At 57.2% G+C, this 57201-nt stretch carries 53 protein-coding genes and 1 pseudogene (2 of these 54 running past the window's edge); 42 read left to right on the top strand and 12 right to left on the bottom strand.

All coding sequences use genetic code 11. The features are described 5' to 3' along the window. Both flk and QCD69_RS10465 read right to left on the bottom strand, forming a co-directional pair. On the bottom strand, positions 1 to 692 hold the 5' portion of the coding sequence (gene flk, locus QCD69_RS10470) for a flagella biosynthesis regulator Flk (RefSeq protein WP_253459707.1). Its footprint begins 328 nt before the window's first position; the window shows 692 of its 1020 coding nt (coding positions 1-692); its start codon is at positions 690 to 692; the stop codon falls past the left edge of the window. A gap of 116 nt (positions 693 to 808) precedes the next feature. Next, positions 809 to 1711: a DMT family transporter gene (locus tag QCD69_RS10465; RefSeq protein WP_253459710.1), complete on the bottom strand. Its 903-nt coding sequence runs from the start codon at positions 1709 to 1711 to the stop codon at positions 809 to 811. 303 nt (positions 1712 to 2014) lie between these two features. Here QCD69_RS10465 and QCD69_RS10460 point away from each other — a divergent pair, with 303 nt between their 5' ends. From QCD69_RS10460 to hisP, 18 genes and pseudogenes are all read left to right on the top strand, one after another. Continuing rightward, the gene (locus QCD69_RS10460; RefSeq protein ID WP_253459713.1) at positions 2015 to 3439 is read left to right on the top strand and encodes an amino acid permease; all 1425 of its coding nucleotides are present in this window, start codon (positions 2015 to 2017) and stop codon (positions 3437 to 3439) included. Positions 3440 to 3811: 372 nt separating this feature from the next. Then, positions 3812 to 5140, top strand: coding sequence for a 2-oxoadipate dioxygenase/decarboxylase HglS (gene hglS / locus QCD69_RS10455; protein WP_301251946.1), 1329 nt, complete (start codon positions 3812 to 3814; stop codon positions 5138 to 5140). Positions 5141 to 5220: 80 nt separating this feature from the next. Then, on the top strand, positions 5221 to 5664 hold the full coding sequence (locus QCD69_RS10450; protein ID WP_301251945.1) for a hypothetical protein: 444 nt from the start codon (positions 5221 to 5223) through the stop codon (positions 5662 to 5664). Between the two features lie 6 nt (positions 5665 to 5670). Then, a pseudogene (locus QCD69_RS22965) lies at positions 5671 to 5757 on the top strand (glutathione transferase); the annotation flags it as partial. Positions 5758 to 5885: 128 nt separating this feature from the next. Beyond that, a complete protein-coding gene (pdxB, locus tag QCD69_RS10445; protein ID WP_301251944.1) occupies positions 5886 to 7022 on the top strand; it encodes a 4-phosphoerythronate dehydrogenase PdxB in 1137 nt (378 codons plus the stop codon). Between the two features lie 120 nt (positions 7023 to 7142). Next, entirely contained in the window at positions 7143 to 8153 is a 1011-nt protein-coding gene (locus QCD69_RS10440; RefSeq protein ID WP_301251943.1) for an aspartate-semialdehyde dehydrogenase, read from the top strand. Continuing rightward, positions 8153 to 8956: a tRNA pseudouridine(38-40) synthase TruA gene (gene truA, locus QCD69_RS10435; protein WP_301251942.1), complete on the top strand. Its 804-nt coding sequence runs from the start codon at positions 8153 to 8155 to the stop codon at positions 8954 to 8956. The genes QCD69_RS10440 and truA overlap by 1 nt, the downstream gene beginning before the upstream one ends. A gap of 17 nt (positions 8957 to 8973) precedes the next feature. After that, a complete protein-coding gene (locus QCD69_RS10430; RefSeq protein WP_125288277.1) occupies positions 8974 to 9636 on the top strand; it encodes a DedA family protein in 663 nt (220 codons plus the stop codon). A 280-nt stretch (positions 9637 to 9916) separates the two neighbouring features. After that, complete coding sequence (accD, locus tag QCD69_RS10425; RefSeq protein WP_301251941.1) at positions 9917 to 10825, top strand: acetyl-CoA carboxylase, carboxyltransferase subunit beta; 909 nt, start codon at positions 9917 to 9919, stop codon at positions 10823 to 10825. Positions 10826 to 10888: 63 nt separating this feature from the next. Then, positions 10889 to 12148, top strand: a complete 1260-nt coding sequence (folC, locus tag QCD69_RS10420) for a bifunctional tetrahydrofolate synthase/dihydrofolate synthase (protein ID WP_301251940.1) — start codon at positions 10889 to 10891, stop codon at positions 12146 to 12148. Continuing rightward, positions 12138 to 12857 carry a cell division protein DedD gene (gene dedD, locus QCD69_RS10415; protein ID WP_253459733.1) on the top strand — a complete coding sequence of 240 codons (720 nt, stop codon included), beginning with the start codon at positions 12138 to 12140 and terminating at the stop codon, positions 12855 to 12857. The genes folC and dedD overlap by 11 nt, the downstream gene beginning before the upstream one ends. Positions 12858 to 13194: 337 nt before the next feature. After that, entirely contained in the window at positions 13195 to 13680 is a 486-nt protein-coding gene (cvpA, locus tag QCD69_RS10410; protein WP_125288273.1) for a colicin V production protein, read from the top strand. A 36-nt stretch (positions 13681 to 13716) separates the two neighbouring features. Next, positions 13717 to 15234, top strand: a complete 1518-nt coding sequence (gene purF / locus QCD69_RS10405) for an amidophosphoribosyltransferase (RefSeq protein ID WP_125288272.1) — start codon at positions 13717 to 13719, stop codon at positions 15232 to 15234. Between the two features lie 87 nt (positions 15235 to 15321). Continuing rightward, positions 15322 to 15891 (top strand): UbiX family flavin prenyltransferase, encoded by a 570-nt coding sequence (locus QCD69_RS10400; protein ID WP_253459736.1) that lies wholly within the window; start codon positions 15322 to 15324, stop codon positions 15889 to 15891. 229 nt (positions 15892 to 16120) lie between these two features. Beyond that, positions 16121 to 16900, top strand: coding sequence for a lysine/arginine/ornithine ABC transporter substrate-binding protein ArgT (gene argT, locus QCD69_RS10395; RefSeq protein ID WP_253459738.1), 780 nt, complete (start codon positions 16121 to 16123; stop codon positions 16898 to 16900). An 86-nt stretch (positions 16901 to 16986) separates the two neighbouring features. Further along, the gene (locus QCD69_RS10390; protein ID WP_301251939.1) at positions 16987 to 17673 is read left to right on the top strand and encodes a histidine ABC transporter permease HisQ; all 687 of its coding nucleotides are present in this window, start codon (positions 16987 to 16989) and stop codon (positions 17671 to 17673) included. Beyond that, positions 17670 to 18386, top strand: coding sequence for an ABC transporter permease (locus QCD69_RS10385; protein ID WP_301251938.1), 717 nt, complete (start codon positions 17670 to 17672; stop codon positions 18384 to 18386). The genes QCD69_RS10390 and QCD69_RS10385 overlap by 4 nt, the downstream gene beginning before the upstream one ends. Positions 18387 to 18394: 8 nt before the next feature. Further along, a complete protein-coding gene (hisP, locus tag QCD69_RS10380) occupies positions 18395 to 19165 on the top strand; it encodes a histidine ABC transporter ATP-binding protein HisP (RefSeq protein WP_253459747.1) in 771 nt (256 codons plus the stop codon). Between the two features lie 5 nt (positions 19166 to 19170). Here the strand turns inward: hisP and QCD69_RS10375 are convergent, their stop codons facing one another. Further along, positions 19171 to 20064 (bottom strand): TIGR01777 family oxidoreductase, encoded by an 894-nt coding sequence (locus QCD69_RS10375; protein ID WP_301251937.1) that lies wholly within the window; start codon positions 20062 to 20064, stop codon positions 19171 to 19173. Between the two features lie 163 nt (positions 20065 to 20227). On the opposite strand from QCD69_RS10375, the gene yfcF reads away from it, so the two are divergent. Together yfcF and yfcD are read left to right on the top strand one after the other, a co-directional pair. Then, positions 20228 to 20875 (top strand): glutathione transferase, encoded by a 648-nt coding sequence (gene yfcF, locus QCD69_RS10370; protein ID WP_301251935.1) that lies wholly within the window; start codon positions 20228 to 20230, stop codon positions 20873 to 20875. Between the two features lie 92 nt (positions 20876 to 20967). After that, a complete protein-coding gene (yfcD, locus tag QCD69_RS10365; protein WP_125288264.1) occupies positions 20968 to 21486 on the top strand; it encodes an NUDIX hydrolase YfcD in 519 nt (172 codons plus the stop codon). A 38-nt stretch (positions 21487 to 21524) separates the two neighbouring features. On the opposite strand, the gene QCD69_RS10360 is transcribed toward yfcD, so the two are convergent. From QCD69_RS10360 to ackA, 3 genes are all read right to left on the bottom strand, one after another. Further along, positions 21525 to 22523, bottom strand: a complete 999-nt coding sequence (locus QCD69_RS10360) for an APC family permease (protein WP_253459757.1) — start codon at positions 22521 to 22523, stop codon at positions 21525 to 21527. Positions 22524 to 22813: 290 nt separating this feature from the next. Beyond that, positions 22814 to 24958 carry a phosphate acetyltransferase gene (pta, locus tag QCD69_RS10355; protein ID WP_253459759.1) on the bottom strand — a complete coding sequence of 715 codons (2145 nt, stop codon included), beginning with the start codon at positions 24956 to 24958 and terminating at the stop codon, positions 22814 to 22816. A 122-nt stretch (positions 24959 to 25080) separates the two neighbouring features. After that, positions 25081 to 26283, bottom strand: a complete 1203-nt coding sequence (gene ackA, locus QCD69_RS10350) for an acetate kinase (RefSeq protein ID WP_253459762.1) — start codon at positions 26281 to 26283, stop codon at positions 25081 to 25083. A gap of 332 nt (positions 26284 to 26615) precedes the next feature. Here ackA and yfbV point away from each other — a divergent pair, with 332 nt between their 5' ends. The 4 genes from yfbV (at position 26616) to QCD69_RS10330 (ending at position 30284) form a co-directional block, all read left to right on the top strand. After that, positions 26616 to 27068, top strand: a complete 453-nt coding sequence (gene yfbV / locus QCD69_RS10345) for a terminus macrodomain insulation protein YfbV (RefSeq protein WP_253459766.1) — start codon at positions 26616 to 26618, stop codon at positions 27066 to 27068. Positions 27069 to 27208: 140 nt separating this feature from the next. Beyond that, complete coding sequence (locus tag QCD69_RS10340) at positions 27209 to 27703, top strand: YfbU family protein (RefSeq protein WP_301251980.1); 495 nt, start codon at positions 27209 to 27211, stop codon at positions 27701 to 27703. Between the two features lie 13 nt (positions 27704 to 27716). Then, a complete protein-coding gene (locus tag QCD69_RS10335) occupies positions 27717 to 28376 on the top strand; it encodes a sugar phosphatase (protein WP_301251932.1) in 660 nt (219 codons plus the stop codon). Positions 28377 to 28454: 78 nt separating this feature from the next. Further along, entirely contained in the window at positions 28455 to 30284 is a 1830-nt protein-coding gene (locus QCD69_RS10330) for an SLC13 family permease (protein ID WP_253459772.1), read from the top strand. A gap of 6 nt (positions 30285 to 30290) precedes the next feature. Here QCD69_RS10330 and yfbR read toward each other — a convergent pair whose 3' ends face one another. After that, the gene (gene yfbR, locus QCD69_RS10325) at positions 30291 to 30887 is read right to left on the bottom strand and encodes a 5'-deoxynucleotidase (protein ID WP_253459774.1); all 597 of its coding nucleotides are present in this window, start codon (positions 30885 to 30887) and stop codon (positions 30291 to 30293) included. Positions 30888 to 30992: 105 nt separating this feature from the next. Next, complete coding sequence (locus tag QCD69_RS10320; RefSeq protein WP_301251930.1) at positions 30993 to 32207, bottom strand: pyridoxal phosphate-dependent aminotransferase; 1215 nt, start codon at positions 32205 to 32207, stop codon at positions 30993 to 30995. Positions 32208 to 33164: 957 nt separating this feature from the next. Between QCD69_RS10320 and lrhA the strand changes: the two genes are divergently transcribed. The 14 genes from lrhA (at position 33165) to nuoN (ending at position 50002) form a co-directional block, all read left to right on the top strand. Continuing rightward, entirely contained in the window at positions 33165 to 34091 is a 927-nt protein-coding gene (gene lrhA / locus QCD69_RS10315; RefSeq protein ID WP_125288256.1) for a transcriptional regulator LrhA, read from the top strand. 660 nt (positions 34092 to 34751) lie between these two features. Continuing rightward, positions 34752 to 35189, top strand: a complete 438-nt coding sequence (locus tag QCD69_RS10310) for an NADH-quinone oxidoreductase subunit A (protein WP_253459778.1) — start codon at positions 34752 to 34754, stop codon at positions 35187 to 35189. A gap of 15 nt (positions 35190 to 35204) precedes the next feature. After that, positions 35205 to 35879: a NuoB/complex I 20 kDa subunit family protein gene (locus tag QCD69_RS10305; protein WP_125288254.1), complete on the top strand. Its 675-nt coding sequence runs from the start codon at positions 35205 to 35207 to the stop codon at positions 35877 to 35879. 109 nt (positions 35880 to 35988) lie between these two features. Further along, a complete protein-coding gene (gene nuoC, locus QCD69_RS10300) occupies positions 35989 to 37788 on the top strand; it encodes an NADH-quinone oxidoreductase subunit C/D (RefSeq protein ID WP_253459780.1) in 1800 nt (599 codons plus the stop codon). Between the two features lie 2 nt (positions 37789 to 37790). Beyond that, positions 37791 to 38306: an NADH-quinone oxidoreductase subunit NuoE gene (gene nuoE / locus QCD69_RS10295; RefSeq protein WP_253459782.1), complete on the top strand. Its 516-nt coding sequence runs from the start codon at positions 37791 to 37793 to the stop codon at positions 38304 to 38306. Positions 38307 to 38308: 2 nt separating this feature from the next. After that, positions 38309 to 39649: an NADH-quinone oxidoreductase subunit NuoF gene (nuoF, locus tag QCD69_RS10290; RefSeq protein WP_301251979.1), complete on the top strand. Its 1341-nt coding sequence runs from the start codon at positions 38309 to 38311 to the stop codon at positions 39647 to 39649. Between the two features lie 208 nt (positions 39650 to 39857). After that, the gene (gene nuoG / locus QCD69_RS10285) at positions 39858 to 42584 is read left to right on the top strand and encodes an NADH-quinone oxidoreductase subunit NuoG (protein WP_301251928.1); all 2727 of its coding nucleotides are present in this window, start codon (positions 39858 to 39860) and stop codon (positions 42582 to 42584) included. Further along, positions 42581 to 43558: an NADH-quinone oxidoreductase subunit NuoH gene (gene nuoH, locus QCD69_RS10280; protein WP_253459787.1), complete on the top strand. Its 978-nt coding sequence runs from the start codon at positions 42581 to 42583 to the stop codon at positions 43556 to 43558. The genes nuoG and nuoH overlap by 4 nt, the downstream gene beginning before the upstream one ends. Before the next feature lie 12 nt (positions 43559 to 43570). Continuing rightward, positions 43571 to 44113 carry an NADH-quinone oxidoreductase subunit NuoI gene (nuoI, locus tag QCD69_RS10275; RefSeq protein ID WP_253459790.1) on the top strand — a complete coding sequence of 181 codons (543 nt, stop codon included), beginning with the start codon at positions 43571 to 43573 and terminating at the stop codon, positions 44111 to 44113. A 10-nt stretch (positions 44114 to 44123) separates the two neighbouring features. Next, complete coding sequence (gene nuoJ / locus QCD69_RS10270) at positions 44124 to 44669, top strand: NADH-quinone oxidoreductase subunit J (protein ID WP_125288247.1); 546 nt, start codon at positions 44124 to 44126, stop codon at positions 44667 to 44669. Next, entirely contained in the window at positions 44666 to 44968 is a 303-nt protein-coding gene (nuoK, locus tag QCD69_RS10265; RefSeq protein ID WP_034894855.1) for an NADH-quinone oxidoreductase subunit NuoK, read from the top strand. Before nuoJ ends, nuoK begins: the two co-directional genes overlap by 4 nt. Continuing rightward, entirely contained in the window at positions 44965 to 46803 is a 1839-nt protein-coding gene (gene nuoL / locus QCD69_RS10260; protein ID WP_301251923.1) for an NADH-quinone oxidoreductase subunit L, read from the top strand. Before nuoK ends, nuoL begins: the two co-directional genes overlap by 4 nt. A 214-nt stretch (positions 46804 to 47017) precedes the next feature. Continuing rightward, positions 47018 to 48538: an NADH-quinone oxidoreductase subunit M gene (gene nuoM / locus QCD69_RS10255; RefSeq protein WP_253459796.1), complete on the top strand. Its 1521-nt coding sequence runs from the start codon at positions 47018 to 47020 to the stop codon at positions 48536 to 48538. 6 nt (positions 48539 to 48544) lie between these two features. Next, the gene (gene nuoN, locus QCD69_RS10250) at positions 48545 to 50002 is read left to right on the top strand and encodes an NADH-quinone oxidoreductase subunit NuoN (protein ID WP_253459799.1); all 1458 of its coding nucleotides are present in this window, start codon (positions 48545 to 48547) and stop codon (positions 50000 to 50002) included. A gap of 74 nt (positions 50003 to 50076) precedes the next feature. On the opposite strand, the gene QCD69_RS10245 is transcribed toward nuoN, so the two are convergent. Then, positions 50077 to 50676, bottom strand: a complete 600-nt coding sequence (locus tag QCD69_RS10245) for a pentapeptide repeat-containing protein (RefSeq protein WP_301251922.1) — start codon at positions 50674 to 50676, stop codon at positions 50077 to 50079. Between the two features lie 83 nt (positions 50677 to 50759). Between QCD69_RS10245 and QCD69_RS10240 the strand changes: the two genes are divergently transcribed. After that, a complete protein-coding gene (locus QCD69_RS10240; protein ID WP_253459804.1) occupies positions 50760 to 51224 on the top strand; it encodes a GNAT family N-acetyltransferase in 465 nt (154 codons plus the stop codon). Between the two features lie 106 nt (positions 51225 to 51330). On the opposite strand, the gene QCD69_RS10235 is transcribed toward QCD69_RS10240, so the two are convergent. From QCD69_RS10235 to QCD69_RS10225, 3 genes are all read right to left on the bottom strand, one after another. Further along, the gene (locus tag QCD69_RS10235; protein ID WP_125288240.1) at positions 51331 to 51696 is read right to left on the bottom strand and encodes a hypothetical protein; all 366 of its coding nucleotides are present in this window, start codon (positions 51694 to 51696) and stop codon (positions 51331 to 51333) included. Further along, positions 51693 to 51992, bottom strand: coding sequence for a hypothetical protein (locus tag QCD69_RS10230; RefSeq protein WP_125288239.1), 300 nt, complete (start codon positions 51990 to 51992; stop codon positions 51693 to 51695). The genes QCD69_RS10235 and QCD69_RS10230 overlap by 4 nt, the downstream gene beginning before the upstream one ends. Before the next feature lie 442 nt (positions 51993 to 52434). Further along, positions 52435 to 54087 carry a glucan biosynthesis protein D gene (locus tag QCD69_RS10225; RefSeq protein WP_125288238.1) on the bottom strand — a complete coding sequence of 551 codons (1653 nt, stop codon included), beginning with the start codon at positions 54085 to 54087 and terminating at the stop codon, positions 52435 to 52437. A 269-nt stretch (positions 54088 to 54356) separates the two neighbouring features. Between QCD69_RS10225 and elaB the strand changes: the two genes are divergently transcribed. The 3 genes from elaB to menH all read left to right on the top strand — a co-directional run. Continuing rightward, entirely contained in the window at positions 54357 to 54674 is a 318-nt protein-coding gene (elaB, locus tag QCD69_RS10220) for a stress response protein ElaB (protein WP_253459807.1), read from the top strand. 172 nt (positions 54675 to 54846) lie between these two features. Further along, positions 54847 to 56487, top strand: coding sequence for a 2-succinyl-5-enolpyruvyl-6-hydroxy-3-cyclohexene-1-carboxylic-acid synthase (gene menD, locus QCD69_RS10215; protein ID WP_301251921.1), 1641 nt, complete (start codon positions 54847 to 54849; stop codon positions 56485 to 56487). Further along, a protein-coding gene (gene menH / locus QCD69_RS10210; protein WP_301251977.1) for a 2-succinyl-6-hydroxy-2,4-cyclohexadiene-1-carboxylate synthase crosses the window boundary here: on the top strand, positions 56484 to 57201 show its 5' portion. Its footprint extends 47 nt past the window's final position; only the first 718 of its 765 coding nucleotides appear in the window; its start codon is at positions 56484 to 56486; its stop codon lies beyond the right edge, outside the window. The genes menD and menH overlap by 4 nt, the downstream gene beginning before the upstream one ends.

The following is a 57201-nucleotide window of genomic DNA, read 5'->3' as shown; positions in this document are numbered from 1 at the left end:
GCAGGCTGCTGGCTCAGCGTCTGGCTAACCTGAAGATACTGGGTCAGCAGCGGGAACAGGCGTGAAGGAATGGGATCGCCGCTGTGCAGGTTGACCACCTTCAGCACGGAAGTCCACAGCTTCACCGGCTGTTCGCCGGTAACGGCAGCCAGGCGAGCGACCTGCTGATTGAGCGCGTGGTGCTCCGCCGGCAGCAGCGAGCGATCGGTGACGCGGTTCTGCTGCGGCTGCGGGATCGCCATCTGGCCGTTCTGCAACATGGTCAACACCTGGCGCAGCTGATCGGGATTCAGCGAGCTGAGCACCGTATGACCAAACTGCTGCCGGATAAAATCGCTCACCGCCTGGCGATTATTGCCCGCAGGCAGCAAATCGCTCAGCTGCTGAAACAGCTGTCGGGTGGCGTGCGTGTTCTGCACCTGCGCAAGCCGCGTATTAAGAAACTGCTCCGCCGCCGGAAAATGACGCGCCAGCAGCCCGGCATCGTTCTTCACGCCCACTTCATGACGCAGTCCGGCCCATAGCTCCGGGGCCTTTAGCGAACTGAGCGACATGATTTTGACAATCAGCCTTTCCAGCGTGGTGCGCTGAGCAGGGGTCAGCGGCTGATCGCCCGGTCCGGTTCGGCCGGTATCAGCGACCGTCGCTCGTTCGCCGGGTAATGGCGCGCCTGGGCCATTAAGAGGTTGCATGGCAAAATCCTTAACTCAACACTGTCCGGAAAGCGCCGGAAAAAAGGGGGATTGGCTATGATAACAATCCCGTTACGCGATAGGTAGTAGCGGCGCGCCGCGCGGCGGATTATTTTTCAGGGATCCGCTGTCGCTCGCGCTGTTTTGCCGATCCGCAGCGGCGTACGCAGCCGCTGTGCCAGGATCACGCCGCATAACGTGACGCCGCCGCCGATAAAGTGATAGCTGTGCAGCTTTTCATGCAGAAAAAGCACGGCGATAACTGCTGTAAAGACAGGCGTCAGATTCATAAAAATCGAGGCGGTGCTGGCACCCATGCGCATCACGCCCTGGATCCATAAAAACGGCGCAAGAATAGAAGCCGGAAGCGCGGCAAACAGCACCAGCGGCAGGTTATGCGCGTTCAGCGCCACGTCTTTTGCCAGTAAAAAGCCCGGCAGCAGCAGTATGACGCCAAACACAATCTGCACGTACAGGCTTTGCCAGTTTGGCAGCGGGATCGCCCAGCGACGGGTCAGCACGCCATACAGCGCGTAAGAGGTGGAAGCGGCAAACAGCATCAGCTCGCCCGTGCCCATGCCCTGCGTCAGCAGCCGTTCGGGACTGCCCTGGCTAATCAGCCACACCAGCCCGCCAAAAGAGAGCACGCTGCCGATAAGAATGCCCAGCGTGGGCGCCACTTTCAGCAGCACAATGCTGATCAGCACGGTCAGCAGAGGGATCAGCGAAACCAGAATACCCATCGAAAGCGCGCTGACGCTGTGCGCGGCATAGTAGGCAAGGCTTTGATAAAGCACCATGCCGAGCAGACCCAGCGTCAGCAGCCGCCACCACTGCTGCCTGACCTGCGTCCGGTTGCGCCATACCGCAGGCAGCACGAAGGGCGTCAGCGCCACCAGCGCTATCAGCCAGCGATAAAAGGAAATAGCGGCAGGATCGATAACGTTTGCCGAGACTTTGCTGACGATGGCGTTAAACGACCAGATCAACACCGCCATCAAAGGATAAAGAAAATTCATTGTCGAGCCTGAATCAGTAATAAGAGCCGAGAGTGTACCCGTCTGCGGCTACAAATAAATAACCTTTATTACCGCTGCCTGATTTTTCTCCTGCCTCTTCTCTGCATAGTAAAACGTCACCGCGTAAAACCCTCCAGGCGGAAATAAGAAAAGGCTATGGCAAAACGGCCTGAAGCCTTTTACTCCTTTTTCGGCAACGTCCAGAATTAATTCAGGAAATGACAGTTTTATGACGGCGAAACTGAAAAAAGGAATTTGCACGAGCTAAGCGCTAACGTCCACTACGCTAAGGCAGGAATTACGATGAGTTATTCAGCAAAACCGCCATCCACGCTGGGCGATGGGTTATCCAGTCGCCAGGTCACCATGATTTCCATCGCCGGGATTATCGGCGCCGGTCTGTTTATCGGCTCTGCCAGCGCCATTGCCACCGCAGGGCCGGCTATCTTAATTTCTTATATATTAACGGGTTTTTTGGTGCTGCTGGTGATGAGAATGCTGGGAGAAATGGCGGTTATGCAGCCTGATTCCGGCTCCTTTTCCACCTACGCTTCACGGGCGCTTGGCCCCTGGGCAGGCTTTACCATCGGCTGGCTCTACTGGTGGTTCTGGGTGCTGGTGATCCCGGTGGAGGCGATAGCCGGCGCGAACATCCTTCATACCGCTTTACCCGCCGTGCCCGCCTGGGTTTACACACTCTCTATTATGACTCTGCTGACCTGCACCAATCTTTTCAACGTGAAAAACTTCGGCGAGTTCGAATTCTGGTTTTCCCTGATTAAAGTGGTGGCTATCCTGGCTTTTATCGCGGTGGGCATCGCGGCGGTCGCGGGCTACTGGCCTCTGGCACACGTCAGCGGCGTGTCGCGCCTGTGGGATAGCGGCGGCTTTATGCCACACGGCGGCGGCGCGGTGCTTTCCGGCGTGCTGATCACCATCTTCTCCTTCTTTGGCGCGGAAATCGTGACCATTGCCGCCGCCGAGACAAAGGATCCGGGGCAGCAGATCCGGCGCTCGACTAACCTGGTGGTTTACCGTATTGCCTTGTTCTATCTGCTGTCGATTTTCCTGGTGGTGTCGCTGGTCGCCTGGAACGATCCACAACTGAAAGAACAGGGAACCTTTCAATACGCGCTGAACGTGCTGCATCTGCCGGGCGCGGGTATCCTGGTCAGCTCGGTAGTGTTTATCGCCGTATGCAGCTGCATGAACTCCGGGCTGTATACCGCCTCCCGCATGTTTTACTCGCTGGCGCAGCGTGGTGATGCGCCGCAGGCCGGCGCGCGAATTTCCGCCGGCGGCGTGCCCCGCGTTGCCGTACTCAGCTCAACGCTGGCCGGTTTTGCAGGCTGTTTCGCTAACTACGCTTTTCCCGGCAGGGTTTTCGACTTTCTGCTTTCCACCACCGGCGCCATCGCGCTGCTGGTCTATCTGGTTATCGCCGTTTCCCAGCTGATTATGCGCCGCAGGCTGGAACGCAGCGGCCGGACGCCGGAATTTAAGATGTGGCTGTTTCCGTGGCTGACGCTGTTTACCATCGGCATTATTCTGGTGGTATTGGGCTATATGTTTATTTCGCCCGATTATCGTTATGAAACGCTGATGACCGCCGCCGTGGCCGCTATCGTGCTGATGCTGAGTTTTATTGTCACGCGCAGGCGCACGGCGCAGACGCAAAAAATCGGCAGCGGCAAAATGCAGCCTCGCGAGGTGCAAACGATGCGTTAACGGAGGTTGCTGACAAAATCATCCTCTGTCATCAAGTCGCGTTCAGGCCGGTGAAAAGCAGCGGAGGCCGGAACAACTCGTCCACGGGGGCTCGTTTCGCGCATCCATGCGCGAACGGCTGGCCGTTCAGCCTCTGCTGCTGTGAAGCTGCCGTTTCGCGGCAAAAAATCCAGGCCGTACGAACCCTCTGGCTTTGTCAGCAGTCTGAGCCATTCCTGCGAATGGATTTTTTAATGGCTGCAAGCCGGCTGCGGACTAGCTGCCGGCCCGCTGCGCAAACAGGCGAAAAACAGGGCGAATAACCGGCCGCCGGGCGCTATGCTTGAAGAAAGGTTTTCGCTGTTTAGGCGCCCTCTATCATAAGGCCAGACTATGACCCGGTTTAGTTCACCCGATGCGATCCGCGACGCCTTTTCCAAAGCGATGTCGCTGATGTACCAGCAGGAAGTGCCGCAGTACCGCACGCTGTTGCAGTTAGTGAAAGAGGTGAACGCCCGCTATTTGCAGGCCCATCCCGAGACCTTTGCGGACGCCGACAGCGCGCCGGAGCTGAACCGGCTGGCCGTTGAACGGCACGGCGCTATCCGCCTTGGCAAAGCGCAGGAGCTGGCGACCATGCGCCGACTGTTTGCAGTAATGGGCATGTATCCGGTCAGCTATTACGATCTTTCTGCGGCAGGCGTGCCGGTGCACGCTACCGCTTTTCGCCCCGTCGACGCGCGCTCGCTGCAATATAATCCTTTCCGCGTGTTTACCTCGCTGCTGCGCCTGGAGCTGATCGATGATGACGGACTGAAGCAGAAGGTGAGCCAGATCCTCGACCAGCGGAATATCTTTACGCCGCGTCTGCTGGAACTGCTTGAGATCGGCCATGCTCAGCAAGGCTTAACCGCCGCACAGGCGGATGAGTTTGTCGCCGAAGCGCTGAAAACCTTTCAGTGGCACAGCGAAGCGCAGGTGGACGGGGCAACTTATCAGTCGCTGCTGGATCAGCACCGCCTGATTGCCGACGTGGTTTCTTTTAAAGGGCCGCACATTAACCACCTTACGCCGCGCACGCTGGATATTGACGCCGTGCAGCGGCAGATGCCCGCTTATCAGATCGTGCCGAAAGAGAGCATTGAAGGGCCGCCGCCGCGTCGCGTGCCCATTCTGCTGCGTCAGACCAGCTTTAAGGCGCTGAGCGAAAAAATCACCTTTACCGACAACAGCGAGGGCAGGCACATCGCGCGCTTTGGTGAAATCGAGCAGCGCGGGCTGGCGCTGACGCCCGCAGGCCGTGCGCTTTACGATCGGCTTTTGCAACAGCCGACGGCGGGGGATAAAGCCGCCGGGCTGGCCGCGAACTTTGCCGCTTTCCCGGATGATATGCACGAGCTGCGTCGGCAGAAGCTGGGCTATTTTAGCTATCGGCTGTCGGCGGGCGCGACGCTGCCGGAGCAGGCCAGCCGTGAGCAGCTGCAAAGCCTGATCGACGACGGCACCATAGAGGCCAGGCCAGTGGTTTATGAAGATTTTCTGCCGGTCAGCGCCGCGGGCATTTTCCAGTCGAACCTGGGCAGCGAAAGGGGAGCGGCGGGCAAGGGCCATCCCAATCAGTTGGCTTTTGAGCAGGCGCTGGGCTGCGCGGTTATCGACGAGTTTTCGCTGTATCAACAGCTGGAAGAGGCATCGCTGGCGGCCATTTTCGATCGCCCTTGACCGCGCTCTGTCTTTGACGTGGCTGCCGACTTAAGCCTAAAGTTAGCGCGGCGCACAGGCCGCTTTTCAAGGAGAATTTTATGTATACCCGGCTGGCTATTCTGCTGCTATCCCTGTTTCTCGGTATGGGGAACGTTTATGCAGCCACCACGCAGGAAGTGGATCAGCGTCTGGATTTTCTGTTTGGCTCCCATCAGAAATACCAGGATTTTCTTGGCGAACTGCAACAGGCGGTGGCGGCAAAAGACAAAGCCAAAGTGGCGACAATGATTGCTTATCCGCTTGAGGTCGGTTTAAAAGGGAAAGCGAAAACCTATCGCACTGCGGCAATGTTAAAGAAGCACTACGGCAGCGTATTCACGCCTGATTTAAGCCGCGTCATTATCGCGCAGAAATATGAAGATCTGTTCGCCAGGGATCAGGGCGTAATGGTGGGCGACAGCGGCCAGCTGTGGTTTAGCGAAGTGTGTCAGGACAAAGCCTGTCACAACACCCGCGTGCTGATTACACGCATCAATCAGTAGCCGATAATGCTTCAAGGACTCAATCATTTAACGCTGGCCGTTACGGACTTACGTGTTAGCCTGGCATTTTACCAGCGGCTGGCGGCCTGTCGCAAAAACCCTTATGCAAAAATGATCTTTAAATAGGGCGGCTTGTTGGCTCGCCGCACCACGGGCTTATCCCTTTCCCGGCTTTATGGCAGAATAACGTCCCTCACTGTTACCGAGCAGGAACCCCGATTGTGAAAATTCTCGTTGATGAAAACATGCCCTATGCGCGCGAACTGTTTAGCCGCACGGGCGATGTAGTGGCCGTTCCCGGCCGTCCCGTCCCGCAGACCGAGCTGGATGACGCCGACGGCCTGATGGTGCGCTCCGTGACCAAAGTCAATGCGGAGCTGTTAAACGGCAAGCCGGTAAAATTTGTCGGCACGGCCACGGCAGGCACCGATCATATTGATGAGGCTTTTCTGCAACAACAGGGGATCGCTTTTTCGGCGGCACCGGGCTGTAACGCCATCGCCGTGGTGGAATACGTTTTCTCTGCGCTGCTGTTGCTGGCGGAACGCGACGGCTTCGCGCTGAAAGATCGCACCGTCGGCATTGTCGGCGTCGGCAACGTCGGCGGGCGCCTGCAGGCTCGTCTTGCCGCGCTGGGGATCCGCACCTTGCTTTGCGATCCTCCGCGTGCCGATCGAGGCGACGAAGGGGACTTCCTGCCGCTTTCACAGCTGGTGGCGGAAGCCGATATCCTGACCTTCCACACGCCGCTGTTTAAGCAGGGCGCCTACAAAACGCTGCATCTGGCCGACGAGGCGCTGCTGCGGGCGCTGAAACCCAACGCTATTCTGATCAACGCCTGCCGTGGGCCGGTAGTGGACAATCAGGCGCTGCTGAAGGTGCTGGAAACGCGCCGCGATCTCAGCGTGGTGCTGGACGTGTGGGAGCCGGAGCCGGAGCTTTCCCTGCCGCTGCTGGAAAAAGTGGATATCGCCACCGCCCATATCGCGGGCTACACCCTGGAAGGGAAAGCGCGCGGCACCACCCAGGTATTTGAAGCCTGGACGCAGTTTTTAGGCAACCCGCAGCAGGTGGCGCTGGAAACCCTGCTGCCCGCGCCGGAGTTTGGTCAGATCACGCTGCGCGGCGAACTGGATCAGCCGACGCTGAAAAGACTGGTGCATCTGGTGTATGATGTGCGCCGCGACGACGCGCCGCTGCGAAAAGTGGCGGCCGTACCGGGTGAATTCGATCGCCTGCGTAAAAATTATCTGGAACGTCGCGAATGGTCTTCGCTGCGCGTGCAGTGCAATAGCGAAAGCACCGCGACGCTGCTGTCGGCGCTGGGTTTCAGCGCGTACTGGCAGGCCGATTGCTAAAAATTTCAGGCGGCGCGCCCCCACGTAAGGGCGCGACGCCCGCTACGAACAATTCTGAATCGTCGGGCGGTGTCGTCACCGCCCTCTGTTTTTTATGTACATTATCTGGAGTAAACCAACATGTCTGACGGCTGGAATATTGCGCTACTGGGCGCGACAGGCGCAGTAGGGGGAGCAGTACTGGAATTACTGGCCGAGCGTCAGTTCCCGGTTGGTGAGCTGTATCTGCTGGCGAGCGAACGCAGCGCGGGCGAAAACCTGCGTTTTGAAGGCAGAACGCTGCTGGTTAACAACGCCAGCGAGTTCGACTGGTCGCAGGTGCAGCTGGCCTTTTTCGCCGCCGGTCGCGAAGCCTCGGCGCGCTATGCCGAAGAAGCCGCGAGCGCGGGCTGCCTGGTGATCGACAGCAGCGATCTTTTCGCGCTGGAGCCGGACGTGCCGCTGGTGGTGCCGGACGTGAACCCGCAGGTGCTGGCCGACTACCGCAACCGCAACATCATCAGCGTGGCCGACAGCGTCACCAGCCAGCTGCTCTGCGCGATCAAACCGCTGGTGGATCAGGCGGGCCTGGGCCGTTTGCAGGTGACCAGCCTGATTGCCGCTTCGGCACACGGCAAGGCTGCCGTGGACTCGCTGGCGGGCGAAAGCGCGCGGCTGCTGAACGGGATGCCGGCGGAAGAGAACTTCTTCGGTCGCCAGCTGGCTTTCAACATGCTGCCGCTGCTGCCGGACGCCGAAGGCAGCGTGCTGCAGGAGCGCCGCCTGATCGATCAGGTGCGTAAAGTGCTGCAGGATGAAGGGCTGCCGATTTCGGTCACCACCGTTCAGGCGCCGGTTTTTTACGGCAACGCGCAAATTGTGCACGTGGAAAACCTGCGCCCGATGTCGGCGGAAGAGGCGCGCGAAGCGCTGATGCAGGCGGAAGATATCGCGCTTTCCGATGAAAACGACTATCCGACGCAGGTCGGCGACGCATCGGGCAGCGCACTGCTCAGCCTGGGCTGCGTGCGCAACGATTACGGCATCCCGGAGCTGCTGCAATTCTGGTCGGTAGCGGACAACGTACGCTTTGGCGGCGCGCTGATGGCGGTGAAAACCGCTGAGAAACTGGTACAGGAGTACTTCTGGTAATGTCGGCGCCGCAAACGTACAAACTGGCGCTGGGCATTGAGTATGACGGCAGCCGCTATTACGGCTGGCAGCGGCAGCAGGAAGTCAGAAGCGTGCAGGATAAGCTGGAAAAAGCGCTCTCTAAAGTGGCCGATCATCCGGTGGTGGTGTTCTGCGCAGGCCGAACCGATGCGGGCGTGCACGGTACTGGCCAGGTGGTGCATTTTGAAACCACCTCGCTGCGTAAAGATGCCGCCTGGACGCTGGGCGTCAACGCCAACCTGCCGGACGATATCGCCGTGCGCTGGGTGAAGCCGGTTGCGGACGATTTTCACGCCCGCTTCAGCGCCACGGCGCGGCGCTATCGTTACGTCATCTATAACCGTCGTCTGCGTCCGGCGATTTTGCACGGCGGCGTAACGCATTTTTACCATCCGCTGGATGTGGAAAAAATGCAGCGGGCAGGGCAGGCGCTGCTGGGCGAAAACGACTTTACCTCTTTTCGCGCGGTGCAGTGCCAGTCGCGCACGCCCTGGCGCAACGTCATACACCTTAATGTCAGCCGTCACGGGGCTTACGTGGTGGTGGATATCAAAGCCAACGCTTTTGTGCACCATATGGTGCGCAACATTGTCGGTAGCCTGATGGAAATAGGCTGTGGAAATCAGCAGGAAAGCTGGATGGCCGAGCTGCTGGCGGCGAAAGATCGCACGCTGGCGGCGGCAACGGCGCGGGCCGAAGGGCTTTATCTGGTCGCGGTCGATTACCCGGAACGTTATGATTTACCCCGTCCGCCGATGGGGCCGCTATTCCTCGAGGATTAACGCATTAAGGAACCTGTATGGAAGTGATTCACACCGTCATCGACTTTATTTTGCACATTGATGTGCATCTGCAGGCGATGGTTGCACAGTATGGCGTCTGGATTTATGCCATTTTGTTTTTGATTCTGTTTTGCGAGACGGGGCTGGTGGTGACGCCTTTCCTGCCCGGCGATTCGCTGCTGTTCGTGGCGGGCGCGCTGGCGGCTATCCCGGACAGCGCGCTGAACGTGCACGTGATGGCGCTGCTGCTTTGCGTGGCGGCGATTGTCGGCGATGCGGTGAATTACACCATCGGACGCCTGTTCGGCAATAAGCTGTTCAGCAATCCGAACTCAAAAGTTTTCCGCCGCAGCTACCTGGATAAAACGCATCAGTTCTATGAGCGTCACGGCGGCAAAACGATTATCCTGGCGCGCTTTGTGCCGATAGTCCGCACCTTTGCGCCGTTCGTCGCCGGTATGGGCAAAATGTCCTATCGCCATTTTGCGCTGTTCAACGTGGCGGGCGGTATTCTTTGGGTGGTGCTGTTCTCTTATGCCGGCTACTTCTTCGGCAACCTGCCTGCTATCCAGCAAAACCTGCACTATCTGATCGTCGCTATTATTCTGGTTTCGGTTCTGCCAGGCGTGGTGGAAGTGTTACGTCATCGCCGCGCGGCGCGTCAGCAGAAGCCGCAATAGCCTCTCTGTTATCGTCCGTCCGTCGGCAGCGGCGGCGGACGAGTTCCTTCCTGATGCTTTTGCTCATAAAATACGTTTTCATGGTCGTTGCTGACCGCTTCGCGGCATGATAAATAAACAGCCCGGCCCGCCCGTGCGCGGTGGTGCAAAAGGGAAACGCGGGCCGTTGACGAATTGGTAGCGCGCAAAACGGTTTTATGATGTAATACCGCCTAATTCTCAGGCGATAATCTGTGTTAAGTATCTGATTTAGCACAATAAACAACATAACAGGTCATCAATGAGCTGGATTGAAAGAATTCTCAACAAGAGCACAATCACCCCATCGCGCAAAGCCAGCATTCCGGAAGGCGTCTGGACCAAATGCGACAGCTGCGGCCAGGTTCTCTACCGTGCCGAGCTGGAACGCAATCTGGAAGTTTGCCCGAAATGCGATCACCATATGCGTATGCACGGACGTGACCGTCTGCACAGCCTGCTGGACGAAGGTTCGATGACCGAACTGGGCAGCGAGCTGGAGCCGAAAGATGTGCTCAAGTTCCGGGATTCCAAAAAATACAAGGATCGTCTGGCCGCGGCGCAGAAAGACACCGGCGAGAAAGACGCGCTGATTGTGATGAAAGGCACGCTGCACGGCATGCCGGTTGTGACGGCCGCGTTTGAGTTCTCCTTTATGGGCGGCTCAATGGGCTCCGTGGTTGGCGCTCGCTTTGTGCGTGCCGTTGAGCAGGCGCTGGAAGACAACTGCCCGCTGATCTGCTTCTCCGCCTCCGGCGGCGCCCGTATGCAGGAAGCGCTGATGTCGCTGATGCAGATGGCGAAAACCAGCGCCGCGCTGGCGAAAATGCAGGCGCGCGGTCTGCCTTATATCTCCGTGCTGACCGATCCGACCATGGGCGGCGTTTCCGCCAGCTTCGCCATGTTGGGCGATCTGAACATCGCCGAGCCTAAAGCGCTGATCGGCTTTGCCGGCCCACGCGTGATCGAACAGACCGTGCGTGAAAAACTGCCGCCGGGCTTCCAGCGCAGCGAATTTTTAATCGAGAAGGGCGCCATCGACATGATCGTGCGCCGTCCGGTGATGCGCTTTAAGCTCGCCTCCGTGCTGGCGAAGATGATGAATCTGCCGGCGCCGCAGGAAGAGCGCGTGCCAGAGGTGGAAGAGGCGCCACACAGCCCTGAAGCCTGACCGATGTCCGAAAGGGCGCGCGTCGCCCTTTCACCAATGAACCGTAACTTGTGAACGGGATACATGGATACTCTTCCTCAAGCCACGTCGCCTCTGGCCACGTGGCTTCATTATCTTGAGAATCTGCATTCTCAGGCTATCGAACTCGGGCTGGCGCGCGTCCAGCGCGTCGCCGCACGGCTTGACCTTCTTAAACCTGCTCCGTTTGTTTTTACCGTCGCCGGCACCAACGGCAAAGGCACCACCTGCCGGACGCTGGAAACGCTGCTGATGGCCGCCGGCTATCGCGTCGGCGTCTACAGCTCGCCGCACCTGGTGCGCTATACCGAACGCGTGCGTATTCAGGGGCTTGAGCTGGCCGAAGCGGAGCATACCGCCTCATTTGCCGATATTGAAAAAGGGCGCGGCGACACTTCGCTGACCTATTTCGAGTACGGTACGCTTTCCGCGCTCTGGCTGTTTAAGCGTGCGCAGCTTGATGTGGCGATCCTGGAAGTGGGGCTGGGTGGTCGCCTGGACGCGACCAATATCGTGGATGCCGACGTATCGGTAATCACCAGCATCGCGCTCGATCATACCGACTGGCTTGGCCCGGATCGTGAAAGCATCGGCCGCGAAAAAGCGGGCGTCTTTCGTGGCGGCAAGCCTGCTATCGTTGGCGAACCTGATATGCCGCATACCATTGGCGAAGTGGCCGATGAGCTGGGCGCGCAGTTATTGAAGCGTGGTCGCGACTGGTCTTACCGCGTGGGCGAGCACGACTGGAGCTTTACCGACGCGCAGGGCACGCTGAACGGCCTGCCGATGCCGCAGGTGCCGCTGCCGAATGCCGCCACCGCGCTGGCCGCGCTGCGCGCATCATCGTTAAAAGTTGATGACGCCACGCTTTACGAGCTGGACAAAGCGATTTTGCCCGGTCGTTTTCAGACCGTTGCACAATCGCCGCGCATTATTCTGGATGTCGCGCATAATCCTCATGCGGCTGGCTACCTGGCCGAACGCCTGGGCGAGCTGCCGAAAGCCGGAAAGGTCCATGCGGTGGTCGGCATGCTGCACGACAAAGATATCGCCGGGACGCTGGCCTGCCTGGCGCCGCAGGTCGACTACTGGTACTGCGCGCCGCTGGCAGGGCCGCGAGGCGCAAGCGCGGAGCAGCTGCTGGCGCATTTGCCGGGCGCGCAGGCCTGTGCCAACGTGGCGGCGGCGTTTGACCAGGCGCGGCGGCAGGCCGGGCCGCAGGATATCGTGCTGGTGTGCGGTTCTTTCCACACCGTAGCGCAGGTAATGGAAACGATGGAAACGGAGAGTGGCAGTGGCAAGTAAGTTTCAAAATCGTTTGGTCGGAACGGTGATCATCGTGGCGCTGGGCGTTATCGTGCTGCCGGGCCTGCTGGACGGTAAGAAAAAGCACTATAAAGAAGAGTTCGCCGCGATCCCGCTGGTGCCTAAGCCTGGCGATCAGCAGGAAACGGAGATGGTGCCGCCGGTCACGCAGTCGCTGCCAGCCCAGCCGCCGGAAGGCGCGGGCACGGCGATAGCGGGCCAGACCAATGAAAATACCTCGCAGGCTGAAAGCGGCTCTACCGCGCCGCAGGCGGGCAACCAGCCGACCGTGGTGTCGCCGCCGCCGGTAAGTCATGTTGTGACGGAAAAACCGGTCGAAAAACCCAAAGCGCAGCCAAAACCCGTAGAGAAGCCGAAGGCGGAACCTAAGCCGGTAGCGAAGCCGGAAACCAAACCGGAACCGAAACCGGAGCCGAAGCCCGTACAGCAGGAGAGCGCGCCGGCAGGTCAGGCGTGGGTCGTGCAGCTGGGGGCGCTGAAGAACGCCGCTAAGGTTAACGAAATCGTCGCCTCGCTGCGCCTTTCCGGCTATCGCGCCTTTACGGTGCCGTCAACGCCGGTGCAGGGCCAGATTACCCGCGTTTATGTCGGGCCGGACGCTTCAAAAGCGAAGATGCAGGCCGCCGTGGGCGAGCTGAAAGGCATCTCCGGACTGAGCGGCGTGGTAAAGCCTTATAGCGCACGTTAGGCTGTTGCTATCGCAGCAAGAGACGGCGCCTTTCAGGCGCTGAAATCGGGCTGTCGTTGTGCCGTTTCAGGCGAGGCGGCAGCCCGTAAAACAAAGTAAATCAAACAGTTGCCGGGACGAGTCGGCCAGCCTGTTTTCCCGTTATCTCTGCAGGTTTTGCGCTGGTTTTTTTCACGCCCGGTTTTCATCAGGACGGTTAAGGAAAAGCTACGCAAACGTTTTCTTTTTCTGTTAGAATTCGCCCCGAACTCAGGTTGTGTCCCTGTGCTGCCCGTGCCGACGCGGCAGACAGCAGAGGGATGCAGCCTGATCAGAGGCACAGTCGCTGGAAGAGTTCATGGTCTGGATAGATTACGTCATTATTGCGGTTATTGGTTTTTCGGCTCTTGTCAGCCTGATCCGCGGGTTCGTTCGGGAAGCACTTTCGCTCGTCACCTGGGGTTGCGCATTTTTTGTCGCCAGTCATTATTACTCCTTCCTTGCTGTCTGGTTCACAGGTTTTGAAGACGAACTGGTTCGAAATGGAATCGCCATCGCGGCATTGTTTATCGCCACGCTGATTGTCGGCGCGATAGTCAACTATGTGATTGGCTCGCTGGTTGAAAAAACCGGCCTGTCGGGAACCGACAGGGTGCTGGGAGTCTGTTTCGGGGCATTACGCGGCGTACTGATTGTGTCGGCCATGCTGTTTTTCCTTGATACCTTCACCGGCTTTTCCAAAAGCCCGGACTGGCAGCAGTCCCAGCTGATTCCCCAGTTTAGCTATATAATCAGGTGGTTTTTTGACTACCTGAAAAGCACGTCGAGTTTTTTACCCCGGTAATTGAGCCGGGGTTGCGGCTTATGAGGAAATGACCACATGTGCGGTATTGTCGGGATCGCCGGTTTTATGCCGGTCAACCAGTCGATTTATGATGCGTTAACGGTGCTGCAGCACCGTGGCCAGGATGCCGCAGGCATCGTTACCATTGATGCCCTGAACTGCTTCCGCCTGCGTAAAGCAAACGGCCTGGTGAGCGATGTTTTTGAAGCCCGCCATATGCAGCGTTTGCAGGGCAATATGGGGATCGGCCACGTCCGCTACCCGACCGCCGGAAGCTCCAGCGCTTCTGAAGCGCAGCCCTTCTACGTTAACTCGCCTTACGGCATTACGCTTGCGCACAACGGTAACCTGACCAACGCCCACGAGCTGCGCAAGCAGCTGTTTGAAAGCGGCCGCCGTCACGTGAACACCACTTCCGATTCGGAAATCCTGCTGAATATTTTCGCCACCGAGCTGGATCGTTTTCAGCACTATCCGCTGGAAGCGGAGAATATTTTCGCGGCGGTGGCGGCGGTGCACCAGCACGTGCGCGGCGCTTATGCCTGCGTAGCGATGATTATCGGCCACGGCCTGGTCGCCTTCCGCGATCCCAACGGCATCCGTCCGCTGGTTATCGGCAAGCGCGCAATGAAAGACGGCCGCAGCGAGTATATGGTGGCTTCCGAAAGCGTGGCGCTGGATACGCTGGGCTTTGAGTTCCTGCGCGACGTGGCGCCGGGCGAAGCGGTTTACGTCACTGAGAAAGGGCAGCTGTTCACCCGTCAGTGCGCGGAAAACCCCAAATGCAACCCGTGCCTGTTCGAGTACGTCTATTTTGCCCGCCCGGATTCCTTCCTGGACAAAATTTCCGTATACAGCGCCCGCGTGCGCATGGGCACCAAGCTGGGCGAAAAGATTGCCCGCGAATGGGAAGACCTGGATATTGACGTGGTGATCCCGATCCCGGAAACCTCCTGCGATATCGCGCTGGAAATGGCGCGCATTCTGGACAAGCCTTACCGTCAGGGTTTTGTGAAAAACCGCTACGTGGGCCGCACCTTTATTATGCCGGGCCAGCACCAGCGCCGTAGCGCGGTGCGCCGCAAGCTGAACGCCAACCGCGCGGAGTTTCGCGGTAAGAACGTGCTGCTGGTGGACGATTCCATCGTGCGCGGCACCACGTCGGAACAGATTATTGAAATGGCGCGCGAAGCCGGGGCGAAAAAAGTCTATCTGGCTTCCGCCGCGCCGGAAATCCGCTTCCCGAACGTCTACGGCATCGATATGCCAAGCGCGACCGAGCTGATTGCGCACGGGCGGGAAGTGGACGAGATCTGCAAGCTGATCAAAGCCGACGCGCTGATTTTCCAGGACCTGGACGATCTGATTGAGGCGGTGCGCGAAGAAAATCCGGATATTGCCCAGTTTGAATGTTCGGTGTTTAACGGCGTCTACGTGACGAAAGATGTCGATCAGCGCTATCTGGAGCATATCCAGTCGCTGCGCAACGACGACGCAAAAGCGCTGGCGCGCCAGAACGAGGTCGAAAACCTGGAAATGCACAACGAGGGCTGATGCGCTCGCCGCTTTCCTGGTATCATGGGTCGGAAGCTATTCCGGCCCATTTTTTTTGGGCCGGCCCCAGGAAGGTTAAGGATTATTATGAAACGACTTATCATCGGCATTTCGGGCGCCAGCGGCGTAATTTACGGCATTCGCACGCTCCAGATACTGCAACAGGTCGACGGGGTGGAAACGCATCTGGTGATGAGCCAGGCCGCGCGGCAGACGCTGGCGCTGGAAAGCGACTATTCCGTGCGCGACGTGCAGGCGATGGCGGATGTGGTGCATGACGCGCGGGATATCGCCGCCAGCATCTCTTCCGGCTCGTTCAAAACCGACGGAATGGCTATCCTGCCCTGTTCAATGAAAACGCTGTCCGGCATCGTCCACAGCTACAGCGACGGTCTGCTGACGCGTGCGGCGGACGTGATCCTGAAAGAGCGTCGTCGGCTGGTGCTCTGCGTGCGGGAAACGCCGCTGCATCTTGGGCATCTGCGGATGATGACCACGGCGGCGGAGCTGGGCGCGATTATCATGCCGCCCGTACCGGCCTTCTATCATCGTCCTGAGAACGTCATGGACATCGTTGACCAGACGGTCAACCGCGTGCTGGATCAGTTTGATATCGAGCTGGATAACGATCTTTTCACGCGCTGGCAGGGTGCATAGACGCCTGTCTCCTGCGCTTTTTTGGTGCGCTCGCTCCCATAAACACGCTTTGCGTGCAGAAAATGCACCAAAGCGAGGCATTCTTCTTCCATAATCCTGCTGTCGGGTCGCGTTTTTTTAACTTCTTTATGCGCCGGTGCGCTTTCGTGACCCTCTGGTAAAGGTGGCATGAAAGCTGCACGTCTTTACGCTGGCCCCTCCATAATAAAAGTGACTCTGAGGATAATCTATGAAGAAGCAGGTGATGGCTCTTTCTCTGCTGCTGGCGTTCTCTGCCGGTAGCGCGCTGGCCGCCGTGCCCAAAACGCTGCGTATCGGCACCGACCCAACCTATGCGCCGTTTGAATCCAAAAACGCGCAGGGCGAACTGGTGGGCTTTGATATCGACCTTGCCAACGAGATCTGTAAGCGTATGGCAACGAAATGTACCTTCGTCGAAAGCGATTTCGACGCGCTGATCCCGTCGCTGAAGGCGAAAAAAATCGATGCGATTATCTCTTCGCTTTCTATTACCGAAAAGCGTCAGCAGGAGATCGCCTTCTCTGAAAAACTTTATGCCGCCAACGCCCGCCTGATCGCCCCTAAAGGTGCCAAAATCGAACCGACCGTGGCGTCGCTGAAGGGCAAAACTATTGGTTTGCTGCAGGGCACAACGCAGGAAACCTATGCCAACCAGTACTGGCGCACGCAGGGCGTAACCGTAACGCCTTATGCCAATCAGGATTTGGTTTATCAGGATCTGACGGCGGGACGTATCGACGCCGCGTTTCAGGATGAAGTGGCCGCCAGCGAAGGCTTCCTCAAGCAGCCTGTCGGTAAAGACTACGCTTTTGCCGGCCCGGCAGTGAAGGACGAAAAAATCTTTGGCGTTGGCACAGGTATGGGGCTGCCGAAAGAAAGCACCGAGCTGAAAGCCGCTATCGATAAAGCCGTGGCGGCGATGCGCCAGGACGGCACCTATGACAAGCTGGCGAAAAAATATTTTAACTTTGACGTCTACGGCGGCTAAGAAAACCTGTCAGGGGGCGGCGCTGGCGGCTCCCGATTTGCCCCAGGCGTTGGGGCAAACGCCTTAAATCAGACAGGAAACTGCTTATGCTGTATGGCTACTCTGCAATCATTTTCAAAGGCGCGATGGTGACGCTGGAGCTGGCGCTCTGCTCCGTGCTGCTTTCGGTCGTGCTGGGCCTGATCGGCGCGGGCGCAAAGCTTTCCGGCCGTCGTCCGCTGGCTATGCTGTTTGAAGGTTACACCACGCTGATCCGCGGCGTGCCCGACCTGGTGCTGATGCTGCTGATCTTCTATGGGCTGCAAATCGCGCTTAACCAGGTTACCGAGCTGATGGGCCTCAGCCAGTTTGATATCGATCCGATGACGGCGGGCATTATTACGCTGGGTTTTATCTACGGCGCCTATTTCACGGAAACGTTTCGCGGCGCCTTTATGGCGGTATCGAAAGGGCAAATTGAAGCGGCCACCGCGTTCGGTTTTACCGCGTCGCAAACGTTCCGCCGCATCCTGTTCCCGGCGATGATGCGCTATGCGCTGCCCGGCATCGGCAACAACTGGCAGGTGATCCTCAAGGCGACCGCGCTGGTGTCGCTGCTGGGGTTGGAGGATGTGGTAAAAGCCACGCAGCTGGCGGGCAAAAGCACCTGGCAGCCGTTTTATTTCGCCATCGTCGCCGGTGTGGTTTACCTGATTTTCACCACGCTTTCTAACGGCGTGCTGTGGTGGCTTACGCGTCGCTACTCCGTGGGCGTGAAAAGGGCGGACTTATGATCGACATTTTGCAGGAATACTGGAAGGCCCTGCTGTGGACGGACGGCTACCGCTTTTCCGGCGTGGCGATTACGCTCTGGCTGCTGATTATCTCCGTGGCGCTGGGCGGCTGTCTGGCGATACTGCTGGCGATCGCCCGCGTGTCGTCCATTAAAGCCGTACGCTTTCCGGTCTGGCTGTTTACCTATCTGTTTCGCGGCACGCCGCTGTATGTCCAGCTGCTGGTGTTCTACTCAGGCATGTATACGCTGGACGTGGTTAAAGGCAACGATCTGCTGAATACCTTTTTCCGCAGCGGCCTGAACTGTACGCTGCTGGCGCTGACGCTGAATACCTGCGCCTACACCACGGAAATTTTCGCTGGCGCCATCCGCGCCGTGCCGCATGGTGAAATCGAGGCGGCGCGCGCCTATGGCTTCTCTACCTTTAAGCTCTATCGCTGCATTATTCTGCCTTCGGCGCTGCGCATCGCGCTGCCCGCCTACAGCAATGAGGTAATTTTGATGCTGCACTCTACGGCGCTGGCCTTTACCGCGACCGTGCCCGACCTGCTGAAGGTCGCGCGCGATATCAACTCCGCCACCTATCGGCCTTTCGTTGCTTTCGGCATCGCGGCGGCGCTGTATCTGATTATCTCTTATGTATTGATTAGCCTGTTCCGCAGGGCGGAAAAACGCTGGCTGGCGCATATGAAACCTTCATCGACCCATTGAGTAGACCTATGTCCAATAAACTAAACGTCACCGAGCTGCATAAACGCTATGGCGATCATGAAGTGCTGAAGGGCGTCTCGCTTCAGGCAAAGGCGGGCGATGTCATCACCATTATTGGCTCTTCCGGCTCGGGGAAAAGTACCTTTTTGCGCTGCATTAACTTTCTGGAGAAGCCGAGCGAAGGCTCTATTGCCGTTAATAATCAGCTGATTAATCTGGTGCGCGACACCGACGGCCAGCTAAAAGTCGCCAATAAAGAGCAGCTGCGGGCGCTGCGCACCAGCCTGACGATGGTGTTCCAGCACTTTAACCTCTGGAGCCATCTGACGGTGCTGCAAAACGTGATGGAGGCGCCCATCCAGGTGCTGGGCCTGAGCAAGGCCGAGGCGCAGTCGCGGGCCATTCGCTATCTGGATAAGGTCGGCATCGACGAGCGCGCGCGGGCAAAATATCCGGTGCATCTCTCCGGCGGCCAGCAGCAGCGCGTTTCCATTGCCCGCGCGCTGGCAATGGAGCCGGAAGTGCTGCTGTTTGATGAACCAACCTCGGCGCTCGATCCGGAGCTGGTGGGCGAAGTTCTGCGGATTATGCAAAAGCTGGCGGAAGAGGGCAAAACCATGGTGGTAGTGACGCACGAAATGGAATTTGCCCGCCACGTCTCCAGCCACGTGATTTTTTTACATCAGGGCCGGATAGAAGAGCAGGGGCCGCCGGAGGTGCTGTTTAACCATCCGCAAAGTCCGCGGCTGCAGCAGTTTTTAGCGGGCGCATTGAAATAGGGCCGTTACACCACGTCCGCCAGCGCTTCGTCCAGCTGATACCAGCGAAAGCTGAAGCCTGACGCTTCCAGCCGCTTCGGCAACACGTGCTGACCACCCAGCACCAGCACCGCGGATTCGCCCATCATCAGCTTAATCGCGCTGGCGGGCGTGCGCATAAAGGCTGGTCGGTGCAGCGCATGACCCAGTATGGCGGCGAACTGCTCGTTGCGTACCGCGTAGGGCGAAACCATATTGAACGGCCCGCGTAGATCCGGGTTATCCAGCAGCCACAGGATCGCGTTCAGCATATCGTCCAGGTGGATCCATGGCATATATTGCTGTCCGCTGCCAAGGGGGCCGCCGATGCCCAGTTTGAAGGGCAGCTTCATTTTGCTCAGCGCGCCGCCGGTTTTAGCCAGCACGACGCCGGTACGCAGCAGGCAAACCCGTGTTCTGTCGCTGTCGGCCGCCATCGCCAGCGCTTCCCAGTGCGCGCACAGCTTATGGGTAAATTCCGCATGGCCGGGATCGTCTTCAGTGATCACCACATCGCCGGTATCGCCGTAAAACCCCGTTGCCGAACCGGAGATAAAAACTTTCGGCGGGGTCGTACTGGCATTGATCAGCGTGGCCAGCTTTTCGGTCATCTGCCAGCGGCTTTCACAAAGATGCTGCTTTTGCTGTTCGGTCCAGCGCTTGTCGGCGATAGGCTCGCCGGCCAGGTTGATAACGGCATCCACGCCGTCAAGGTTACGCTGCTGATCCAGCCCGGACCACAGGCTAACCTTTTCCCCCAGTTTCTGCCGTGCGCTGACGACGTCGCGCGTGACCACGCTCACGCTGTCGCCCCGGGACAGAAGACGAGGGATCAGATGGCTGCCGATCAGACCGGTGCCGCCCGTGAGTAAAATGTGCATTTTTTTCTCCTCAAAGGGTGTCGTCAATGCCATAAGCTTAGGCGAAGTTGACGGGAAAGCGCGACGCGCGTCGGCAAAGTAACCGACGCCGGTCAGGAGAGATTGCCTTCTGTTAAAAAAATGGGTAAACAGGTTGCAGACGCCGCCTGATAAGGAACCGAGGATGAATTATCCCAACGTTGTTTTGTGGTCAGATGCCTGTTTTTTTAGTCCCTATGTGATGTCTGTTTTTGTGGCGCTCAGCGAAAAGGGGGTGCCTTTTTCAGTAAAGCGTATCGATCTGGCCAGCGACCAGCACCTTGAGGCGGGCTATGGCGCGCTGTCGCTGACGCGCCGCGTGCCCACTTTGCAGCTTGATGATTTTATGCTTTCTGAATCCTCCGCCATCGCCGAATATCTGGAGGAGCGCTTTCCTGCGCCGGAGTTTGAACGGCTTTATCCGCAGGGCCGGGAAAAGCGCGCCAGGGCCAGAGAGATCCAGGCCTGGCTGCGCAGTGATTTTCTGCCGCTTCGCCAGGAGCGCCCCACGGAAGTTCTGTTTGCTGGCGAAACCTTTGCGCCGCTGTCGACGGCGGCGCAGCGCTCCGCTAATAAACTGATAAGCGCCGTTGAAAAGCTGCTGCCGTCGGGCCAGCAGAATCTTTTTGGCGAGTGGTCGATAGCGGATACGGATTTAGCGATAATGATTAACAGGCTGGCGCTGCATGGCGACAGCGTACCGGCGCGCGTGGCGGATTACGCTCATTTTCAGTGGCAGCGGGCGTCGGTGCAGCTTTGGCTGTCTGAATCTTCTAAAGATACCGCAGAATGACACAGCGGGATCAGTATCTTAAGGCGACCCGTGGCAGACTGCGCGGGCAGGCATCAACGAGCGCGAAGGCGCCAGAAAAGTAAGGGTTGGGGATGGTGGAGCAAGACAGCGGCACGGAGTGGGTGGATATCGTTAACGAAGATAACGAGGTAATCGCGAAGTCCAGCCGGGCGCAGATGCGGGCGCAATGTTTACGTCATCGCGCCACCTATATCGTGGTGCATAACGGCGCAGGCAAGATCCTGGTGCAGCGCCGGACGCAGAACAAAGACTTTATGCCGGGAATGCTGGATGCAACCGCTGGCGGCGTAGTACAAAGCGGCGAAGAGATGCTGGAGTCGGCGCGTCGGGAAGCAGAAGAAGAGCTGGGCATTGCCGCTGTACCTTTTGCGGAGCATGGTCTGTTCTATTATGAAGACCAGCACTGTCGCGTGTGGGGAGGCCTGTTTAGCTGCGTGTCTCACGGCCCGTTCGCGATGCAGGAAGAAGAGGTCGAAGAGATATTCTGGATGACGCCGGAAGAGATCACTGGCCGCTGCGACGAGTTTACGGATGATTCGCTGAAAGCGCTGTCGCTGTGGCTGAGCCGCAACGGCGAGCAGAATCGCTAAAAAAAAGGCCGCATAAGCGGCCTTTTTAGCACTGGTGATTAGCGAGTTTCGCGTACGGCCAGGCGGGGCTGTGTTTTACGACCCAGCATACCCATCCAACCTGCGATCGCGGCTTCCACCAGCAGCGTGATCAGGGCGATCCAGCTGGCTTTTGCCGTAGCGGCGGCGGCTTGCTCACCGGCTTCACGGGCTTTCTGCTCCGCTTGTTTTTTCAGTTCCTGATATTTCTGGTAAGCCTGCTCGTAGCTCTGTTGCGTCTGAGCAACGATCTGATCGACTTCCTGATCGCTCTTACCAGTACGGGCTTTAACGATGTTTTTCAGCGCGTCAACGTCGGCAGCCTGAAGGGTAGCCTGGTTACGCTGCACGACGCCTGAGAACCAGCTGGCTAAATCGGTATCGGCATTCTGCTGATCTTTGGCAGTGTCCTCAGCCTGATTTTGCGCGGTATCGGCTTCTTTATTAGCGTCCTGCTGCAGTTTTTCCGGCTGCAATTCTGGCTTGCCGGTCTGACGCAGCGTGGTTTCCAGCTCGTTTTGCAGATTGTTCAGGTCAATATTGTTTTCCTGCAGTTTCTGCTTAATGTTCTGGCCTACAGAAGGCGCTACGCTGGAAATACCGTTGCCCAGCATGTTGAAGCCGGAGCCGATCACGCTGGCAGTACCGCTAACGGCGCTGCTAAGCACAATAGCGAACAGCCACACGCAAACCAGCGTGTTCACGGCCCACATCAGTAATCCGTGCAGCGCGCCTTCACGCTGTGCCAGGCGGCCGGTGATATAGGCGCCCGCACCGACAGAGATCAGCATGCTCAGCCCTGTCCAGATAGTGGCGCCCGTGCCCAGGCCTTCAAGCGGATTTTGTTCTTTTAACGGATCGATCGTGGTCGCGCCAATTGCCGTACCCAGAATGGTTAGCAGCAAATAAATAACCACGGAAAGGATCACGCCTGCGAAAATAGCGCTCCATGAAATACGCTTTAGCGGAATGCCGCTATTTACTTCATTGTAAACCGGATGAACTTGGTGATCGCTCATGAGAGAACTCCCTTGCCTGATATAGGTGTTGTTCCTGAAGACATTATTATCAAAAAGACTCTGTCTCTTGCCATGATAAGCCTGGCACCGGAACCTGGATTCTACCAGGAATAATTTTATTCAGAATTTTTATTTTTTATATCAGAGAGTTGTGTGTTTTTTCTTTGCGTAAAAATGAATGTTCCAGGACGGGCGCAAATACCGGGGGTAATGTTATTCCGCCAGGATGACTTTTTTATTTCCGCAAAAAAAAAGCGGACCTTTCGATCCGCTTCAATTTAAAGTGCGTATTAACCTTCGGCCTGTTTCGCCTGAATGGCGGTCAGGGCGATAGTATAAACAATATCGTCTACTAACGCGCCGCGCGACAGATCGTTAACCGGCTTGCGCATACCCTGCAGCATCGGCCCGATGGAAATAAGATCGGCAGAGCGCTGTACGGCTTTATAGGTGGTGTTACCGGTATTCAGATCCGGGAAGATAAACACGGTGGCGCGACCGGCGACCGGTGAATCCGGCGCTTTGGATTTGGCGACGTCGGCCATAATCGCAGCGTCGTACTGCAACGGGCCGTCGATCACCAGATCCGGGCGTTTCTCTTTGGCGATGCGCGTAGCCTCGCGCACTTTTTCCACGTCGCTGCCCGCGCCGGAGTTGCCGGTCGAGTAGGAGATCATCGCCACGCGCGGCTCAATGCCGAAAGCGGTAGCGGAATCGGCGGACTGGATGGCGATTTCAGCCAGCTGCTCCGGATTCGGATCCGGATTGATGGCGCAGTCGCCATACACCAGCACCTGCTCCGGCAGCAGCATAAAGAACACCGAAGAGACCAGCGAACTGCCCGGCGCGGTTTTAATCAGCTGTAACGGCGGACGAATGGTGTTGGCCGTGGTGTGCACCGCGCCGGAAACCAGACCGTCCACTTCGCTGCTTTCCAGCATCATGGTGCCCAGCATCACGTTGTCTTCCAGCTGCTCCTGCGCCACAACCTCGGTCATGCCTTTGTTTTTACGCAGCTCCACCAGGCGAGGCACATAGTTTTCCCGCACCTGCTGTGGATCGACGATTTCGATGCCTTTGCCCAGCTCGACGCCCTGGGCGGCGGCTACGCGCTGGATCTCATCCGGATTGCCCAGCAGCACGCAGGTAGCGATGCCGCGTTCGGCACAGATAGCGGCCGCTTTAACGGTACGCGGCTCGTCGCCTTCCGGCAGAACGATGCGCTTGCGGGCATGGCGGGCCAGCTCGGTCAGCTGATAGCGGAAGGCCGGCGGCGACAGGCGGCGGCTGCGCTCGGAGGCGGCGGTCAGCGAGTCAATCCAGTCGGCGCTGATATGGCTGGCCACGTATTCCTGCACCCGCTCAACGCGTTGGGTATCGTCGCTGGGCACTTCCAGGTTAAAGCTTTGCAGGCTCAGCGAGGTCTGCCAGGTATTGGTTTTCACCATAAACACCGGCAGGCCGGTCGCGAAGGCGCGTTCGCACAGGCGCTGGATAGGCGCATCGATCTGATAGCCGCCGGTCAGCAGGATAGCGCCGATCTCCACGCCGTTCATTGCCGCCAGGCAGGCAGCCACCAGCACGTCAGGACGGTCGGCGGAGGTCACCAGCAGCGAGCCGGGACGAAAATGCTCCAGCATATGCGGCAGGCTGCGGGCGCAGAACGTCACCGACTTCACGCGGCGCGTGGCAATATCGCCTTCGTTAATAATCTGCGCATTAAGATGGTGGCACATATCGATAGCGCGGGTAGCTATCAGATCGAAGCTCCACGGCACGCAGCCCAGCACCGGCAGCGGACTGTTGACGGCCAGCTGCTGCGGATCGATATTGGCAATGCTGGCCTTGGTGGAGTCATCAAAAATTTCGGAAAGGTCGGGACGGGTACGGCCCTGTTCATCAACAGGCGCGTTCAGCTTATTAACGATCACGCCCGTGATGTTTTTATTTTTGCTGCCGCCGAAACTGCTGCGCGTCAGCTTGATACGCTCCTGTAGCGCTTCCGGCGAATCGTTGCCGGGCGACATCACAAAAACGATCTCCGCGTTCAGCGTTTTGGCGATCTCATAGTTCAGCGCCGTAGCGAACTGATGCTTGCGCGTCGGCACCAGGCCTTCCACCAGCACCACTTCTGCATCTTTGGTGTTCTCGTGGTAGCGCGCGATGATCTCTTCCATCAGCACGTCCTGCTGATTAGCGCCGAGCAGCGATTCCACGCGGCTCATCTGCAGCGGTTCGGCTGCCGGAATCGCGGAGTTTTTACGGATAATCAGCGTGGTCTGGTCAAGCGAATCGCCGCCGGTACGCGGCTGGGCGATAGGTTTAAACACGCTGAGACGGACGCCTTTACGCTCCATCGCGCGGATAACGCCAAGGCTGACGCTGGTAAGACCGACGCTGGTGCCGGTAGGGATGAGCATTATGGTACGAGACAAGGTAAACCTCTCATAATTAGACCCGTTATGCCGATGCTTTAGCGATAACTGCCGGAAAAACAGCGGCGGTGGGTTTCCTGATGTCTGAAACAGCACCGTCAGCCTGAGCTGACGGTGTGCACTTAAGCGGTTAAGCGGCTGGCGTCCTGCGCAATCACCAGCTCTTCGTTAGTCGGGATGACAATAGCAGGTCGGGTGCCTTCTTTATTGATAAAACCCGCTTTGCCGAAGCGAGCGGCCAGATTACGCTCATGATCGGGTTCAAAACCGAGCAGCGCCAGTTTTTTCAGCGTCAGCTCGCGCACCATTGCGGCGTTTTCGCCAATGCCGCCAGTAAAGATAACCGCGTCCAGCCGGCCTTCCATCAGCGCCGTATAGGAACCGATGTATTTGGCAAGGCGATGGCAATAAACGTCCATCGCGCGCTTAGCATCTTCTTTGGTGGTGTAGTTCTCTTCCACGTAGCGGCAGTCGCTGGTCACGCCGGTCAGGCCAAGCAGCCCGGACTCTTTGGTCAGCATTTTGTTGATGGCGTCAACGCTCATCCCCAGCGTGTCGTGCAGGAAAAACACAATCGCCGGATCGATATCGCCGGAGCGGGTGCCCATGACCAGGCCTTCCAGCGGCGTCAGGCCCATAGAGGTGTCCACGCACTCGCCGTTACGAATTGCGCTGACGGAACCGCCGTTGCCCAGATGACAGGTAATGATGTTCAGTTCATGCAGCGGCTTGTTAAGCGCTTTGGCCGCTTCGTGCGTGACGTAGTAGTGGCTGGTACCGTGAGCGCCGTAGCGGCGCACGCCGTGTTCCTTATATAAATGATAAGGCAGGGCATACAGGTAAGACTCTTCCGGCATGCTCTGATGAAACGCGGTATCGAACACCGCCACGTTTTTATCGGAAAGATGCGGAAAGTTTTTCATCGCTTCATCGATACCGATCAGGTGCGCCGGATTATGCAACGGCGCAAAAGAAGAGGCGTCTTTAATACCCTGAACAACGTCCTGGTCAATCACCACGGACTGGGTCAGCTTTTCGCCGCCGTGCACGATACGGTGACCTATTGCAGTAATTTGTGCAGACAGCGCTGGTTTTTGTGCCAGAATAGTTTTAACGATAAAGTTAAGAGCTTCACTGTGAGCTGCGCCAGCGCCCAGGGCCGCTTCCTGTTTTTCGCCTTCCAGTTTCCACTTGATGCGCGCTTCGGGCAGGTGGAAACATTCGGCTAAACCGGAAAGATATTCGTCGCCGTTTGCGGGATCAAGAATGGCGAATTTTAACGAAGAGCTACCGCAGTTCAAAACCAGAACTAACTTACTCGACATGGTAGGTCCTATTGGTTGAGGGTGGCGAAAAAAAACTCAATCAGACTATCAGCGTAGCGCATGAAAGCTGGTACATTATGATGAACATCATGCTGTCGGCATAATTTGTCCGAAAGCAAAAAAATTTCATAAAAACCCAAAGATTTTTTGAATTTGTGCGGGCCGGTCCGTGTGAGCTCAGCAGAATCGCAGCAAGCATGTAACAGCCATTCAACAATCGCGCACAGGATAACCAGAGTGCCTTGTAAAGACAAAATTTTTTGAAGGCTGTAAGGTAAAGTTGTTACGTGGTATTTTTTGTTTAATTTTTATCCGTGAAGTTGAGGTCAACCATGGCAAATGAATCCGGCACTGTCGGTTGGGTCAAGCTGTTTCAGAACGGGCAGCATTATATGAAGACGTGGCCAGCCGACAAGCGTCTTGCGCCTCTGTTTCCGGAAAACAGAGTTACCACGGCGACGCGATTCGGCATCCGTTTTATGCCGCCGCTGGCCGTCTTCGCCATGACCTGGCAGATCGCGTTGGGGGGCCAGCTTGGGCCTGCCGTCGCCACCGCGCTGTTCGCCTGTAGCCTGCCGATGCAGGGCCTGTGGTGGCTGGGCAAACGTTCCGCCACGCCGCTGCCGCCCACGCTGCTTAGCTGGTTTCACGAAGTGCGCGAAAAACTTCAGGCCGCTGGCCAGGCGCTGGCGCCTGTTGAAGGCAAACCTACTTACCAGGCTCTCGCCGACGTGCTGAAGCGCGCTTTCGGTCAGCTGGACAAAACTTTCCTCGACGATCTCTGAGTTCTACGGTTTTCGCCGCTGCGGCGGCGAAAAACTGCCCTGCATCAAAGAAGTAGCGGTTTGCTGTGCCTCGCCACAGCGCGTTATGCGATCCTTGCGCCATCCTTTCATTTTGTCCACCGTGACACCAGGAGTTGATGATGGAAATGAGCCATGCGCAGCGTTTAATCCTTTCTAACCAGTACAAGCTGATGAGCCTGTTGGATCCCGATAATCTTGAGCGCTATCGTCGTCTGCAAACGATCGTCGAACGCGGCTATGGCCTGCAAATGCGCGAGCTGGATCGCGAATTCGGCGAGCTGCCGGAATCCGTCTGCCGTACGCTGATTGATATTATGGAGATGCACCACGCGCTGCATGTGTCCTGGACAAATCTGAAAGATCCCGGCGAAATCGAAGCGCGTCGCCTGCAGTTTTTAGGCTTCGACGCCGCTACCGAGGCGCGATTCCTTGGCTACGTGCGGTTTATGGTACAGATTGAAGGCCGCTATACTCAGTTTGATGCGGGCAGCCACGGCTTTAACGCCCAGACGCCGATGTGGGAAAAGTATCAACGGATGCTGGCCGTATGGCACACTTGCCCAAGGCAGTATCATCTGAGCGCGAACGAGATCGCGCAAATCATCAACGCCTGAGAAGGAACATGTAGTGAAGTGTAAAGGTTTTCTGTTTGATTTGGACGGCACGCTGGTGGACTCTCTCCCGGTAGTCGAACGCGCCTGGGTAAACTGGGCCTCGCGGCACAACATCGCAGCGGATGAGGTGCTGAATTTTATCCACGGCAAGCAGGCTATCACCTCACTGCGTCATTTTATGGCCGGCGCGTCTGAAGAGGCCATCCAGCAGGAGTTTCTGGCGCTGGAAAAAATCGAAGCGGAAGATACCGACGGCATCGTAGCTTTACCGGGCGCGCAGGAACTGCTCGCCACGCTTAACGAGCTGCATATTCCGTGGGCTATCGTTACGTCCGGCTCTGTTCCCGTTGCTTCTGCCCGGCGTAAGGCGGCTGGCCTGCCGGAACCGGAGGTATTCGTCACCGCTGAACGCGTGCAAAACGGTAAGCCGGCACCGGATGCCTATTTACTGGGCGCCCAGCTGCTGGAGCTGGAGCCAGAAGAGTGCGTGGTAGTGGAAGACGCCGCTGCGGGTATCCTTTCCGGCCTCGCGGCGGGCAGCCATGTGATTGCCGTCAACGCCCCTGCCGGTTCACCTCGTCTGGAAGAGGTCGCCATGCAGCTCAGCTCGCTGGAGGAGCTGATCATCAATAAAAACGGTGACGGCACCATCGACGTGCATCGAAAGCACTAACTTATGATTTAGCCCCGCATCCGCGGGGCTTTTTTATGGCATCCTCCCGACAGTTTTGCTCATAAGCGGGAAGCGGATGTGAATAACGAGCTTATCTGGGTGCTGAGCCTGCTGGCAATGGCGATCGCGCTGTTTGTCAGCGGCAAGGTGCGTATGGATGTTGTGGCGCTGCTGGTGATTATCGCCTTTGTGCTTAGCGGCACGCTGACCTTGCAGGAAGCCACGATGGGCTTTAGCGACGCTAACGTGCTGCTGATCGCGGCGCTGTTTGTGATCGGTGAAGGGCTGGTTCGTACCGGCGTGGCGCTGAGAATGGGCGACTGGCTGATGAAAATGGCGGGCAGCAGCGAAGCGAAAATGCTGGCTTTGCTGATGCTGACCGTAGCCGGTCTGGGCGCGTTTATGAGCTCTACCGGCGTGGTGGCGATTTTTATCCCGGTGGTGATGAGCGTCTCGGCGAAGATGAACCGTTCGCCGGGCAGGCTGATGATGCCACTGAGCTTCGCGGGGCTGATCAGCGGCATGCTGACGCTGGTCGCGACGGCGCCCAATCTGGTGATCAACAGCGAGCTGGTGCGGGAAGGGCTGGCGGGTTTCGGCTTCTTCGACGTCACGCCGATCGGGCTGGTCGCGCTGCTGCTGGGCATCGGCTATATGCTTGTCGCGCGTTTCTGGCTGGGCGCGGCGGAAAACAAACAGGCCAGAAAAGGACAGGAACGTACTTTCCGCGATCTGATCAGGGATTACAGGCTGAGCGGCAGAGCGCGCCGCCTGGCCGTGCACCCCGGTTCGCCGCTGATTGGCGAGCCGCTGGACGATTTACGGTTGCGCGAGCGCTACGGCATTAACGTGGTTGGGCTGGAGCGCTGGCGCAAATTCCGGCGGGTGATGGTGCCGGTGACCGGCATGACGCAGTTTCGCGCCCGCGACGTGCTGCTGATCGATATGTCCGCCGCCGATATCGATATCCGCGAATTTTGCAGCGAATACCGGCTGGAACCGATGATCCTGCGCGGCGAATACTTTTCCGATCGGGCGCAGGATGTCGGCATGGCGGAAGTGCTGATTTTTCCCGATTCCGAACTCCAGGGCAAAACGCTGCGGGAAAGCTCGTTCCGTACGCGTTACGGCGTGAGCGTGATCGGCATCCGCCGTCGCGGCGAGGTACTGGAAGGCTTACTGAGCGATCTGCCGCTGGAGCTGGGGGACTGTTTGCTGGTGATCGGCGACTGGAAAAAAATCACTCAGCTGCAGCTACAAAAGCGGGACGTGCTGCTGCTCAGCCTGCCTGCTGAGGTTAAAGACGTCGCGCCCGCCAGCAGCCAGGCGCCGCACGCCATTTTTTGCCTGGCGCTGATGGTTGCCATGATGCTCACCAATGAAATCCCCAATCCCATAGCGGCGCTCATTGCCTGTTTGCTGATGGGTAAATTTCGCTGCATCGATATGGAAAGCGCCTACCGGGCGATCCACTGGCCGAGCATTATTTTAATTGTGGGCATGATGCCGTTTGCGCTGGCGCTGCAAAAAACCGGGGGAATAACGCTGATTGTCGACGGATTGATGGATCTGGCCGGCGGCTATACGCCGCACGTCATGCTGACCTGCCTGTTCGTTCTGTGCGCGACTATCGGTCTGTTTATCTCTAATACCGCCACGGCGGTGCTGATGGCGCCGGTTGGCGTCGCCGCAGCGCATCAAATGGGCGTTTCGCCTTATCCTTTCGCCATGATTGTCGCGGTAGCGGCTTCCAGCGCCTTTATGACGCCGGTTTCCAGTCCGGTCAACACGCTGGTGCTGGGGCCGGGCGGCTATCGCTTCAGCGATTTTGTCAAAACGGGCGTGCCTTTTACGCTGCTGATTATGGTGGTCAGCGTGCTGCTGGTGCCGCTGCTCTTCCCGTTTTAATCGCGGCTACAGCGATTGCTGGCTGATTTCATCCAGCGACAGGCTGAAGCTCGGCACGAAGACCTCTACAAAATAGTCCATTTCCGGGCTGCGCCGTTGAGTCAGGGTCTTTTCCAGCCGGGCTTTCGCCAGCTGAAACTCATGGTTACCGGCGGCCAGCTCTTCCAGACATTTCAGGTAGGCGCAGAGCGCATCAGCCTGCTTGACGATAGCCGTCTCGTCTTCGCTGCGCTGCTGCTCGTCCAGCAGCGGTCGCCAGGCATCCTGCAGCTCGTCGGGCAGCATCTCGACCAGCTTCTGCTGCGCTATCTTTTCAATCTTCTTATATTCGTTGGCGATCTGCGCGTTGTAATACTTTACCGGCGTTGGCAAATCGCCCGTCAGGACTTCGCTGGCGTCGTGGTACATCGCCATCAGCGCGATCCGTTCCGCGTTAAGGTTGCCGTTGAATTTTTTATTTTTAATCACTGCCAGTGCATGGGCCACCATCGCCACCTGCAGGCTGTGTTCGGAAACGTTTTCCGTGCGCACGTTGCGCATTAGCGGCCAGCGGTTGATGAGTTTAAGACGGGAGAGATGGGCGAAAAAATGACTTTGATTCATCGGACGGTTTCCTGTGCCTGAAGACCAGAGCGGTAAGTATTCCGCTCTGGCATCACGGTAGTTTACAGAATGCAGCGATATTGGCCGATCCGGTTCGGTATCAGACTACTGGCGATAGCCTTCCAGGAAACGGCCGAACTTGCTGATAGCCATTTCAAGATCGTTTACGTGGGGAAGGGTAACGATGCGCACATGATCCGGCCATGGCCAGTTAAAGGCGCTGCCCTGCACCAGCAGCACTTTTTCCTGCAGCAGGAAATCCAGCACCATTTTCTGATCGTCATGGAGATTGAATTTTTTGGCATCGATTTTCGGGAACATATAAAGCGCGCCGTCCGGCTTGACGCAGCTGACGCCCGGAATATCGTTGATCAGTCCCCAGGCGCGCTGGCGCTGTTCATACAGCCTGCCGCCCGGCACGATAAACTCGCTGATGCTCTGGTAGCCGCCCAGCGCGGTCTGAATGGCGTGCTGCGCAGGCACGTTAGCGCACAGGCGCATTGAGGCCAGCATTTCCAGCCCTTCAATGTAGCCTTTGGCATGTTTTTTCGGCCCGTTCAGCACCATCCAGCCCTGGCGGAACCCCGCCACGCGGTAGGTTTTTGACAGACCGTTAAAGGTAATGGTTAACAGATCCGGCGCCAGCGCGGCGATAGAGTGGTGCTGAGCGGCGTCATAAAGGATTTTGTCGTAGATTTCATCGGCGAAAATGATCAAATTATGCTGTCTGGCCAGCTCCACGACTTCCAGCAGCAGCTCCTTGCTGTAAACTGCGCCGGTTGGGTTATTTGGGTTAATAATCACGATACCGCGCGTGCGCGGAGTGATTTTACTGCGAATGTCGTCCAGGTCCGGGAACCAGCCAGCCGACTCGTCACAAAGGTAGTGCACCGCTTTACCGCTGGAAAGCGAAACGGCGGCCGTCCATAGCGGATAATCGGGCGCCGGCACCAGCATCTCATCGCCGCTGTTCAGCAATGCCTGCATCGATTGCACGATCAGTTCGGAAACGCCGTTGCCGATATAAACGTCCTCGACGGTGATTTCGCGCAGGCCGCGAGCCTGATAGTGCTGCACGATAGCTTTACGCGCCGAATAGAGACCTTTAGAGTCGCAGTAACCCTGCGCGCTCGGCAGGTTGCGAATAACATCGACCAGGATTTCGTCAGGGGCTTCAAAACCAAAAGGCGCAGGATTGCCAATATTGAGCTTGAGGACTTTATTGCCTTCTTCTTCAAGGCGTCTGGCTTCTTTTAATACCGGGCCTCGGATGTCATAACAAACGTTATCGAGCTTGCTGGATTTATCAATTGGGGTCATTTCATTCGCCTTTGGCTGAGCCGCATTCCTGCCGTGGAAAAGTAAACCCGCACAATGTACTCCTCTCGCCAGCGCTTTTGAAGCCCGATAGCGGGTTTGCCCGGCGCGCCTGCGCGTTGTCTGAACGGCACAGCAGCAAAGCCCGTTCAGGTTCGACGCTTTTTCCTGGAGAAGGTTTAATAAAACTTACGCCTGCATTGGGTGCAGGCGCGTGTAAAAAAGCCCGTTTTTTTGCAAGCAAGAAGGCCATTTTTGTAACGATTAGGTAAAATAAGATGCATTGACACCGCATGAAACTATTCAGCTTTGCTTAACTGGCTGGTCAGTGGTTGCCCATCACCGCAGCAACAGGCGACGGTGACAAAAAGCGACAGAACCTTAACGGGAGAGCAGTCGTTGCTGATATATTGTTACTAATTGATAAATTTTTATGGTGCAAAGCGAGCAGAAGGTGCGATCCACAATAAAAAATTATTTTACTGATAAGAATAATCGGATTTGGGCTTAAAAAGTAATCGACAGTATGTCAGGATATCCTTCAGGAAAAAGGACGTATGACGAGCCTGTTTCCGGAACAATATTTAGCGCGTTTTATCGCCAATAATGTTAAGCTTTGTTTATTATTATTCCACTGTGACTACAGTGTTCTGGCTGTTTGATTTTTTATGGTTGTCTTACACTAACAGCGCCGGGCTAATCCAGCGGGCGGCTGGACGGTAACAGGGTGTGGCGGCAGGTAACCTGACGCACGCTGAAGTACCAAACGTATAAATCTGTCAGCGGCCTTGCAACGGCATCAGTCGGGCATATTGGGCCGCTGGGATAACGCGTTTGTGATTAAGGCAATGACGAGCCAACGGGTCGCATTGCCTACGGTTGTCTCTCTATCTTATTGATAAAGCAGATAATAACACCAGGATAGTAGTATCTTAAAAATCTTATAAAAGTGAAGAAAACATGACCAGTGCAAATCGTCCAATTCTTAATCTCGATCTCGATCTGCTCAGAACGTTTGTGGCCGTCGCCGATCTGAATACTTTTGCCGCTGCCGCGGCGGCAGTATGCCGTACGCAGTCTGCTGTCAGCCAGCAGATGCAGCGTCTGGAGCAGCTGGTAGGGAAAGAGCTGTTCGCCCGGCATGGCCGTAATAAGCTGCTGACCGAGCACGGTATTCAGCTGCTGGGCTACGCCAGAAAAATCCTGCGCTTTAACGATGAAGCCTGCACCTCGCTGATGTACAGCAATATCCAGGGCGTGCTGACTATCGGCGCTTCTGACGATACGTCAGACACCATTCTGCCTTTCCTGCTCAACCGCGTGACCTCGGTTTATCCGAAGCTGGCTATCGATGTTCGCGTCAAGCGTAATCCATTTATGATGGAAATGCTGAACCAGGGAGAAGTAGACCTGGTGGTAACCACTTCCAGCCCGATGAACTTTACCTGGCAGGTCCTGCGTACTTCGCCCACGCTCTGGTACTGTGCGGCCGATTACGTGTTCCAGCGCGGAGAAGCAATTCCTCTGGTGTTGCTGGACGAGCCAAGCCCTTATCGTGATATGGCTATCGATCACCTTAACGAAGCGGGTATCCCGTGGCGTATCTCTTATGTGGCCTCTACGCTGGCTGCCGTCCGCGCCGCCGTTAAAGCGGGTCTGGGCGTGACCGCTCGTCCGGTAGAGATGATGAGCCCGGAACTCCGCGTGATGGGTGCAGCCGAAGGGTTGCCGATGCTGCCGGATACGGAATACCTGCTGTGCCGCAATCCGGAAAGCGATAACGAACTGGCGCTGGCTATTTTCAACGCCATGGAGTCGAGCAACGATCCCTACAATCTGACCGCTACGGGTCAGGATCGCTCCGCTTTTGCAGATGAAGACGAGTGATAATTCGGTTTCTCTAACATGCTGATTAATATTCACAAAAGTTAGCAGAGCTGTCTAAAAAAGCCTTTCGAAACGGTTAGTTTTTCGGAGGGCTTTTTTTATGCCTTAATTTCCTTTCTCCCGCGTTTTTCTCCTGGTCTTTTTTATGCTGGTGTTTTAAAAAGCGCCAACGCCGTTTGTTGACCTTATCTGGCATCGTGAAAAAATTAAAAATCAAATTGAATTGATTTTGCTCACTTCTGCCTGGCTATTTTTTTCTCATAAAGACTAAAACCGTGTGCTGGATCAAAAAAATAACCCTTGTAAGGGGAAGGAAATGCAGGCAATTCCTGCCAGAATAGCCTGTGTTAAAACCGCGATCCGTGCAGGGAAATACCCGCTACACTTTAGTGCAGGGTCGGTCACTGACACGATTTAGCGCAATCTTTGCGCATCAAATGTTAAATAAATGCTACTTGTGTAAAATAACCTACGGATACTTTTATGAAAGTTGACAGAAGGTTATATAAAGGAGTAAAAAACCCCATAAAATTGCTGCTTAATCAACAAAGACAGCATAGTTTATCTGGTTTTTTATTTTTTCCCGTGAATCGAGGCTTCAGCCAACTGCCGTGCATGAGAGCAGCCCCCTGACGCCCTTTATTGAGTTAAGCAGAGTGTATGTCAACAACCACTGAAGTCGTCGCTCATCATTGGGCGTTTGCCGTATTTCTGATCGTCTCCATCGGTCTGTGCTGTGCAATGTTAGCCGGAGCGTGGTTTCTGGGCGGAAAAGCACGCGGAAGATACACAAATACCCCTTTTGAGTCCGGCGCCGCGCCGGTCGGCACCGCCAAGATGCGCATGTCCGCCAAGTTCTACCTGGTCGCCATGTTCTTCGTCATTTTCGACGTGGAAGCGCTCTATCTGTATGCATGGTCGACCGCCATCCGCGAAAGCGGCTGGATCGGCTTTATCGAAGCCACCATCTTTATTTTGGTACTGCTTGCCGGACTGGTTTATCTGGTGCGGATCCGCGCGCTGGACTGGGCACCCCCACCTCGCCGTGTGGTAGCCAAAACCACTACCGTTTCGCATTCCCATCGTCACACGCAGTAAAAGCGAGGCATAACAATGGATTATACGCTAACCCGCGCAGACCCGAACGGCGATAACGATCGCTACCCGCTGCAGAAGCAGGAGATCGTCACCGACCCGCTGGAAAAGCACGTTCATCAAAGCGTTTATATGGGCAAGCTCGAACATGCTCTGCACGATATGGTGAACTGGGGACGTAAAAACTCTCTGTGGCCGTTTAACTTCGGCCTTTCCTGTTGTTACGTAGAGATGACAACTTCCTTTACCTCCGTGCACGACGTGGCGCGATTTGGTTCCGAAGTTATCCGCGCCTCGCCTCGTCAGGCCGACTTCATGGTAGTAGCCGGTACGCCTTTCACCAAAATGGCACCGGTTATTCAGCGTCTTTACGACCAGATGCTGGAGCCCAAGTGGGTGATTTCGATGGGTGCCTGCGCTAACTCGGGCGGCATGTACGATATCTATTCCGTGGTGCAGGGCGTGGATAAATTCCTGCCGGTTGACGTTTATATTCCCGGCTGTCCGCCGCGCCCCGAAGCCTATATGCAGGCTCTGCTGCTGCTCCAGGAATCGATCGGCAAAGAGCGTCGTCCGCTTTCCTGGGTGGTCGGCGATCAGGGCGTTTATCGAGCCAACATGCAGTCCGAACGTGAAAGGAAGCAGGGCGAACGCATTGCGGTCACCAACTTGCGCACCCCGGACGAAATTTAAGAGTTAATGAACAAGGCCCAAACAGCACGCAGAAAAAAATAATACGCGGGCGGCCTGTTCTGACGCCAATACTGAGTGCCTGTCGACAGGCCCACATGGTGAACGACCTATGACAGATTTAACCACGCAAGATCTCGCTCAGCCAGAATGGCAAACCCGGGATCACCTGGATGATCCGGTGATCGGCGAATTGCGTAACCGTTTTGGGCCAGATGCCTTTACCGTTCAGCCAACCCGCACCGGCATTCCGGTGGTCTGGGTAAGACGCGAACAATTATTGGAAATTGTAGAGTTTCTGCGCAAGCTGCCGAAGCCTTATGTCATGCTGTACGATCTGCACGGTATGGACGAACGCCTGCGCACGCATCGCGACGGACTGCCAGCGGCGGATTTTTCCGTTTTCTATCACCTGCTGTCCATTGAGCGCAATCGCGACATTATGCTCAAGGTGGCGCTGTCCGAAAACGATTTGCATGTACCTACCATCACCAAAATTTTCGCCAACGCCAACTGGTACGAGCGCGAAACCTGGGAGATGTTCGGCATTACGTTTGACGGCCATCCGCACCTGACGCGCATCATGATGCCGCAAACCTGGGAAGGCCATCCGCTGCGTAAAGATTACCCGGCGCGCGCCACCGAATTCGATCCCTTCGAGCTGACCAAGCAGAAAGAAGATCTGGAAATGGAGGCGATGACCTTCAAACCGGAAGAGTGGGGCATGAAGCGCGGCACCGCCAACGAGGACTTTATGTTCCTCAACCTGGGCCCTAACCATCCTTCGGCGCACGGTGCTTTCCGCATTATTTTGCAGCTGGACGGCGAAGAGATTGTCGACTGCGTGCCGGATATCGGCTACCACCATCGTGGCGCGGAGAAGATGGGCGAGCGCCAGTCCTGGCACAGCTATATCCCCTATACCGACCGCATTGAATATCTTGGCGGCTGCGTAAACGAGATGCCTTACGTGCTGGCGGTAGAAAAGCTGGCGGGCATTAAAGTGCCTGAGCGCGTTGACGTGATCCGCGTGATGCTTTCCGAACTGTTCCGTATCAACAGCCACCTTCTCTATATTTCTACTTTTATTCAGGACGTCGGGGCGATGTCACCGGTGTTCTTTGCCTTTACCGACCGCCAGAAAATTTATGACGTGGTGGAAGCTATTACCGGCTTCCGTATGCATCCGGCGTGGTTCCGCATCGGCGGCGTGGCGCACGATCTGCCGAAGGGCTGGGATCGTCTGCTGCGCGAATTCCTTGACTGGATGCCGAAGCGCCTGAAGGCCTACGAACAGACGGCGCTGAAAAACTCCGTGCTGATTGGCCGCGCCAAAGGCGTATCCGCCTACAACATGGAAGAGGCGCTGGCATGGGGCACCACGGGCGCGGGCCTGCGCGCAACCGGTCTGGACTTCGACGTGCGCAAATGGCGTCCTTACTCCGGCTACGAAAACTTTGATTTTGAAGTGCCGATTGGTGACGGCATCAGCTGCGCCTACACCCGCGTTATGCTGAAAATGGAAGAGATGCGGCAGAGTATGCGCATCCTGGAACAGTGCCTGAAAAACATGCCGGAAGGGCCGTTTAAAGCCGATCATCCGTTGACCACGCCGCCGCCGAAAGAGCGCACGCTGCAGCATATTGAAACGCTGATCACCCACTTCCTGCAGGTTTCGTGGGGTCCGGTGATGCCGGCCAACGAGTCTTTCCAGATGATTGAAGCTACCAAAGGGATCAACAGCTACTATCTGACCAGCGACGGCAGCACCATGAGCTACCGCACCCGCGTGCGCACGCCTAGCTTCCCGCATCTGCAGCAGATCCCTTCCGTCATCAACGGCAGCCTGGTATCCGATCTGATCGTTTACCTCGGCAGTATTGATTTTGTTATGTCAGACGTGGACCGCTAATTATGCACGATCAAAGAATTGCGATCGAAACGATCGAGCCTTCAGATGCTTTCGTCCTGAGTGCGACAGAGCATGATGCGATAGAACAGGAAAAGCACCATTACGAAGATGCGCGGGCGGCGTCGATTGAAGCGCTGAAAATCGTGCAGAAACAGCGTGGCTGGGTGCCGGATGGCGCTATCAAAGCCATTGCCGACGTGCTGGGCATTCCGGCCAGCGACGTAGAGGGCGTAGCCACGTTTTACAGCCAGATCTTCCGCCAGCCGGTTGGCCGCCATGTGATCCGCTACTGCGACAGCGTGGTGTGCCATATCACCGGCTATCAGGGTATTCAGGCAGCGCTGGAAGCCAGCCTGAACATCAAGCCGGGCCAGACCACGCCGGACGGCCGCTTTACGCTGCTGCCGACCTGCTGCCTGGGCAACTGCGACAAAGGCCCGACGATGATGGTGGATGAGGACACGCATGTGCATCTCACGCCGGAAAACGTCGTCACGTTACTGGAGCAGTATCAATGACCATTAAAGAGATTGTTCGTACTGCAGAGACGCACCCGCTGACCTGGCGTATGCGCGAAGACAAGCAGGCGGTGTTCCTCGATGAATATCGCAGCAAAAACGGCTATGCCGGAGCGGAAAAGGCGCTGAAGGGCATGGCGCCTGACGAAATCGTGGCGCTGGTAAAAGATTCCGGCCTGAAAGGGCGCGGCGGCGCAGGTTTCTCCACGGGACTGAAGTGGAGCCTGATGCCGAAAGACGAATCCATGAACATTCGTTACCTGCTGTGTAACGCCGATGAGATGGAGCCGGGCACCTATAAAGACCGTCTTCTGATGGAGCAAATGCCGCACCAGCTGGTGGAAGGGATGCTGATTAGCGCCTTCGCGCTGAAAGCGTATCGCGGCTATATCTTCCTGCGCGGCGAATATATTGAAGCGGCCGTCAACCTGCGTCGCGCCATCGCGGAAGCGACCGAAGCGGGCTATCTCGGCAAAAACATTCTGGGCACCGGCTTTGATTTCGAGCTGATCGTGCATACCGGCGCGGGCCGCTATATCTGCGGTGAAGAAACCGCGCTGATTAACTCGCTGGAAGGCCGCCGCGCTAACCCGCGCTCCAAGCCGCCTTTCCCTGCTTCGGCAGGCGTCTGGGGCAAGCCGACCTGCGTCAATAACGTGGAAACGCTGTCCAATGTGCCGGCAATCCTCGCCAACGGCGTCGACTGGTACAAGAACATCTCTAAGAGCGACGATACCGGCACCAAGATGATGGGCTTTTCCGGCCGGGTGAAAAACCCTGGCGTCTGGGAGCTGCCTTTCGGCACCACGGCGCGCGAAATTCTGGAAGAGTACGCGGGCGGCATGCGCGATGGCCTGAAGTTTAAAGCCTGGCAGCCGGGCGGCGCGGGCACCGACTTCCTGACCGAATCGCATCTGGATCTGCCGATGGAGTTCGCCAGCATTGGCAAAGCGGGCAGCCGTCTGGGCACCGCGCTGGCGATGGCGGTCGACCACGAAATCAATATGGTATCGCTGGTGCGCAACCTGGAAGAGTTTTTTGCTCGCGAGTCGTGCGGCTGGTGTACGCCGTGCCGCGACGGCCTGCCGTGGAGCGTAAAAATCCTGCGCGCGCTGGAGCGGAAAGAAGGGCAGCCGGGCGATATCGAAACCCTGCTGCAGCTTTGCCGCCAGCTTGGGCCGGGCAAAACTTTCTGTGCGCACGCGCCGGGCGCGGTAGAGCCGCTGCAGAGCGCCATCAAGTATTTCCGTGAAGAATTTGAAGCCGGCATGGCGCCGCAGGTTTACAGCAACGCGCACACGATCGCCGGTATCCAGGCGAACCTGTTGAAGGCGCGCTGGTAAAAATACCGTGCAAACAAAGAAATGCGCGAAATAACCAAATTAATTGGCGTTGTAGCCAGGCAGCAAGAGAACGCATCCCCGGCAGCTTACTTCAGTAAGTGACCGGGGTAAGAGAACGCCGCTAACACCGCTACAACGTCAGGTAAGACGGTTATTTAAAGAATTGTGTTTAACGCTCGGTTTCGAGCCTTACTTGAGCAATTTCACTATGGCTACAATTCATGTAGACGGTAAAGAATACGACGTCGACGGCGCGGACAACCTGCTACAGGCTTGCCTCTCGCTCGGCCTTGATATTCCTTATTTTTGCTGGCATCCGGCGCTCGGTAGCGTCGGTGCCTGCCGCCAGTGCGCGGTAAAGCAATTCCAGAATGCCGAAGATACCCGTGGTCGCCTGGTGATGTCCTGTATGACGCCAGCCTCCGACGGCACCTTTATTTCTATTGATGACGGCGAAGCGAAAGAGTTTCGGGAAAGCGTGGTGGAGTGGCTGATGACCAACCACCCGCACGACTGTCCGGTCTGTGAAGAGGGCGGTAACTGCCATCTCCAGGATATGACGGTGATGACCGGCCACAGCTTCCGCCGCTACCGCTTTACCAAACGCACCCACCGCAATCAGGATCTCGGCCCGTTCATCTCGCACGAAATGAACCGTTGTATCGCCTGCTATCGCTGCGTGCGCTACTACAAAGATTACGCGGACGGCAAAGACCTGGGCGTGTATGGCGCGCATGACAACGTCTACTTCGGTCGCCCGGAAGACGGTGTGCTGGAGAGCGAGTTCTCCGGCAACCTGGTGGAAATCTGCCCTACCGGCGTATTTACCGATAAAACGCACTCCGAGCGTTATAACCGTAAATGGGATATGCAGTACGCGCCAAGCATCTGCCAGCAGTGCAGCGTCGGCTGCAACACCAGCCCCGGCGAGCGTTACGGCGAACTGCGTCGTATTGAGAACCGCTATAACGGCACCGTAAACCAGTACTTCCTGTGCGACCGTGGCCGCTTCGGCTATGGCTACGTCAACCTGAAGGATCGTCCGCGCCAGCCGATGCAGCGTCGCGGCGACGACTGGATCGCGCTCAACGCCGAGCAGGCGATGCAGGGCGCGGCGGACGTGCTGCGCCAGGCGAAAAAAGTGATTGGTATCGGTTCGCCACGCGCCAGCGTTGAAAGCAACTTCGCGCTGCGTGAGCTGGTCGGTGCCGAGAACTTCTCCACCGGTATTCCGGCTGGCGAGCAAGCGCGTCTGGAACTGATGCTGAAAGTACTGCGCGAAGGCGGTATCCATACGCCAGCGCTGCGCGAAATCGAAAGCTACGATGCCGTGCTGGTGCTGGGCGAAGATCTGACCCAGGTCGGCGCACGCATCGCGCTCTCCGTGCGCCAGGCCGTTAAGGGCAAAGCGCGCGAAATGGCGGCGGCGCAGAAAGTGGCCGACTGGCAGATTGCGGCGATTATGAACATCGGCCAACACGCCAAACATCCGCTGTTTGTCACCAACGTAGACGAAACCCGTCTGGACGACATCGCCGCCTGGAGCTATCGCGCACCGGTGGAAGATCAGGCGCGTCTGGGCTTCGCTATTGCTAACGCGCTGGATGAAACGGCGCCGGCGGTAGACGGTCTCGATCGTGAACTGAGCGGTAAGATCGACGTAGTGGTACAGGCGCTGGCCGGCGCGAAGAAACCGCTGATTATTTCCGGCGTGCACGCGGGCAGCGAGGCGATGATCCAGGCGGCGGCTAACGTTGCCAGAGCGCTGAAAGGACGCGGCGCGGACGTGGGTATCACTTTGCTATCCGGCGCAGCCAATAGCGTGGGCCTGGGCATGATCGGCGGCAAGCCGCTGGATGCAGCGCTCGACGAGCTTTCAAGTGGTTCTGCCGATGCCGTTATCATTATGGAAAACGATCTCTATCGCCATGCGCCAAAAGCCCGTGTCGATGCGGCGTTGACCAACACGCCGAACGTGATCGTTATCGATCATCAACGCACGGCGACCACCGAGAAAGCGGGTCTGATCCTTTCCACCGCCAGCTTTGCAGAAAGCGACGGCACCGTGGTCAATCAGGAAGGCCGCGCGCAGCGCTTCTTCCAGGTTTACGATCCGTCCTACTACGATGACAAAATCCAGATGCTGGAAAGCTGGCGCTGGCTGCACTCGCTGGCCAGCACCATCAGCAGCCGCGAAGTGGACTGGACGCAGCTCGATCACGTGATCGATGCCTGCGTGGCGGCACTGCCGCAGCTGGCCGGGATCAAGGCCGCCGCGCCGGACGCCAGCTTCCGTATTCGCGGTCAGAAACTGGCCCGCTCGCCGATCCGCGCCAGCGGCCGTACCGCGGCTCGCGCCAATATCAGCGTGCACGAACCGCGTCAGCCGCAGGATAAAGACACCATTTTCGCCTTCTCTATGGAAGGGAACAACCAGCCGAATGCGCCTCGTTCGCAGATCCCGTTTGCCTGGGCGCCAGGCTGGAACTCTCCGCAGGCGTGGAATAAGTTCCAGGACGAAGTGGGCGGCAAACTGCGCTTTGGCGATCCGGGCGTGCGCCTGTTCGAAGCGGGCGAAGGCCAGCTGGAATGGTTCACCGCCGTGCCGGAAGCCTTCGCGGGCAAAGAGAACGGCTGGCGCGTCGCGCCTTACTTCCATCTGTTCGGCAGCGAAGAGATGACCCAGCGTTCACCGGTATTCCAGCAGCGTATGCCGCTGCCTTACGTGATGGTTAACCCGCAAGACGCGGCGAAACTGGGCGTCAACGCAGGCGCTACGGTCGCCTTCCGCTGCGCGGGCGAAACGCTGCGTCTGCCGGTTCGCTTCTCGACCGCCTTGCAGGCAGGGCAGGTGGGTTTACCGTTGGGCTTGCCGGGCGTACCGCCGTTCTTGCTGGGGGCAAGTATTGAGGATCTGCAGGAGGCAACACAATGAGCTGGCTGACACCGGAAGTTACAGATGTACTGATTGCCGTCGGCAAAGCGCTGGTGATCCTGTTTGTGGTGGTAGGCTGCGGCGCCTTTATGAGCTTTGGCGAACGTCGCCTGCTGGGCCTGTTCCAGAACCGCTACGGGCCAAACCGCGTCGGCTGGGGCGGTTCGCTCCAGCTGGTGGCGGATATGATCAAAATGTTCTTTAAAGAGGACTGGACGCCGCCGTTTACCGACCGCGTGATTTTTACGCTGGCGCCGATGATCGCGTTCACCTCGCTGCTGCTGGCAATGGCCATTGTGCCGGTCACCTCGACCTGGATGGGCGCGGATCTGAATATCGGTCTGCTGTTTTTCCTGATGATGGCCGGTCTGGCCGTGTACGCGGTGCTGTTTGCGGGCTGGTCGAGTAATAACAAATACTCGCTGCTGGGCGCGATGCGCGCCTCGGCGCAGACGCTGAGCTACGAAGTGTTCCTCGGCCTGTCGCTGATGGGCGTGGTGGCGCAGGCCGGTTCCTTCAATATGGTGGATATCGTCAACAGCCAGCAGCACCTGTGGAACATCATTCCGCAGTTCTTTGGCTTCCTGACCTTTGCCATTGCGGGCGTCGCGGTCTGTCACCGTCATCCTTTTGACCAGCCGGAAGCAGAGCAGGAGCTGGCCGACGGTTACCACATCGAATACGCCGGTATGAAGTTCGGCCTGTTCTTTGTCGGTGAATACGTCGGTATCGTAACCGTCTCTTCCCTGATTGTGACGCTGTTCTTCGGCGGCTGGAACGGTCCGTGGCTGCCGCCCGTTTTCTGGTTCGCGATTAAAACAGCTTTCTTCATGATGATGTTTATTCTGATCCGTGCTGCGCTGCCGCGTCCGCGCTACGACCAGGTGATGTCGTTCGGCTGGAAAGTATGTCTGCCGTTGACGCTGTTGAACCTGCTGGCGACTGCCGCAGTGATTCTGTACAACGCGCAGTAAGAGGTTATTACCATGAAAATAAAAGATATTCTGGTAGGGTTCGGCACCACGGTACGCAGTATCGTCCTGATCGGATCGAATGCTTTTGCCAAGCGTGAAACGCAGATGTACCCGGAGGAGCCGGTCTATTTGCCGCCTCGCTACCGTGGCCGCATCGTGCTGACCCGCGATCCCGACGGCCAGGAGCGCTGCGTGGCCTGTAACCTGTGCGCGGTAGCCTGTCCGGTAGGCTGTATTTCGCTGCAAAAGGCAGAAACGCTGGACGGCCGTTGGTATCCGGAGTTTTTCCGCATCAACTTCTCGCGCTGCATTTTCTGCGGCCTGTGTGAAGAAGCCTGTCCGACCACCGCTATCCAGCTTACCCCTGATTTCGAGCTGGGCGAGTTTAAGCGGCAGGATCTGGTTTATGAAAAAGAGAACCTGCTGATCTCCGGGCCGGGCAAATATCCGGAATATAACTTCTACCGGATGGCGGGCATGGCGATCGAAGGCAAAGACAAAGGTGAAGCGGAAAGCGAAGCCAAACCCATCGACGTCAAGGGTTTGTTACCTTAAGGAGCCAGGCATGGAATTTGCGTTTTATCTTTGCGGACTGGTGGCCGTGCTGACGACGTTGCGCGTTATCACCCACACCAACCCGGTCCACGCGCTGTTATATCTGATTATTTCACTGCTTTCGGTGGCGGGCGTGTTTTTCTCGCTGGGCGCTTATTTCGCCGGGGCGCTGGAAATTATCGTTTATGCGGGCGCTATCATGGTGCTGTTCGTGTTTGTGGTGATGATGCTAAACCTGGGCGACAGCGTGCAGGCGCAGGAGCGCGAGTGGCTGAAGCCGGGCGTCTGGTTCGGCCCCGGTCTGCTGTCGCTGCTGCTGCTGGTGGTGATGGTTTACGCCATCCTGACTATTAATGACCAGGGCATTGACGGCACGATGATCGATGCCAAAGCGGTCGGCATCAGCCTGTTCGGCCCTTACGTTCTGGCGGTGGAGCTGGCTTCCATGCTGCTGCTGGCCGGTCTGGTGGTGGCTTACCATATCGGTCGCGAACAGCGTCCGGGCGAGGTGTTAAGCAATCGCCCTGATGCGGTGAAAAAGGAGGAAAACGCATGATCCCTTTGCAACACGGGCTTATCCTGGCGGCCATCCTGTTTGTGCTTGGCCTGACCGGCGTGGTGATCCGCCGCAACCTGCTGTTTATGCTGATCAGCCTTGAGATCATGATCAACGCGGCGGCGCTGGCGTTTGTGGTCGCGGGCAGCTATTGGGGACAGGCGGACGGTCAGGTGATGTATATCCTGGCGATCAGCCTGGCCGCTGCCGAGGCAAGTATTGGCCTGGCGCTGCTGCTGCAGCTGCATCGTCGCAGCCAGAACCTCAATATTGATAAAGTGAGCGAGATGCGCGGATGAATCTTCTCTATTTAACTATTTTATTCCCGCTGATCGGTTTCGTGCTGCTGGCGTTTTCGCGCGGCCGCTGGTCAGAAAATCTGGCCGCTACGGTAGGGATGGGCTCCGTAGGGCTGGCCGCGCTGGTCACGCTCTATGCCGGACTGGATTTCTTTGCGCAGGGCCAGGCGGTGTTTAATCAGGCGCTGTGGACCTGGATGCACGTTGGCAACTTTGATATCAAAGTCAACCTGACGCTGGACGGCCTGTCTCTGACCATGCTGTCGGTGGTCACGGGCGTTGGCTTCTTTATCCATATGTTCGCCTCCTGGTATATGCGCGGCGAAGAGGGCTACTCGCGCTTTTTCGCCTATACCAACCTGTTTATCGCCAGCATGGTGGTATTGGTGCTGGCCGATAACCTGATGCTGATGTATCTGGGCTGGGAAGGCGTAGGGCTTTGCTCTTACCTGCTGATCGGTTTCTACTACACCAACCCGAACAACGGCGCGGCGGCGATGAAAGCTTTTATCATCACGCGCGTCGGCGACGTCTTCCTGGCGTTTGCGCTGTTTATTCTCTACAACGAGCTGGGCACGCTGAACTTCCGTGAGATGGTCGAGCTGGCGCCTGCGCACTTTGCGGCGGATAACCCTATGCTGCAATGGGCGACGCTGATGCTGCTTGGCGGCGCGGTAGGTAAATCGGCACAGCTGCCGCTGCAAACCTGGCTGGCGGATGCGATGGCAGGCCCGACGCCGGTCTCTGCGCTGATCCACGCCGCGACCATGGTAACGGCGGGCGTTTATCTGATTGCCCGCAGCCACGGTCTGTTCCTGATGACGCCGGAAGTGCTGCACCTGGTGGGGATTATTGGCGCGATTACGCTGGTGCTGGCGGGATTTGCCGCGCTGGTGCAAACCGATATCAAACGCGTGCTTGCCTACTCCACCATGAGCCAGATTGGCTACATGTTCCTGGCGCTTGGCGTGCAGGCGTGGGACGCGGCGATTTTCCATCTGATGACCCATGCGTTCTTTAAAGCGCTGCTGTTCCTCTCGTCCGGTTCGGTGATCCTGGCCTGCCACCACGAGCAGAACATTTTCAAAATGGGCGGCCTGCGCAAAAGCATCCCGCTGGTTTATGCCTGCTTCCTGGTAGGCGGCGCGGCGCTGTCGGCGCTGCCGCTGATCACCGCTGGCTTCTTCAGTAAGGACGAGATCCTGGCGGGTGCGCTGGCGAACGGTCATATTAATCTGATGGTGGCCGGTCTGGTCGGGGCCTTTATGACCTCGCTCTACACCTTCCGCATGATTTTTATTACCTTCCACGGCGAAGAGAAAATTCACGCGCACGCAGGCAAAGGCATTACGCACCATCTGCCGCTGATTGTGCTGCTGATCCTCTCCACCTTTATTGGTGCGCTGATTGTTCCTCCGCTGCGCGGCGTGCTGCCGGAAACCACCGAGCTGGCGCACGGCAGCGTGCTGACGCTGGAAATCACTTCTGGCGTAGTGGCGATTATCGGCATCCTGCTGGCGGCCTTTCTGTGGCTGGGCAAACGCTCGCTGGTTAACAGCATCTCCGGCAGCGCGGTTGGCCGATTCTTCACCACCTGGTGGTTCGCCGCCTGGGGCTTCGACTGGCTTTACGACAAAATTTTCGTCAAGCCTTATCTGTTCGTCGCCTGGGCCCTGTCACGCGATCCGCTGAATGCGCTGATGAATATCCCGGCCCTGTTCTCCCGCCTGGCTAACAAAGGGCTGGTGGTCAGCGAAAACGGCTATCTGCGCTGGTACGTCGCTTCGATGAGCGTCGGTGCGGTCGTGGTGCTCGCGCTGTTGATGGTGGTCTAAAAGTTTGTGAGCGGGGTGGGGTAAACACTCACCCAGAATTAAAAGATGTTAAAAATTACCTGAATGTTGGGCGTCATCGGCGCAGTCAGTTTTGTCACCGCCAGCGCGCCGCACCCGCAGCATACTTTAGTATGTGAGGACTGCGAGCACTGCCGGGGGCAAAAATGGCCAGTAAGATAGCCCATGCAGGTTCAGAAAAGGGAATCAAATCGCCATGTTATTACCCTGGCTTATACTCATCCCGTTCATCGGCGGCCTGCTTTGCTGGCAGTTTGAACGCTTCGGGAGCAAGGTGCCGCGTTGGATAGCGCTGATCTCGATGGGGCTGACGCTGGCGCTCTCGCTACAGCTCTGGCTGCAGGGCGGCTATTCGCTGACCCAGGCCGCCGGGCTGCCGCAGTGGCAATCCGAGTTTCTGGTTTCCTGGATACCGCGTTTCGGTATCAACGTGCATCTGGCGCTGGACGGCCTGTCGCTGCTGATGGTGGTGCTTACCGGCCTGCTGGGCGTGATGGCTATCCTCTGCTCCTGGAACGAAATTGAGAAATGGCAGGGCTTTTTCCACCTGAACCTGCTGTGGATCCTGGGCGGCGTTATCGGCGTGTTCCTGGCTATCGATCTGTTCCTGTTCTTCTTCTTCTGGGAAATGATGCTGGTGCCGATGTACTTCCTGATCGCGCTGTGGGGACACAAGGCGTCGGACGGGAAAACGCGTATCACCGCGGCCACCAAGTTCTTTATCTACACTCAGGCCAGCGGCCTGGTGATGCTGATTTCGATTCTGGCGCTGGTCTTCGTTAACTACAACGCCACGGGCGTCTGGACGTTTAACTACGAAGATCTGCTGAAAACGCCAATGAGCAACACCGTTGAGTATCTGCTGATGCTGGGCTTCTTTATCGCCTTCGCGGTGAAAATGCCGGTGGTGCCGCTGCACGGCTGGCTGCCGGATGCGCACAGTCAGGCCCCGACGGCCGGTTCCGTTGACCTGGCGGGCATTCTGCTGAAAACGGCGGCTTACGGTCTGCTGCGCTTTGCGCTGCCGCTGTTCCCGAACGCGTCCGCCGAGTTCGCGCCGATTGCGATGTGGCTGGGGATTATCGGGATTTTCTACGGTGCCTGGATGGCCTTCTCGCAGTACGACATCAAACGCCTGATCGCCTACACCTCTATTTCGCACATGGGCTTTGTGCTGATTGCTATCTATACCGGCAGCCAGCTCGCTTTCCAGGGCGCGGTGGTGCAGATGATTGCGCACGGTCTTTCCGCCGCAGCGCTGTTTATCCTGTGCGGCCAGCTTTATGAGCGTCTGCACACTCGCGATATGCGTCAGATGGGCGGGCTGTGGGCGCGCATCAAGTGGCTGCCAGGTCTGTCGCTGTTCTTTGCCGTAGCGAATCTGGGGATGCCGGGCACGGGTAATTTCGTTGGCGAATTTATGATCCTGACCGGCAGCTTCCAGTCGGTGCCGGTGATCATCGTCATTGCTACCTTTGGTCTGGTGTTCGCTTCCGTATACTCGCTGATTATGATGCAGCGGGCCTATTACGGCGCACCGAAGTCAGAAACGCCGCTGCGGGGGATGTCGCCGCGCGAGTTCCTGATGATTATGGTGCTGGTGGTTCTGCTGCTGCTGCTGGGCGTTTACCCACAGCCGATTCTGGACACCTCACATGCTGCAATGAGCAATATTCAGCAGTGGTTTACCGCTTCAATTTCAACTACAAGGCCGTAATTCGCCATGACAATAACTCCTCAACATTTGATCGCGCTGCTGCCCATGCTGATCGTCGGATTGACGGTGGTAGTCGTGATGCTCTCCATTGCGTGGCGGCGCAACCACTTCGTCAATGCCACGCTGGCGGTAGTAGGGCTGAACCTGGCGCTGTTCTCACTCTGGTTCGTGGGACACGCGGGCGCGATGGACGTGACGCCGCTGCTGCGCGTCGATGGCTATTCAATGCTCTATACCGGCCTGGTGATTTTAGCCAGCCTGGCAACCTGCACCTTCGCCTATCCGTGGCTGACCAACTACCCGGATAACCAGGAAGAGTTCTACCTGCTGGTGCTGATTGCAGCATTGGGCGGCGTGGTGCTGGCAAGCGCTAATCACCTGGCTTCGCTGTTTATCGGTATTGAGCTGATTTCCCTGCCGCTGTTCGGCCTGGTGGGCTACGCCTTCCAGCTGAAGCGCTCGCTGGAAGCCAGCATCAAATACACCATTATGTCCGCTGTGGCTTCCTCTTTTCTGCTGTTCGGTATGGCGCTGCTTTATGCCAACTCCGGCAACCTGGGATTTATTGCGCTGGGCCGCAGCCTGAACGACGGAATGCTGCAACAGCCGCTGCTGCTGGCGGGGCTGGGCATGATGATTGTGGGCCTGGGCTTTAAGCTGTCGCTGGTGCCTTTCCACCTGTGGACGCCGGATGTCTACCAAGGCGCGCCTGCGCCGGTGTCGACCTTCCTGGCGACCGCCAGCAAAATCGCCATTTTCGGCGTGGTGATGCGCCTGTTCCTGTACGCGCCGGCCGCCGACAGCGAAGCGGTACGTCTGGTGCTGGCGATTATCGCGTTTGCCTCGATTCTGTTCGGCAACCTGATGGCGATTTCGCAGAGCAATATCAAACGTCTGCTGGGCTACTCTTCCATTGCGCATCTGGGCTATCTGCTGGTGGCGCTGATTGCTATCCAGACGCATCAGCTGTCGCTGGAAACGGTGGGCGTTTACCTGGCCGGTTATCTGTTCAGCAGCCTGGGCGCTTTCGGCGTGGTCAGCCTGATGTCCAGCCCGTATCGCGGCCCGGACGCGGACTCGCTGTATTCCTATCGCGGCCTGTTCTGGCACCGTCCGATCCTGTCGGCGGTGATGACGGTAATGATGCTGTCGCTGGCGGGTATCCCAATGACGCTGGGCTTTATCGGTAAATTTTACGTGATTGCCGTAGGCGTGGGCGCGCAGCTGTGGTGGCTGACTGGTGCGGTAGTGGTAGGCAGCGCAATCGGCCTTTACTACTATCTGCGCGTGACCGTTAGCCTGTATCTGAACCCACCGGAGCTGTTGCAGCGCGATACGCCAGCTAACTGGGCCTTTACCGCCGGCGGCGTGGTTGTACTGATCTCGGCGATTCTGGTGCTGGTGCTGGGTATTTATCCGCAGCCGCTGATCTCGCTGGTGCAGATGGCGCAGCCGCTGATGTAACTCAGCAGGCTGTTAAAAAATCCCGGCTCCTGACTGACAGGCCGGGATTTTTTTTGTGCGCAACCGGGCAGGCTTCAGTCCACCAGGTTGACGCCCAGGCTTTCCAGCAGGCTTAACGCTTCCAGACGGGAAAACGTTGCGCCTGCCACCGAATTGTTCAGTACATTGATGGAGAAATCGCGCGAGTCGGTCAAATCCGCCGCCTGAAGATTGGTTCTGTTAAACAGGCTTCCGGCCAGATCGCAGTTCAGTATTTCGGCTTTGCTCAGATCGCACTCTCTGAAATCCACGTCATGCAATTGGCACTCCATCATTTTCACTTCTTGCAGCGTCAGGCCGAAAAAGGAGGCGTTGGACAACAGGCATTGCGTAAAACGCAGCTCGTGATCCAGATTAAAAGCGGGCCAGTAAGCGCGCGCCCAGTCTGTGCCGCTGAGTTTGCATTCGGTAAAGCTGACCTCGTTAAAACGCGAATCGGGCATTTCCATCACGCTGAGATTACACTGGTCGAAGCGGCAGTTAATAAATTTGCAGCGGATAAACCTGGCGGCGGTAAAGTTGCAGTGGCTGAAGTCGCATCCTTCAAAAATGACGCCTTCAAAACAGGCGGACGGCAGCGCCTGCCTGTCGAAGCAGGTATCGAAATACTCTTTATGATCGGTTATTTTTGTCATATAAAACCTTAGCCTGTGCGGAAGGGAATGGCAGTATCCCTCACCTGACAGTAACAAAATTGACGCACATCGGGAGAAAGAAAATGGAGATTCGCTGGCAGAATCTACATCATAGCGAGCTGAATGCAACTCAGCTGTACCAGATCCTGGCGTTACGCAATGCGGTGTTTATCGTCGAGCAGAACTGTCCTTATCAGGACGTGGACGGCGCGGATCTGGCCGGTGAGAACCGTCATTTACTGGGCATAGCGAATAACCAGCTGCTGGCCTATGCGCGCCTGCTTGCGCCAAAAAACGACGAGGAGCCGGTGAAGATTGGGCGAGTGATCGTCTCTGGCGAGGCGCGAGGCCTGAAGCTGGGCAACCGGCTGATGGAGCAGGCGATTGTTGACTGCGAGCGCCACTGGCCGCAGCACGACATCTTTTTATCCGCTCAGGCGCATCTGCAGGATTTTTACGGACAGTTTGGCTTTAAGCCGACGGGCGAGGTCTATCCGGAAGACGGCATCCCGCATGTGGATATGGAAAGGGCGCGGATACACAAATAAGTAAGAGAGCGGAAAGACGCCTTAACAATGGCTTCTTAACAGCACGTCGGCTGCTGACATTTGCCAGCGGTGGCAAGCCCTGCGTTAGCAGGGCTATCCGGGCGGGTCACGCCACTTTTTTTGCTTTCTTGCCGGACTGTTTTTTCATCTCTTCAGAGTGAACCTGGCGTAAAATTCTTTTTTTCTCGCAGTCGGTAAATCTTGTCAGCACCTGCCTGATCAGCGGCTGATAGCCCAGCCCCGCAAGCTCTGCAATCATTTTGAGATCTTCAATCAGCGACTTGTTAAGACGTATTGAGATGGGCTGTAGCTCAAGCGCCTCATTAATCTCTTTTTCAAACGCCGCAGCGCTTGCCTCGCTGGAAATTTTAACATGCGCTTCGCTACGCCCAAGCACGCCTTCTTCCCATGCGGCATCCGTTGAGGCGATGAGAGAGGCGTTTTGGTCTGGCTTGTTAACGTTGTTACTCATAGTTTTTCGTATCCATATTTGTTGTAGATGCGTATTTCGTCATCGTTAGGGGCGTAGGCCGTCCTGATAGCTACCCCTCTACCCGGATAAAAGATAAAAACCACTTTGAGTTTTATTCCATAATCCGTTTCAGCAATAAACCAACGCGTCGGAGGATCTGACTGATGATCCTCTCTGTTATCTTCAAGAAAATGCCCGTCCCTGTTGGAAAAGCACTGGATTATTTCATCTTCCGTTACGGGAGGCTTTTTTTCAGACAGTTTCAGCCTGATTTTCTGAGAAATCATCAGCTCCATGATGTTTCATCCTTCTTCCCTGATTTTTGTATATACAAGATAAGTCCACTTTATAGCCATTTCAAGTGGTTTTCTTATTTTAATACCAAAGTTAAAGGATTTTTTGTATATACAATTTTTCATTGCGGATATTGGCGATCGGATTGATGACAGAGGCCAGCAAGCTCGATACGGAGTGGCTGGCTTAGAATTACTTAGCTCAACCGGGCGTGAGGCAGGGGCGTCAGGTTGGCTTGCGCTACCCGATGGGATAGTGCTGTCCGGTTTTTTCTACAGCAGGCAGCGCCGTTCTTCTCGCGCCAGGCATCGTAGCCTGATGTCGGCACAGGACTTTCTTTGTAGGTAACAGAAATTAGCCGGACGGCTTTTGCGAGTATCCCTGTGCCATTTGCCTGAATTGAACAGGGATAAAAAAGGCGAGGAGTTCCTCGCCTGTTAACGTTTAGCCCGCCGTCATCTGCCGGTCATCAACGTATTTACGCTTATCCGGCGCCGGTGGGAAATACTGATAGAGCCAGGTTTCGGTCAGCGTCTGGTCTTTGGTGCGCAGGAACAAACGCAGGTTAACCGGCTCGACGGAATCGCTGTTCGGATACCAGTCAAACAGAATGCGATAGCCGTCAATCGGCTCGACATACAGGATCTCGACCTGTTTAACGGTGCCCGAGGTGACCGTAATCACCGGTTCGATGCCTTTTGGCGCGGCCGCTTTCAGATCGCCGCCGACAAAATCCACCGCAAAACGGCGTGCCCAGACGTCCGGATAATGCTCGCCCGGCGCCCAGCCTTCAGGGAAGCCGCCCATACCGGTGCGGGTTGCCTTCACGCGCGACAGATCGCTGTGAACCGGCGGCAGGCCGCTCCAGTAAAGCTTGTAGCTGAAGCTGTGCGCGCTGCCGGCCTTGATGCTTTCTGTAGGACGCCAGAAGCACACGATATTATCCAGCGTTTCGCCCGTGGTCGGGATCTCCATCAGGTTAATTGCGCCTTTGCCCCACTTGCCGACCGGCTCCACCCACAGGCTCGGACGCTTGTTGTACCAGCCGATCACATCCTGATAATTCTCAAAGTCGTGATCCAGCTGCAACATGCCGAAGCCGCGCGGGTTCTCGTCCTGATAGGCGTTAAACGTCAGCCGCTGTGGATTATTCAGCGGGCGGCAGATCCACTCGCCGCTGCCGGTCCACATCGCCAGGCGATCGGAGTCGTGGATCTGCGGATGGATAGTGTCACACATGCGGCGCTCGTTGGTGCCGCAGCTGAACATGGTGGTCATTGGTGCAATGCCCAGCTGGTCGATATCTTTACGGGCATAAAGGTGGTTTTCCACCTCCATGACTACGCGTTTCTCTTCGCAGTGAATAATAAATTTAAACGCGCCGGTGCAGCTCTCGCCGTCCAGTAAGGTATAGACGGTGAAGGTGGTGTCATCGGCTTTTGGCGTTTCAAACCAGAAGGCGGTAAAGTCCGGAAACTCTTCTTTGCTGCCGAAGGTGTTGATAGCCACGCCGCGTGCGGAAAGACCATACTGATAAGTATCGTCAACCGCGCGGAAGTAGCTGGCGCCCAGAAAGGAGACGATATCACGGCTGGCCAGCTCCGGCTTTTTAAACGCGCGGAAACCGGCGAAGCCTAAATCGGTTTTGCCTTCCAGCTGTTTAGTATCGACTTTGGCGTCGTTGTAGTTAAACAGCTCGGGGCGGAAGTGAATTTCACGCGCCTGCCGATCGGCATCCACGGAGAACATGCGTAAACGGCGTTTAAACCCCATGCCGACGTGGAAAAACTGCACGTCAAGCTCGCGATCGGCGTTGCCGTTCCACAGCGAATGATTCGCATCGTACTGAATTTCGTTGTAGGCCTGCGGCGTCAGGGTGGCCAGCGTTTCGGGCAGGGGAGCGGGCGCGCCGCCGTAAGGTTTCTGCGCAAGGGTTGCGGCCATTTTTTGCAACACGTCAAAATCGAAACGCTTTGCCGAGCCGTCGGCGATATCGGTGTCGGCCCAGGCGGCCTGTGCAAACAACGTCGATAAACCGGACATCCCGCTTACCGTAGCGAAAGCCATTGACGCCTTCATAAACATTCTTCGATTCATGCCAGAGTCATATCCTTTGCTGAACGGAACTGTAAAAACTGCGCTAGATCTGTGGCTATAAGAGCCTGTTTTAGCTGAATTGTGAGCGGGTCACAGGGAGTTACGACAGCGTGTGGCGTCAGAAATTCAGTCAGGCAAAATTTAGCAGATAAATCTGACAAAAGCAGGCATTTAACGGGAATCAATATCAGCCGATTCCTGGGCGGATAAACAAGCAAAGCGGCAAAAAGTGTCTATAGTTAAAGGTATTATTCGCACAAGGAGATGTTATGGCTAAGACAACTGACCCACAAGAACTCGACACCCGCCTGGATGACGATCTGGCTCTGCTGACCGAAACGCTGGAGGAAGTGCTGAAATCATCTGGCGATCCGGCCGATCAGAAATATGTTGAGCTGAAAGCCAAAGCGGAAAAATCGCTGAACGACGTTAAAGCACGCGTCAGCAACGCCTCAGATAACTACTACCATCGCGCTAAACAAGTTGCCAGCCGTGCTGATGAGTATGTTCATGAGAAGCCGTGGCAGGGCATCGGCGTAGGCGCTACGCTGGGCCTGGTGGTAGGACTGCTGCTGGCGCGTCGCTAAGCGATAACGCCGGGCGCTACGCCAGTAATAACGGGCACCTTCAGGGTGCCCGTTTTGTTTTTGCCGCCCAGGTTGCCAAAGTGAAAATAACACGTTAATCCTGCCCTAAATCAAAATCGGCCCGCCTGGGCGCTCTTATACTGCCCGCTGCTTGTTTGATCTGGAGTGGGTGATGTCGCACAGTATCTTCAACCGCCGCTGGGCCGCCGTTATACTGGCAGCCCTTAGCCGTCATGGCGTGCAGCACATCTGTATTGCACCCGGTTCCCGATCCGCGCCGCTGACGCTGGAAGCCGCCGCGGGCAACCTGATTTGTCATACCCACTTTGACGAGCGCGGCCTCGGCTATCTGGCGCTGGGCCTGGCGAAAGCGACGCAGCGTCCGGTAGCGATAATCGTCACTTCAGGCACCGCCGTCGCCAATCTTGCGCCCGCCGTGATCGAAGCCAGCCTGACCGGCGAACGCCTTATCGTGCTCAGCGCCGATCGCCCGCCGGAACTCATCGGTTGCGGCGCCAATCAGGCCATCATCCAGCCCGGTATTTTCGCCAGCCACGTCGGCGGCGCGCTGGATCTTCCACGACCCTCTGCGGATATTCCGTCTCGCTGGCTGGTTTCGGCCATTGATGCGCTGCTGCAACAGCATCCTACAGGCACCGTACATATCAACGTGCCTTTTGCCGAACCTTTATACGGCGAAGCGTCCTCGGCGTTCCAGGCCTGGCACGATGAGCTGGGCAAATGGTGGCTCGAAGACACGCCCTGGCTGAACATCCATGCGGAGCGGGTCACGCCTGTGCTCGACAGCTGGCCGCGCTGGCGGCAAAAGCGCGGGCTGATTATCGCGGGCAAAATCACGGCGCAGGAGGGCGTGGCGCTGGCTGAATGGGCAGAGACGCTGGGCTGGCCGCTGCTGGCGGATATACAGTCCCATACCGGCGCGCCGTTTCCCTGTAGCGAACTCTGGCTCCAGGAGGAACATGCGCGGCAGGCGCTCGATCGAGCGGAAATCATTATTCAGTTTGGCGCCCGGCTTACCGGGAAAAGGCTGACCAGCTGGCTGGCGGCAGCGGATCCGGCGGCATACTGGCTCATCGATCCGCTGCCCGGCCATCTGGATCCCGCCCATCATCGCAGTCAGCGCATAGTGGCCGACATCGGCAAATGGCTTGTCGATCATCAAGCCGTTTCGCAACCCGCATGGCTGCCTTCTCTACAGGCGCTGGCGCTGGAAACCCACGCAGCGCTCGCCGAAAGGCTACAGGAGTTTGGTGAAGCGCAGCTGGCGCAGCGGCTGGCAGAGCTGCTGCCGGAGCAGGGCGCGCTGTTTCTGGGCAACAGCCTGACCATCAGGCTGGCCGACGCCTTTGCCCGCCTGCCTGCTGGCTATCCCGTCTATGCCAGCCGCGGTGCCAGCGGCATTGATGGGCTACTTGCCACCGCGACCGGCGTACAGCGCGGCAGCGGCAAACCGTTGCTGGCGATAGTGGGCGATCTCTCGGCGCTGTATGACCTCAACAGCCTGGCGCTGACCGCCGGGCCGCTGGTGCTGATTGTGGTCAATAACGGCGGCGGACAGATTTTTTCCCTGCTGCCGACGCCTGAAAACGAGCGGGCGCGCTTTTTCACCCTGCCGCAGCAGGCGTGTTTCGCCAGCGCCGCCGCTATGTTCGGCCTGGATTACCGTCAGCCGGAAGACTGGCCATCGCTGCAGGCCGCTGTTGAAGCGGGCTGGCGCAGCACCACCGCCACGCTGATTGAGCTGAAGGTTGAGGCGGGCGCACCGTGGCTCGCCGGAGCATGGCGAAAATGATACTGCACGCGCGCTGGCAGGGCGAACACCGCAGCGACAGGCCGACGCTGGTCTGGCTGCACGGCTTTTTGGGCAGCGGTCGGGAGTGGCAGCCGGTGCAGGATTTTTTCTGCGACTGGCCGCAGCTGAGCATTGACCTACCCGGACACGGCGGCTCACGGGCGCAGCAGGTCAGCGGTTTTGAACAGCTTTCGGCGCGGCTGAACGCCACTTTGCGACAGCATCGTATTCAACGCTACTGGCTGATCGGCTATTCGCTCGGCGGCCGCGCGGCGCTGTATCACGCCTGCCGCTGTGCAGATTCGTCGCTGGCTGGCGTGGTGCTGGAAGGCGCTCACTTCGGGCTGGCGTCGCCCCATGAGCGGGCGCAGCGGCTGGCTGACGATCGCCACTGGGCCAGCCTGTTCCGCCAGCAGCCGCTGGGCGACACGCTGCATAAGTGGTATCGCCAGCCGGTGTTTGCCGATCTGCGCGAACCGCAGCGGCAACAGCTGATCGCCCTGCGAGCCGATAACGATCCGCAGGCGCTGGCCGCTATGCTGCTCAATACCTCGCTCGCCCGCCAGCCGTATCTGCTGCCGGAAATCCAGCGCCTTCCTGTTTTCCACTATCTCTGCGGCGAGCACGACCTCAAATTTCAGCGTCTGGCCGCCGGGGCCGGGCTGCCGGTTACCACTATCCCGGCGGCGGGTCACAACGCCCATCGCGCCTGCC

This window comes from Erwinia sp. PsM31 (assembly GCF_030433775.1).
In the GTDB taxonomy this organism is placed as follows: Bacteria; Pseudomonadota; Gammaproteobacteria; order Enterobacterales; family Enterobacteriaceae; genus Erwinia; species Erwinia aeris.
Note: the sequence above shows the minus strand (reverse complement) of the source record. Positions and strands in the feature narration are given on the sequence as shown.

Bases quoted from the DNA above. Each gene is read 5' to 3' on its own strand.
- nuoG (WP_301251928.1), top strand. From the start codon at position 39,858: ATGGCTACAATTCATGTAGACGGTAAAGAATACGACGTCGACGGCGCG.
- QCD69_RS10225 (WP_125288238.1), bottom strand. From the start codon at position 54,087: ATGAATCGAAGAATGTTTATGAAGGCGTCAATGGCTTTCGCTACGGTA.
- yfcF (WP_301251935.1), top strand. From the start codon at position 20,228: ATGAATTATCCCAACGTTGTTTTGTGGTCAGATGCCTGTTTTTTTAGT.
- accD (WP_301251941.1), top strand. From the start codon at position 9,917: ATGAGCTGGATTGAAAGAATTCTCAACAAGAGCACAATCACCCCATCG.
- QCD69_RS10400 (WP_253459736.1), top strand. From the start codon at position 15,322: ATGAAACGACTTATCATCGGCATTTCGGGCGCCAGCGGCGTAATTTAC.
- nuoC (WP_253459780.1), top strand. From the start codon at position 35,989: ATGACAGATTTAACCACGCAAGATCTCGCTCAGCCAGAATGGCAAACC.
- QCD69_RS10230 (WP_125288239.1), bottom strand. From the start codon at position 51,992: ATGGAGCTGATGATTTCTCAGAAAATCAGGCTGAAACTGTCTGAAAAA.
- nuoJ (WP_125288247.1), top strand. From the start codon at position 44,124: ATGGAATTTGCGTTTTATCTTTGCGGACTGGTGGCCGTGCTGACGACG.
- nuoH (WP_253459787.1), top strand. From the start codon at position 42,581: ATGAGCTGGCTGACACCGGAAGTTACAGATGTACTGATTGCCGTCGGC.
- menD (WP_301251921.1), top strand. From the start codon at position 54,847: ATGTCGCACAGTATCTTCAACCGCCGCTGGGCCGCCGTTATACTGGCA.
- QCD69_RS10440 (WP_301251943.1), top strand. From the start codon at position 7,143: ATGTCTGACGGCTGGAATATTGCGCTACTGGGCGCGACAGGCGCAGTA.
- ackA (WP_253459762.1), bottom strand. From the start codon at position 26,283: ATGTCGAGTAAGTTAGTTCTGGTTTTGAACTGCGGTAGCTCTTCGTTA.
- hisP (WP_253459747.1), top strand. From the start codon at position 18,395: ATGTCCAATAAACTAAACGTCACCGAGCTGCATAAACGCTATGGCGAT.
- yfbR (WP_253459774.1), bottom strand. From the start codon at position 30,887: ATGAATCAAAGTCATTTTTTCGCCCATCTCTCCCGTCTTAAACTCATC.
- QCD69_RS10340 (WP_301251980.1), top strand. From the start codon at position 27,209: ATGGAAATGAGCCATGCGCAGCGTTTAATCCTTTCTAACCAGTACAAG.
- cvpA (WP_125288273.1), top strand. From the start codon at position 13,195: ATGGTCTGGATAGATTACGTCATTATTGCGGTTATTGGTTTTTCGGCT.
- nuoM (WP_253459796.1), top strand. From the start codon at position 47,018: ATGTTATTACCCTGGCTTATACTCATCCCGTTCATCGGCGGCCTGCTT.
- QCD69_RS10375 (WP_301251937.1), bottom strand. From the start codon at position 20,064: ATGCACATTTTACTCACGGGCGGCACCGGTCTGATCGGCAGCCATCTG.
- QCD69_RS10320 (WP_301251930.1), bottom strand. From the start codon at position 32,207: ATGACCCCAATTGATAAATCCAGCAAGCTCGATAACGTTTGTTATGAC.
- truA (WP_301251942.1), top strand. From the start codon at position 8,153: ATGTCGGCGCCGCAAACGTACAAACTGGCGCTGGGCATTGAGTATGAC.
- QCD69_RS10460 (WP_253459713.1), top strand. From the start codon at position 2,015: ATGAGTTATTCAGCAAAACCGCCATCCACGCTGGGCGATGGGTTATCC.
- QCD69_RS10235 (WP_125288240.1), bottom strand. From the start codon at position 51,696: ATGAGTAACAACGTTAACAAGCCAGACCAAAACGCCTCTCTCATCGCC.
- yfbV (WP_253459766.1), top strand. From the start codon at position 26,616: ATGGCAAATGAATCCGGCACTGTCGGTTGGGTCAAGCTGTTTCAGAAC.
- folC (WP_301251940.1), top strand. From the start codon at position 10,889: ATGGATACTCTTCCTCAAGCCACGTCGCCTCTGGCCACGTGGCTTCAT.
- QCD69_RS10360 (WP_253459757.1), bottom strand. From the start codon at position 22,523: ATGAGCGATCACCAAGTTCATCCGGTTTACAATGAAGTAAATAGCGGC.
- QCD69_RS10430 (WP_125288277.1), top strand. From the start codon at position 8,974: ATGGAAGTGATTCACACCGTCATCGACTTTATTTTGCACATTGATGTG.
- yfcD (WP_125288264.1), top strand. From the start codon at position 20,968: ATGGTGGAGCAAGACAGCGGCACGGAGTGGGTGGATATCGTTAACGAA.
- hglS (WP_301251946.1), top strand. From the start codon at position 3,812: ATGACCCGGTTTAGTTCACCCGATGCGATCCGCGACGCCTTTTCCAAA.
- QCD69_RS10385 (WP_301251938.1), top strand. From the start codon at position 17,670: ATGATCGACATTTTGCAGGAATACTGGAAGGCCCTGCTGTGGACGGAC.
- purF (WP_125288272.1), top strand. From the start codon at position 13,717: ATGTGCGGTATTGTCGGGATCGCCGGTTTTATGCCGGTCAACCAGTCG.
- nuoI (WP_253459790.1), top strand. From the start codon at position 43,571: ATGAAAATAAAAGATATTCTGGTAGGGTTCGGCACCACGGTACGCAGT.
- elaB (WP_253459807.1), top strand. From the start codon at position 54,357: ATGGCTAAGACAACTGACCCACAAGAACTCGACACCCGCCTGGATGAC.
- lrhA (WP_125288256.1), top strand. From the start codon at position 33,165: ATGACCAGTGCAAATCGTCCAATTCTTAATCTCGATCTCGATCTGCTC.
- nuoL (WP_301251923.1), top strand. From the start codon at position 44,965: ATGAATCTTCTCTATTTAACTATTTTATTCCCGCTGATCGGTTTCGTG.
- QCD69_RS10245 (WP_301251922.1), bottom strand. From the start codon at position 50,676: ATGACAAAAATAACCGATCATAAAGAGTATTTCGATACCTGCTTCGAC.
- QCD69_RS10305 (WP_125288254.1), top strand. From the start codon at position 35,205: ATGGATTATACGCTAACCCGCGCAGACCCGAACGGCGATAACGATCGC.
- QCD69_RS10310 (WP_253459778.1), top strand. From the start codon at position 34,752: ATGTCAACAACCACTGAAGTCGTCGCTCATCATTGGGCGTTTGCCGTA.
- nuoE (WP_253459782.1), top strand. From the start codon at position 37,791: ATGCACGATCAAAGAATTGCGATCGAAACGATCGAGCCTTCAGATGCT.
- QCD69_RS10450 (WP_301251945.1), top strand. From the start codon at position 5,221: ATGTATACCCGGCTGGCTATTCTGCTGCTATCCCTGTTTCTCGGTATG.
- QCD69_RS10240 (WP_253459804.1), top strand. From the start codon at position 50,760: ATGGAGATTCGCTGGCAGAATCTACATCATAGCGAGCTGAATGCAACT.
- QCD69_RS10465 (WP_253459710.1), bottom strand. From the start codon at position 1,711: ATGAATTTTCTTTATCCTTTGATGGCGGTGTTGATCTGGTCGTTTAAC.
- nuoN (WP_253459799.1), top strand. From the start codon at position 48,545: ATGACAATAACTCCTCAACATTTGATCGCGCTGCTGCCCATGCTGATC.
- argT (WP_253459738.1), top strand. From the start codon at position 16,121: ATGAAGAAGCAGGTGATGGCTCTTTCTCTGCTGCTGGCGTTCTCTGCC.
- QCD69_RS10390 (WP_301251939.1), top strand. From the start codon at position 16,987: ATGCTGTATGGCTACTCTGCAATCATTTTCAAAGGCGCGATGGTGACG.
- nuoK (WP_034894855.1), top strand. From the start codon at position 44,666: ATGATCCCTTTGCAACACGGGCTTATCCTGGCGGCCATCCTGTTTGTG.